48 protein-coding genes, 1 tRNA gene, 2 pseudogenes and 1 riboswitch (1 of these 52 running past the window's edge) are annotated in these 57,671 nt (G+C 64.3%); of the genes and pseudogenes, 21 read left to right on the top strand and 30 right to left on the bottom strand.

All coding sequences use genetic code 11. From position 1 onward, the window contains the following. Together CDV46_RS07605 and CDV46_RS07600 are read right to left on the bottom strand one after the other, a co-directional pair. Positions 1-863: the 5' portion of a porin gene (locus CDV46_RS07605; RefSeq protein ID WP_087686655.1), read on the bottom strand. The gene continues 199 nt to the left of window position 1, outside the view; the window shows 863 of its 1,062 coding nt (coding positions 1-863); it begins with the start codon at positions 861-863; the stop codon falls past the left edge of the window. Between the two features lie 508 nt (positions 864-1,371). Then, positions 1,372-2,310, bottom strand: coding sequence for a LysR family transcriptional regulator (locus tag CDV46_RS07600; protein ID WP_087686656.1), 939 nt, complete (start codon positions 2,308-2,310; stop codon positions 1,372-1,374). A 174-nt stretch (positions 2,311-2,484) separates the two neighbouring features. Here CDV46_RS07600 and CDV46_RS07595 point away from each other — a divergent pair, with 174 nt between their 5' ends. The 4 genes and pseudogenes from CDV46_RS07595 (at position 2,485) to CDV46_RS07580 (ending at position 7,846) form a co-directional block, all read left to right on the top strand. Then, positions 2,485-3,390, top strand: a complete 906-nt coding sequence (locus tag CDV46_RS07595) for a VOC family protein (protein WP_087686657.1) — start codon at positions 2,485-2,487, stop codon at positions 3,388-3,390. Between the two features lie 70 nt (positions 3,391-3,460). Continuing rightward, a pseudogene (locus tag CDV46_RS07590) lies at positions 3,461-4,411 on the top strand (NAD(P)-dependent oxidoreductase); the annotation flags it as partial. An 86-nt stretch (positions 4,412-4,497) separates the two neighbouring features. Then, positions 4,498-6,012, top strand: a complete 1,515-nt coding sequence (locus CDV46_RS07585; RefSeq protein ID WP_087686659.1) for an aldehyde dehydrogenase family protein — start codon at positions 4,498-4,500, stop codon at positions 6,010-6,012. 463 nt (positions 6,013-6,475) lie between these two features. Continuing rightward, a complete protein-coding gene (locus CDV46_RS07580; RefSeq protein ID WP_087686660.1) occupies positions 6,476-7,846 on the top strand; it encodes a DUF3100 domain-containing protein in 1,371 nt (456 codons plus the stop codon). Positions 7,847-8,014: 168 nt separating this feature from the next. Here the strand turns inward: CDV46_RS07580 and CDV46_RS07575 are convergent, their stop codons facing one another. The 4 genes from CDV46_RS07575 to CDV46_RS07560 form a co-directional block, all read right to left on the bottom strand. Next, the gene (locus CDV46_RS07575) at positions 8,015-8,593 is read right to left on the bottom strand and encodes an EF-hand domain-containing protein (RefSeq protein WP_087722231.1); all 579 of its coding nucleotides are present in this window, start codon (positions 8,591-8,593) and stop codon (positions 8,015-8,017) included. Positions 8,594-8,675: 82 nt separating this feature from the next. Then, complete coding sequence (locus CDV46_RS07570) at positions 8,676-8,921, bottom strand: hypothetical protein (protein WP_058377790.1); 246 nt, start codon at positions 8,919-8,921, stop codon at positions 8,676-8,678. Between the two features lie 90 nt (positions 8,922-9,011). Then, the gene (locus CDV46_RS07565; protein ID WP_087686662.1) at positions 9,012-9,392 is read right to left on the bottom strand and encodes a hypothetical protein; all 381 of its coding nucleotides are present in this window, start codon (positions 9,390-9,392) and stop codon (positions 9,012-9,014) included. Positions 9,393-9,860: 468 nt separating this feature from the next. Then, positions 9,861-11,072, bottom strand: coding sequence for an MFS transporter (locus CDV46_RS07560; protein WP_087722307.1), 1,212 nt, complete (start codon positions 11,070-11,072; stop codon positions 9,861-9,863). 694 nt (positions 11,073-11,766) lie between these two features. Here CDV46_RS07560 and CDV46_RS07555 point away from each other — a divergent pair. Then, positions 11,767-12,411 (top strand): TetR/AcrR family transcriptional regulator, encoded by a 645-nt coding sequence (locus tag CDV46_RS07555; protein WP_087722230.1) that lies wholly within the window; start codon positions 11,767-11,769, stop codon positions 12,409-12,411. A gap of 11 nt (positions 12,412-12,422) precedes the next feature. Next, on the top strand, positions 12,423-13,379 hold the full coding sequence (locus CDV46_RS07550; RefSeq protein ID WP_087686664.1) for a LysR substrate-binding domain-containing protein: 957 nt from the start codon (positions 12,423-12,425) through the stop codon (positions 13,377-13,379). Positions 13,380-13,545: 166 nt separating this feature from the next. On the opposite strand, the gene CDV46_RS27370 is transcribed toward CDV46_RS07550, so the two are convergent. The 11 genes from CDV46_RS27370 to CDV46_RS07495 all read right to left on the bottom strand — a co-directional run bounded on the left by CDV46_RS27370 (position 13,546) and on the right by CDV46_RS07495 (position 23,698). After that, positions 13,546-13,905 (bottom strand): helix-turn-helix domain-containing protein, encoded by a 360-nt coding sequence (locus tag CDV46_RS27370; protein WP_249277390.1) that lies wholly within the window; start codon positions 13,903-13,905, stop codon positions 13,546-13,548. Between the two features lie 251 nt (positions 13,906-14,156). Then, positions 14,157-14,867, bottom strand: a complete 711-nt coding sequence (locus CDV46_RS07540; protein ID WP_087722229.1) for an ABC transporter ATP-binding protein — start codon at positions 14,865-14,867, stop codon at positions 14,157-14,159. Beyond that, entirely contained in the window at positions 14,864-15,634 is a 771-nt protein-coding gene (locus tag CDV46_RS07535; protein ID WP_087686666.1) for an ABC transporter ATP-binding protein, read from the bottom strand. The genes CDV46_RS07540 and CDV46_RS07535 overlap by 4 nt, the downstream gene beginning before the upstream one ends. Further along, a complete protein-coding gene (locus CDV46_RS07530) occupies positions 15,631-16,605 on the bottom strand; it encodes a branched-chain amino acid ABC transporter permease (RefSeq protein ID WP_087722306.1) in 975 nt (324 codons plus the stop codon). Before CDV46_RS07530 ends, CDV46_RS07535 begins: the two co-directional genes overlap by 4 nt. 8 nt (positions 16,606-16,613) lie before the next feature. Next, the gene (locus CDV46_RS07525) at positions 16,614-17,534 is read right to left on the bottom strand and encodes a branched-chain amino acid ABC transporter permease (RefSeq protein ID WP_058377798.1); all 921 of its coding nucleotides are present in this window, start codon (positions 17,532-17,534) and stop codon (positions 16,614-16,616) included. Beyond that, a complete protein-coding gene (locus CDV46_RS07520; protein ID WP_087722228.1) occupies positions 17,531-18,430 on the bottom strand; it encodes an alpha/beta hydrolase in 900 nt (299 codons plus the stop codon). Before CDV46_RS07520 ends, CDV46_RS07525 begins: the two co-directional genes overlap by 4 nt. Before the next feature lie 159 nt (positions 18,431-18,589). Continuing rightward, positions 18,590-19,783: an ABC transporter substrate-binding protein gene (locus tag CDV46_RS07515; RefSeq protein ID WP_087686668.1), complete on the bottom strand. Its 1,194-nt coding sequence runs from the start codon at positions 19,781-19,783 to the stop codon at positions 18,590-18,592. A gap of 235 nt (positions 19,784-20,018) precedes the next feature. After that, on the bottom strand, positions 20,019-21,014 hold the full coding sequence (locus tag CDV46_RS07510) for an amidohydrolase family protein (RefSeq protein ID WP_058377801.1): 996 nt from the start codon (positions 21,012-21,014) through the stop codon (positions 20,019-20,021). Between the two features lie 63 nt (positions 21,015-21,077). Then, positions 21,078-21,620 carry a 3-hydroxyanthranilate 3,4-dioxygenase gene (locus CDV46_RS07505; protein WP_087722227.1) on the bottom strand — a complete coding sequence of 181 codons (543 nt, stop codon included), beginning with the start codon at positions 21,618-21,620 and terminating at the stop codon, positions 21,078-21,080. 45 nt (positions 21,621-21,665) lie between these two features. Beyond that, the gene (locus tag CDV46_RS07500; RefSeq protein WP_058377803.1) at positions 21,666-22,106 is read right to left on the bottom strand and encodes a RidA family protein; all 441 of its coding nucleotides are present in this window, start codon (positions 22,104-22,106) and stop codon (positions 21,666-21,668) included. A 119-nt stretch (positions 22,107-22,225) separates the two neighbouring features. Continuing rightward, positions 22,226-23,698: a 2-hydroxymuconic semialdehyde dehydrogenase gene (locus CDV46_RS07495; RefSeq protein ID WP_087722226.1), complete on the bottom strand. Its 1,473-nt coding sequence runs from the start codon at positions 23,696-23,698 to the stop codon at positions 22,226-22,228. A 353-nt stretch (positions 23,699-24,051) separates the two neighbouring features. Here CDV46_RS07495 and CDV46_RS07490 point away from each other — a divergent pair, with 353 nt between their 5' ends. After that, positions 24,052-25,389: a hypothetical protein gene (locus CDV46_RS07490; protein ID WP_140413318.1), complete on the top strand. Its 1,338-nt coding sequence runs from the start codon at positions 24,052-24,054 to the stop codon at positions 25,387-25,389. Positions 25,390-25,453: 64 nt separating this feature from the next. On the opposite strand, the gene CDV46_RS07485 is transcribed toward CDV46_RS07490, so the two are convergent. Continuing rightward, positions 25,454-26,020 carry an SRPBCC family protein gene (locus tag CDV46_RS07485; protein ID WP_087686672.1) on the bottom strand — a complete coding sequence of 189 codons (567 nt, stop codon included), beginning with the start codon at positions 26,018-26,020 and terminating at the stop codon, positions 25,454-25,456. Positions 26,021-26,273: 253 nt separating this feature from the next. Here CDV46_RS07485 and CDV46_RS07480 point away from each other — a divergent pair, with 253 nt between their 5' ends. The 6 genes and pseudogenes from CDV46_RS07480 (at position 26,274) to CDV46_RS07455 (ending at position 32,186) form a co-directional block, all read left to right on the top strand. Then, complete coding sequence (locus CDV46_RS07480; RefSeq protein WP_087722224.1) at positions 26,274-27,320, top strand: LacI family DNA-binding transcriptional regulator; 1,047 nt, start codon at positions 26,274-26,276, stop codon at positions 27,318-27,320. Between the two features lie 243 nt (positions 27,321-27,563). Then, complete coding sequence (locus CDV46_RS07475) at positions 27,564-28,577, top strand: extracellular solute-binding protein (protein ID WP_058377808.1); 1,014 nt, start codon at positions 27,564-27,566, stop codon at positions 28,575-28,577. Positions 28,578-28,613: 36 nt separating this feature from the next. Further along, positions 28,614-29,438 carry an ABC transporter permease gene (locus CDV46_RS07470; protein WP_058377809.1) on the top strand — a complete coding sequence of 275 codons (825 nt, stop codon included), beginning with the start codon at positions 28,614-28,616 and terminating at the stop codon, positions 29,436-29,438. After that, a pseudogene (locus tag CDV46_RS07465) lies at positions 29,435-30,246 on the top strand (ABC transporter permease). The gene CDV46_RS07470 and the pseudogene CDV46_RS07465 overlap by 4 nt, the downstream one beginning before the upstream one ends. A gap of 61 nt (positions 30,247-30,307) precedes the next feature. Further along, the gene (locus tag CDV46_RS07460; protein WP_087687196.1) at positions 30,308-31,351 is read left to right on the top strand and encodes an ABC transporter ATP-binding protein; all 1,044 of its coding nucleotides are present in this window, start codon (positions 30,308-30,310) and stop codon (positions 31,349-31,351) included. A 7-nt stretch (positions 31,352-31,358) separates the two neighbouring features. Then, on the top strand, positions 31,359-32,186 hold the full coding sequence (locus CDV46_RS07455) for a phosphodiesterase (RefSeq protein ID WP_087722223.1): 828 nt from the start codon (positions 31,359-31,361) through the stop codon (positions 32,184-32,186). Between the two features lie 2 nt (positions 32,187-32,188). On the opposite strand, the gene CDV46_RS07450 is transcribed toward CDV46_RS07455, so the two are convergent. The 3 genes from CDV46_RS07450 to CDV46_RS07440 form a co-directional block, all read right to left on the bottom strand. After that, entirely contained in the window at positions 32,189-33,388 is a 1,200-nt protein-coding gene (locus CDV46_RS07450) for a globin domain-containing protein (protein WP_087722222.1), read from the bottom strand. Between the two features lie 178 nt (positions 33,389-33,566). Then, a complete protein-coding gene (locus CDV46_RS07445) occupies positions 33,567-34,196 on the bottom strand; it encodes a flavodoxin family protein (RefSeq protein WP_170935839.1) in 630 nt (209 codons plus the stop codon). A 67-nt stretch (positions 34,197-34,263) separates the two neighbouring features. Then, positions 34,264-35,295 (bottom strand): MDR family NADP-dependent oxidoreductase, encoded by a 1,032-nt coding sequence (locus CDV46_RS07440; protein ID WP_087722221.1) that lies wholly within the window; start codon positions 35,293-35,295, stop codon positions 34,264-34,266. A gap of 84 nt (positions 35,296-35,379) precedes the next feature. On the opposite strand from CDV46_RS07440, the gene CDV46_RS07435 reads away from it, so the two are divergent. Then, on the top strand, positions 35,380-36,018 hold the full coding sequence (locus tag CDV46_RS07435) for a TetR/AcrR family transcriptional regulator (RefSeq protein ID WP_087686679.1): 639 nt from the start codon (positions 35,380-35,382) through the stop codon (positions 36,016-36,018). A 51-nt stretch (positions 36,019-36,069) separates the two neighbouring features. Here CDV46_RS07435 and CDV46_RS07430 read toward each other — a convergent pair whose 3' ends face one another. Then, positions 36,070-37,146, bottom strand: coding sequence for a hypothetical protein (locus CDV46_RS07430; RefSeq protein WP_140413317.1), 1,077 nt, complete (start codon positions 37,144-37,146; stop codon positions 36,070-36,072). Between the two features lie 323 nt (positions 37,147-37,469). On the opposite strand from CDV46_RS07430, the gene CDV46_RS07425 reads away from it, so the two are divergent. Beyond that, positions 37,470-38,141 (top strand): DUF1415 domain-containing protein, encoded by a 672-nt coding sequence (locus CDV46_RS07425; RefSeq protein WP_087722219.1) that lies wholly within the window; start codon positions 37,470-37,472, stop codon positions 38,139-38,141. A gap of 139 nt (positions 38,142-38,280) precedes the next feature. Here CDV46_RS07425 and CDV46_RS07420 read toward each other — a convergent pair. The 3 genes from CDV46_RS07420 to CDV46_RS07410 all read right to left on the bottom strand — a co-directional run bounded on the left by CDV46_RS07420 (position 38,281) and on the right by CDV46_RS07410 (position 40,958). Then, positions 38,281-38,356 (bottom strand) — tRNA-Thr (locus CDV46_RS07420). A gap of 198 nt (positions 38,357-38,554) precedes the next feature. After that, positions 38,555-39,568, bottom strand: coding sequence for a class 1 fructose-bisphosphatase (locus CDV46_RS07415; RefSeq protein WP_087686682.1), 1,014 nt, complete (start codon positions 39,566-39,568; stop codon positions 38,555-38,557). A gap of 106 nt (positions 39,569-39,674) precedes the next feature. Continuing rightward, complete coding sequence (locus CDV46_RS07410; protein WP_058377817.1) at positions 39,675-40,958, bottom strand: aspartate carbamoyltransferase; 1,284 nt, start codon at positions 40,956-40,958, stop codon at positions 39,675-39,677. A 135-nt stretch (positions 40,959-41,093) separates the two neighbouring features. On the opposite strand from CDV46_RS07410, the gene CDV46_RS07405 reads away from it, so the two are divergent. The 4 genes from CDV46_RS07405 to CDV46_RS07390 all read left to right on the top strand — a co-directional run bounded on the left by CDV46_RS07405 (position 41,094) and on the right by CDV46_RS07390 (position 46,389). Next, entirely contained in the window at positions 41,094-42,020 is a 927-nt protein-coding gene (locus CDV46_RS07405) for a LysR family transcriptional regulator (RefSeq protein WP_087686683.1), read from the top strand. Positions 42,021-42,164: 144 nt separating this feature from the next. Continuing rightward, positions 42,165-44,147 carry an aconitase family protein gene (locus tag CDV46_RS07400; protein ID WP_087722218.1) on the top strand — a complete coding sequence of 661 codons (1,983 nt, stop codon included), beginning with the start codon at positions 42,165-42,167 and terminating at the stop codon, positions 44,145-44,147. A 197-nt stretch (positions 44,148-44,344) separates the two neighbouring features. Further along, positions 44,345-45,769 (top strand): MFS transporter, encoded by a 1,425-nt coding sequence (locus CDV46_RS07395; protein WP_087686685.1) that lies wholly within the window; start codon positions 44,345-44,347, stop codon positions 45,767-45,769. Positions 45,770-45,795: 26 nt separating this feature from the next. Then, complete coding sequence (locus tag CDV46_RS07390; RefSeq protein ID WP_087722217.1) at positions 45,796-46,389, top strand: class I SAM-dependent methyltransferase; 594 nt, start codon at positions 45,796-45,798, stop codon at positions 46,387-46,389. 11 nt (positions 46,390-46,400) lie between these two features. Here the strand turns inward: CDV46_RS07390 and CDV46_RS07385 are convergent, their stop codons facing one another. Then, positions 46,401-47,324 (bottom strand): LysR family transcriptional regulator, encoded by a 924-nt coding sequence (locus tag CDV46_RS07385; protein ID WP_087686687.1) that lies wholly within the window; start codon positions 47,322-47,324, stop codon positions 46,401-46,403. 128 nt (positions 47,325-47,452) lie between these two features. Between CDV46_RS07385 and metE the strand changes: the two genes are divergently transcribed. Further along, positions 47,453-49,756, top strand: coding sequence for a 5-methyltetrahydropteroyltriglutamate--homocysteine S-methyltransferase (metE, locus tag CDV46_RS07380; protein WP_087722216.1), 2,304 nt, complete (start codon positions 47,453-47,455; stop codon positions 49,754-49,756). Positions 49,757-49,885: 129 nt separating this feature from the next. Here metE and pepN read toward each other — a convergent pair whose 3' ends face one another. Continuing rightward, complete coding sequence (gene pepN, locus CDV46_RS07375) at positions 49,886-52,597, bottom strand: aminopeptidase N (protein WP_087722215.1); 2,712 nt, start codon at positions 52,595-52,597, stop codon at positions 49,886-49,888. Positions 52,598-52,809: 212 nt separating this feature from the next. Here pepN and CDV46_RS07370 point away from each other — a divergent pair, with 212 nt between their 5' ends. Next, positions 52,810-53,421, top strand: a complete 612-nt coding sequence (locus CDV46_RS07370) for a DUF4136 domain-containing protein (RefSeq protein WP_064675049.1) — start codon at positions 52,810-52,812, stop codon at positions 53,419-53,421. A 129-nt stretch (positions 53,422-53,550) separates the two neighbouring features. On the opposite strand, the gene CDV46_RS07365 is transcribed toward CDV46_RS07370, so the two are convergent. The 3 genes from CDV46_RS07365 to CDV46_RS07355 all read right to left on the bottom strand — a co-directional run bounded on the left by CDV46_RS07365 (position 53,551) and on the right by CDV46_RS07355 (position 57,395). Further along, positions 53,551-54,108 (bottom strand): TMEM165/GDT1 family protein, encoded by a 558-nt coding sequence (locus tag CDV46_RS07365; protein ID WP_058377826.1) that lies wholly within the window; start codon positions 54,106-54,108, stop codon positions 53,551-53,553. A gap of 22 nt (positions 54,109-54,130) precedes the next feature. Further along, a riboswitch (yybP-ykoY riboswitch) is annotated at positions 54,131-54,325 on the bottom strand. A 297-nt stretch (positions 54,326-54,622) separates the two neighbouring features. Then, positions 54,623-55,951, bottom strand: a complete 1,329-nt coding sequence (gene guaD / locus CDV46_RS07360; protein WP_087722214.1) for a guanine deaminase — start codon at positions 55,949-55,951, stop codon at positions 54,623-54,625. Positions 55,952-55,970: 19 nt separating this feature from the next. Next, positions 55,971-57,395, bottom strand: a complete 1,425-nt coding sequence (locus CDV46_RS07355) for an NCS2 family permease (RefSeq protein WP_249277391.1) — start codon at positions 57,393-57,395, stop codon at positions 55,971-55,973. Positions 57,396-57,671: the final 276 nt, after the last annotated feature.

The raw sequence follows: 57,671 nt of genomic DNA, 5'->3' as shown, positions 1-57,671 counted from the left end.
AAGCTCGGCACGTTGACGTGATACACGGCGGCATTCGCGGCCCACACTTGCGTCGCCTGATACTTCACGCCGGCCCAGTAGTGATCGGCACGCGTGGCGAAGTTCGGTGTCGGCGCATCCGGTGCCGACATGTGCGTATAGCCCAGCGACACCGTGAAGCGGTTCAGGAAAATGTTGGCACCGGCGAAGTACTCGCGCGATGACGCGAACACGTCGGTGAACCGCCCGTTGGAATCGCGAATTTCGTCATACAACGCGCGCAACTGAAAGCGGTCGTGGGTGTACGTCAACTGGGCGCCCAGGCCTCGGCCGCTCGTGAACTGCCCGACGACGTTCGAGAAGGCGTACTGGCTGGCGATATCGAAGCCATACCAGTTCGGGCTCTGATAATTGACTGTGTTACTCGCTTGCGGCCAGTTGCGTCCGCGTACCAGCGACGCGGACGAGAAGGCCTGCTGCTGGAACGGATCGAAGTCCCACACCCCGTTACTGATGAACAGGTTGCGCCCGATCGTGAACTGCCCCCAACCCTGCGAGACGAAGCCCACCAACGCGCGCCGGTCGAAGATCGAACCCGAGCCGTTGTTGTTGTAGCCGTTCATCAACTGGAAGCCGCCTTCCAGATTGAATACCGCATGCAATCCCTGCCCGAGATCTTCATAGCCACGCAGGCCGAACAGGCTCGTGCCGTAGTCACCGCCCTGCGCACTCCAGCGCGAGGTGGTGCCGCCGTTGCCGTCCTGCAAGTTGCTCATGTACTGGAAGCCGCCGTCGAGACGGCCATACAGTTGCACGCTGGATTGCGCGTGCGCGATCGTTCCGATGCTGCAAAGCAGGCTAGCTGCGATGAGCTTCTTTTTCATGGTCTGCTCCCCAGGTTGCGTTTGCCCCGCACCTTCGACTTGCGTGGTTATGACCGTCGTCGTCGCGCGTCGTCCATGCGGAGACAACGCATTACGGTTTCGGTAAAGCCTGAAAAATCGTCACGAGTGGTGAGACATCGGCATGCAGGAACGCCGGGGCAACGCGAGCCGCGTGAGGGAGCGCGGGCGCTTGCGAGTGATGCCGTCACGCTCTGGTCGTCAGAGTTCGTAGTCATGGCAGTCCACTGGCGTTGGGGATGCAGCGGACGCGATCCTGACGCGAACCGTGCAACCGGAATCGGTGGCGAAGGCGGTGAGCGGCAACCGTTGGCGGGGCCGTCACGCAGAGGAGACTTTTGCTGTCACGCAAAGCGCACCTTCGCTCGAATGGCTCATTTATATCCGAATTCGATGCCCCGCAACATCGGGTAAAGGCTTAGTACCCCGATTGTTGCGTGGCTACAACCTGGTGGCGGTATTCCAAACTGCGGTATTGCCATGGGAAGGATCAGTCGGGCGCGCCGAACGCCTCCATCTTGCTGGCCAGATGGGTGAGCAGCCGATTGGCCGCGCCGGAAAGGCGCCGCCCCGCGCGGGTGATGAGATGCGCTTCGGCGCTCGCGAGAATCGGATGGTCGACGGGCAGTGCACACAGCACACCCGCCTCGACTTCCTGCGAGACGGCAAACGTCGGCAGAAAGGTCGCGCCCAGCCCGGCGCGGACGAAGTGCTTGAGTACCGAGATCGAGTTGGTCGTCACGGTCGCGCTCAGGCGGTGCTTCTCGGCCTGCTCGGCCAGTTCCATCAATTGACGGGTGCCGTACGCGCCGTGCATGAGCGCGAGCGGGGTGTCGTACAGGTCGTCGAGCTTGAGCGCGGTACCCGGCGGTTGCTGCGCGAGCCGGGCGCGCAACGGCGAATCGGGTGCCACGATGGCGTGCACTGGCTGACGCATCTGGGCGCGCGAGACGATCTTGGGCTCGGCGGGCGGGTTGTACACGAGCCCGATATCGGCGTCGTCCTCGGCCACGGCGCGCATGACCTCGTTCGTGCCCGCCAGATCCAGCGTGAGTGTGATGTCCGGGTAGCGCTTGCAGAAAAACCGCAGCGGCGCGCCCATCAGGTCGCTCACGAAACCTTCTCCGACGGCGAGCCGGATATGGCCGCGCCGCAGCCCTCTCACTTCTTGTAGTTTTGCCAGCAGGTCTTCCTGGTGCGCCCGCTGCTCGCGGTAGTACTCCATGAGCAGGCGGCCGGCCTGCGTCAGGTGCACGCCGCGCTTGTGACGCTCGATCAGCGGCAATGCGAGTTCTGCCTCCAGCAGGGCGATCTGACGGCTGACGGCGGACGGCGCGATGTCGAGCCGGTCGGCAGCGGCGCGGATGGTGCCGCACTGCACGGCTTCGAACAGATAGGGCAGGCGGTTTTCATTGATGGCGGGTGTCATGCCCTAAAGACTAATAATTAGAACAAAAATCTTCAAGCGTTGTCATTGAGCGTGGTTTTTTTTCACTCCACACTGCGAAGCATGCGGATCGGCCCCATCGACGGGCAACGAACCCAGGCGAAGCCCGACGACGGCGGCCCGATTCCGCGCCAGATTTCACGTGAGGTGCCGTAGATGATTCCTCCGGGCAATACCCGATTCGGTATCGATCATCCGCTGGTCACAGTGCATGACCATCCGCGGCGTCTTTCGCATTACCAGCGTATGGGCTTCACCCCGTCCCCGGTGTCGTATCACCCGTGGGGCACGGTGACCTCGCTGATGATGTTCGGCAATAACTTCATCGAGCTGATCGGGGTGGACGACGCCCGGAAGTTCGGCACGAACGCGCAGGGCGACTTTTGTTTTGGCCGGTTTCTTGGCCGCTTTCTGGCTCGCGAGGAAGGCGTATCGCTGGTCGCGCTGCATAGCAAGGACGCGCGCGCCGACCACAGCCGACTGACGCAGGCGGGCATCGAAACGCAGGGGTTCATCGACTTTCGCCGGCCGATGACCAAACCCGACGGCACACCCGACGAAGCCGTGGTCTCCCTCGGCCTGTTTGTCGACGACAGACTCGGCGACGCGTCGAATTTCATTTGCCACCAGCATCGGCCCGAGCTGATCTGGGTGCCGGATTGGCAGCAACATCCCAACGGGGTGACCGGCGTCGTGGGCGTCACGTACGTGACACCCGATCCGGAGGCGCTACGCCAGTTGGCCACGCGCTGGCAACGGATCTACGGCGCACGCCATGTCGACCTTTATCAGGGCGGCGCGATGGCCGATACCGGATGCGGGCATTTCCGGGCCCTTTCGCCGCAACGGGCCGAGGCCCGCTTTGCCGCCGTGGGGTTGCCGATGGCACAGGCCACCCGCACCCACGCCGTGGCGCTCACGCTGCACGCGCCAGACCTCGCGCACATCGAGGCGTTATGGCGCGAGAACGGCGTACCGTACGGCTACAACGAGCATGGCCTCGTGGTCGAACCGGAGTTCGCGGGTAACGTGGTGCTGGAGTTCGTGAATCACCATCACTGATGTCTCTCTGAATATTCCGTAGTATTCCAAAATAATAGCGTGTTATGAATAGACAACCCGCCGGTGCAAACCGGGGGGCGGAACAACGCGGCGTTGCCCGTGGGGGCGGCGCCATTCTCGCAGTGAAACTGGAGTCAACATGAAAATCATCGGAGTGGTCGGTCTGGGCAATATGGGGCGTGGCATGGCGCTGTCGTTACAGCGCGGCGGCTTCACGGTGCTCGGTTTCGATCCGTCGCCGGCCGCCGGGGCGGCGCTGGCGGAGGCGGGCATCGGCTTGCGCAATTCGGTCGCGGAACTGACCCGCGAAGCCGACGCGCTCGTGCTCTCGCTGCCGACCTCGCAGGTTGTCGAGGCCGTGGTGAACGGCGCCGACGGCATTGCTGCCAATGGTCGGGAAGGGCTGATCGTGATCGACACGTCCACGGCCGATCCGCAAAGCACGCGAGCGCTGGCCGCGACGCTGCGCGAGAAAGGTATCGCGCTGGTCGATGCGCCGGTCTCGGGTGGCCCGAAGGGCGCGCTGAACGGCACGCTCACGATGGTGCTGGGTGGCTCGGTCGACGACATCGCCCGCATCGAGCCGGTGCTGGCCACGATGTCGGCCAAGCGCGTGCACATCGGCGATGTGGGCGCGGGTCACGTGACCAAGCTCATCAACAACCTGATGTGCGCCGCGCATCTGATCGTCGCGGGTGAAGCGATGCGTCTGGCGACGGCGGCGGGTGTCGAACCCGCTCAGGTGCTCGAAGGCCTGAACGCCGGCTCGGGCCGCAGCGGCATTACGCAGACCAATTACCCGACGTGGATTCTGAACGACGCGTTCGACTCGGGCTTCACGATGAAGCTGATGCGCAAGGACGTGCGCCTGGCCATGGCGCTCGCCGAACAGACCGGCACGCTCGATAGCGGGCCGCTCTCGGCCGAAGTCGGCCGCCTGTGGGCCGCCAGCGCCGCGTCGGTCGGCGACGACGAAGACTTCAACCGCATCGTGCAGTTCATCGAAGCCGGTCGCGCGTAATTTCCCTCAGTTCATTGACACCCCGAGGGGCTGTAACGGACGCCTCGGGGCGTATCACGTAGCACGTATTGCACGGAGTATTTTTCATGGCAGACAACCAAGCCGCCGCCTTGCTTGGCGCATTCGCAAAGTTCTTCCCCAACGCCACGACCCTCGGCTCGTATGTCAACGGTGAACTGGTCACGGGCACCGGCGAGAGCACGATCGACATCGTGAACCCGGCCACGGGGCAGGCAGTACTGACTTACCGCGATGCCGGCGCCGACGTGGTGGCGCAGGCCGCCGATGCGGCCCAAGCCGCGCAAAAGACGTGGTGGGCCTTGACGCACGCCGCACGCGGCCGTGTCATGCAGGCCATTGGCGCGAAGGTTCGCGAGAACGCCGAAGCGCTGGCGCAGCTCGAATCGATCGGCGCAGGCAAGCCGATCCGCGATTGCCGCGGTGAAGTCGGCAAGGTCGCCGAGATGTTCGAGTACTACGCCGGCTGGACCGACAAGTTCTTCGGCGATGTGATTCCCGTGCCGAGCACGCACCTGAACTACACGCGCCGCGAAGCGATGGGTGTGGTGTTGCAGATCACGCCGTGGAACGCGCCGGTGTTTACCTGCGGCTGGCAGCTTGCCCCGGCCATTGCGATGGGCAACGGCGTGCTGCTCAAGCCGTCGGAACTGACCCCGGCCAGCTCGCTGGTGGTGGCAGCGCTGGCCGAACAAGCCGGCCTGCCGCGCGGCCTGATCAACGTGCTCGCGGGCTTCGGCCACACGACCGGGCAAGCTGCGATCTCGCATCCGGTCATCAAGAAAGTGGTGTTCGTGGGCTCGCCCGCGACCGGCAGCAAGATTGCCGCGGCAGCGGCGCAGCGCCTGTTGCCGAGCGTGCTGGAGCTGGGCGGCAAGTCGGCCAATATCGTGTTCAACGATGCCGACCTCAAGCGTGCCTGCCTCGGTGCGCAAGCGGCCATCTTCTCGAGCGCCGGCCAGAGCTGCGTGGCGGGTTCGCGTCTGCTGGTGCAGCGCGGCGTGTATGACGAGATGATCGACATGCTGGCACGCGGTGCCGAAAAGATTCGTGTGGGCGAGCCGATGGACGACGCGACCGAAGTCGGTCCGATCTGTAACCGCACCCAGTATCAGCACGTGATGAACATGATCGACGCGGGTGTGGCGGGCGGGGCGCGTCTCGCGGCCGGCTCGCAGCAGCGCAGCGACGGCGGCTTCTTCGTGCGTCCGACCGTGCTGGCCGACGCGAACAATCAGATGGGCGTGGCGCGCACCGAAATCTTCGGGCCGGTGGTGGTCGCCATTCCGTTCGATACGGAAGAAGAGGCATTGGCGATCGCCAACGACAGCGAGTTCGGTCTGGCCGGTGCGGTCTGGACGCAGGATGTCGCACGCGCGCATCGCGTGGCCGCGCAGGTCAACGCCGGTACGTTCTGGATCAACGGCTACAAGACGATCAACGTGGCCTCGCCGTTCGGTGGCTACGGCCACAGCGGCTACGGTCGCTCCAGCGGCGTGGAAGCGTTGTACGAATACACGCAGACCAAGAGCGTGTGGGTCGAGACGGCCGCCAACCCGGCAACGCCGTTCGGTTACGTCTGATCGTTTGATGGTCTGATGGTTTGACGCGTAGGGCGCGCGGTTTCCCGCTGTACGGGAGCCGCGCGCAAGCCATGAGAATGTGCTGTCTTCTTGTCGGTAGTTGTTTGGAAAGTGAGGTCAACGTGTCAGACGCCGGCCGTGAGGCCTCGTTTGTCGCGTCGCCGTTTCAGCCTGCGAGATTCGTGGCCTGAAGGGGTTTTTTACCCGCGTATAATGCCGCCCTTCGGGGGGTTCTGCGCGGGGCGCTGTTACTGTCACCGAGGCGTGCCAACATGCCGCTGCGAGGCGCTATGGGGGAAGTCCGCAGCAGTCGGGCGGACGGCGCGTCGAATTACCTCGACCACCGGTTGATCCAGCATTGACCAGCGGTTACTTACAACGTTAATCACCGAATTGTTCGTACCCCGTCCGGTCGACCGGATGGCACCGGACCGGTTCAACAGCAAGTGCAGTGGAGACCCAGATGGCAGTCATGGAACAAAACGCGGCCAAGCCGCAAGGGGGCGCCTTCAACGAAGGCGTGCGCCTGTACGTATGGGCGATCGTGATTCTCGTGATCGCAGAACTGATTGGCGCAATCAGTATCAAGGCCGGTCACGGCAAGATCGTGCTGTTGCCGATGGTCTGGGCGTTGTTGCTCGGCGCCGCGCTCGGTTTGGCGTCGGCACGTTTGCCGCGCTTCGCTCAGATCGATCTGTCGATGCAACACAAGGCTGCCGCCATTCTGCAACCGGCGCTGCTGCTCTTCGTCGCCAAGCTCGGCCTGCTCGTGGGCGGCTCGCTGCCCAAGCTCGTGGCCGCCGGCTGGGCGCTGGTGTTCCAGGAGTTCGGCCACTTCGTCGGCACGATCATCCTCGGCCTGCCGGTTGCCCTGATGCTCGGCATCAAGCGTGAAGCCATCGGCGCGACCTTCTCGGTCGGCCGTGAGCCGAGCCTCGCGATCATCGGTGAAAAGTACGGTTTCGATTCGCCGGAAGGCCGTGGCGTGCTGGCCGAATACCTGACGGGTACGATCTTCGGCGCCGTGTTCATCTCGCTGTTCGCCGGCTTTATCGCCAGCCTGAACATCTTCAATCCGCATGCGCTCGCGATGGGTGCCGGTGTGGGTTCGGGCTCGATGATGGCTGCTGCTGCGGGTGCCATTGCCGCACAGCAGACGCCGGAAGTCGCCAAGGAAGTCGCCACGTTTGCCGCGGCGTCGAACCTGATCACGACGACCATCGGTACGTACTTCACGCTGTTCATCTCGCTGCCGCTCGCCGTCTGGGGCTATCGCGTGATGGAGCCGGTGCTGGGCCGCATGACCAAGCGTGGCCGTGCCAACGCCGAAGCCGCTGCCGTGGCCGACGCCGAAGCCGCACAGGAACTCAAGCAAGCCAGCAAGGCGCACACCGTCGACATGAACTTCGGCGCGCGTCTGTTCGCCTGGGTGTTCTCGGGCGCGCTGGCACTGTTGGGTAACAGCATGGCCTTCAAGACGTCGTTCATCGACGGTGTGCCGGGCATGTTGGTCATCATCGGCGCCGTACTCGTGGGCGAAGCGCTGTACTACATCACGCGCCGCAAGGTGCCGGCTGTGTGCTGGGTGTCGCTGGTTGCCATGTTCCTGACGTCGCCGGCCTTCCCGTATGCGCCGATCGTCGAGCAGTTCACCGGCAAGATCAACTTCCTGTCGCTGGTGACGCCGATGCTGACCTTCGCCGGTCTGTCGGTGGCCAAGGACGTGCCTGCCTTCCGCAAGCTGGGCTGGCGCATCGTGGTCGTGTCGTTCCTCGCGAACGCCGGCACGTTCATGGGTGCAGCCGTGATTGCGCAGTTCTTCACGCATCCGTAATGTGTGTCGCAGGCGCTTGAAACCAGCGCCCGCAATATGAAGTCTCCGGTGGTCGACCGCCGGGGGCTGACGTCTGAATAGAAAACGCCACGGCAATCGGTTGCCGTGGCGTTTTTTATTGGCCGAAGGGTTGGGCGGTGGGTACCTCGCCGCCTGCGTCGACCCGGTTCAGGGCTTCGTTGTAGCCGCGTCAGCCTGAGAGCGCTCGTGATAGTAGCGGCGGAAGTAGGCGCGAATCTCGGCGGGCGAGAGCTTGCCGTCGTGATTGACGTCGATTTCGTCGAAATGCTGGTACAGGAACGGTTCGGCGGCGGCGACCTCGTCACGGCTCAGATAGCCGTCGCCATCCTTGTCGGCCGCCTTGAAGTAGCGCTCGAAGGTGGCGCGCCGGGCTTCCAGTTGACTGCGTTGATAGGCCGCCCATTCATTGCGGTCGATCTTGCCGTCGTGATTGGTATCGATGGCGTCGAACGAGCGCTGCAAATACAGACCGAGCGCGGCGTTCTGGTCGGCGGCGTCACCGAAGTCGGGGCCTGCGGCAGGCGGCGGCGGGGCCGTCGGGGTCGTGGGCACCACACCGTTGATCGGAGCGGCTGACTGCGCGTAGCTCGGCAGCGCGACCAGCGAGAGGGCGGCAGCGCCGGCACAGAGCGTGATCGCGGCCAGCGTTGCGCGGCCGATACGGCGCGTGCGCAGGGTTTCAATCGTTCTCAGCGAACGTTGGCGTTTGGTGTCGGAAGTGGTCATGTCGCACTTTCTCCTGAATGTCATGCGGTAGGGCGGGGCGCAACGTGCGGCGTACCGTCAATGGTCGATCGTTGATCGCCGATCAACGGCGGCGGTCGCCCGTCACGACGTTACCGATCACGCCGCCGACGACGGCGCCCCCGACGGTTGTGCCGAGGTCGCCACCGGAGATCAGTGCGCCGCCAAGCGCGCCGACACCAGCACCTACGGCGGTGTTACGTGACTCACGCGGCGTCATACCACCGCAACCTGCCAGCGAGCCGATCAGCGCAGCCCCGAGAAGCAGGGTGCCGGCAGTGCGCGAGATCCGTTGTTGAGTCGTTTTCATGAAGCATGGCTCCTTCAAAGGGGCACGGTGCCCCGGGTGTTGCAGGCCACGCTCGATTTGATCGTGTGGGCCTGCTGTTCGTGGAATGCATCAGTGGGCCGTGTCAGACCCGTTCTCCGGCGCGCCCATGCCATTGGCCGGGTTGCTCTCCCGATACGCAGGCGGCGGGGGCGGCGGCGGATACGGACGCCCTTGGGCATCGGACGGATACGGTCGGCCATAACCGTCGGTCGGCGGGTACGGACGCCCGTAAGCATCGGTCGCCGGCGCCACGGGTGCCGGCGGTGCGGCGTACGGGCTGCACGGTGAGCCGGCCGCATACGGCGGCGGCCCGCAATCCGGCTGATACGCCGGGTTGGTCGACTCGTTGCCGCGATACGGCAGACGCGGTTGCGGTGGCGCCTGGTACGCGCAGCCCGCAATCGTGAGCAGCACTGCGGCGAAACCCGTCGCGGTGAGCGCAGACGCCACGCGCCGCTTCGGGGTACTCGATGAGCGTGTTACGCCCTGCTGAGTATTCTGAGTATTGCTAGCTGCGCCGGAATTAGCGCCAGTTCGGTTGATTCGCATCATGACCTCCTTGCGAGGGTAGTGTTCATCCCACCCGTCGTCATCATGGATAGACAAGGGTTCGACGCTCGATGCGTGAATAAGATCGCGCGATCTTGTAAGTCTTTGTAATGGCTTCGAGCGGTACCGCTTCGCGAACCCAATCGACTCGAACTGCGCAAGTAGCGTTAGTTAACTTTAGTACATGTGTTTCGCATATGTGATGCACTCCGAACTATGTAGGAGGGTGCTGACACGCGATGAAGGAAGGCGATGTAGGACACGCGGACGAGGGTGCCGGAATAGCGATCGAGCGCCGTTTTAGTACTGTTTTGAAATGGTTTTGGCGGTGTCGGCATCGCGGACGAATCACGTGCACGGTGCGACACATCACAAGAAGCGTGCACCGCGCTTCCCCGAAGCATGCACGGCACACGCGAGCAGGCTGGACACCACACCGAATGCACAGACGCCGTCCCAGCCCCACGCACTCCATGCCATCACGCCAAGGGCAGAGCCCAGCGCGCCCATCAGGAAATAGACACTCATGTAGAGCGTGTTCAGACGGCTGGTGGCATCGGTATCGAGCGCGAAAATGCGCGTCTGATTGGCGATCTGCCCCGTCTGCACGCCGAGGTCGAGCACGATCACGCCGAGTGCGAGGCCGACGAGACTCGCCTGTCCGGCCCAGAGCGCGGCGAATGAAAGCACCACCGCACCGATACCCACCCACAACACGCGATGCGGTCCGCCGCGATCGGTGAGGCGTCCGGCCAGCGGGGCCGCGAGCGCCCCCGCGATACCGATGACACCGAAAGTGCCTGCCACGCCAGCGTGCTGCCCGTGCACCGGACTCGCGAGCCAGAGCGTGAGCGTGGACCAGAACGCGCTGAACGCCGCAAACAGCAGACCGCCGATGAGCGCCGACGCGCGCAGCGCACGGTGCCGCCGAAAGAGCGTGATCATCGAGCGAAGCAACGCGGAGTACGTCATTGACGTAGTGGGCGGCGCGTACGGCAGACGTCGGCCGAGCAATGCCGCCAGACACAGCATGGCAAGGGCGGCCATGCCGAACATCGCGCGCCAGTGCCACCACGTTGCCACCCAGCCCGCGAGCGTGCGTGCGCCGAGAATACCGATGAGCAGGCCGCTGACGACCGTGCCGACCACGGCGCCGCGCCGCTCAGGCTGAGCCAGTTGCGCCGCGAGAGGCAGGATGTGCTGGGCGACCGTGCCTGTCACGCCGATCGCAAAGCTCGCGACGACGAGTATCCAGAAGTGCGGTGCTGAGGCGGCGAGCAGCAGCGACGCACACAGGCCGAGCATCTGCCACACGATCAGACGCCGGCGGTCGGCCACGCGATCGCCCAATGGGGTGAGCAGCAGCAGACCCGCTGCATAGCCCAGTTGCGCGGCCGCGGGCACCAGCGACAGTTGCCAGCCCGACGTGTCGAAGCGTGCGCCGATGTGGCCGAGCATCGGATGGCAGTAGTTGAGATTGGCCACTGCGAGCCCGCAGGCCACGGCCATCAGCCAGATATCGGCGCGGCGCAACGGGGCAGCGTGCGGTGTTGGGGAAGGCGATGCGTTGGATCGGAACATGATGAGCGGCGCGGACTCATCCGGGGCTTGGCTTCGTGTCAGACGGCAAAAGTGCGATGCGCCGTGATCCGGCTTGATCCGGCGTGATCCGGCGTGGTGCATGGCATCGCGTATCACGTCGTATATGACGGCGACCGTTTCCCGTCAGCTCACTGACTGCCCATCGATTCACGCTCGGAAAATGCCGATTGAAAAATGAGAATGCCGAACTTGTGACGGCTCACACGAAGGTTTCCCGGAGGCACGGCGGCAAGCGGAAAGTCCTCATGCTAAGGACGATGCCGCGGGCTGCGCGCATGCGCGCCAAAACATCAGATAAGTCCCACGACAGCGTCGCCGCCGTGGCTTGCGGATAAAGGCGTGCCGCCGTTGACGCCACACGCGGCGCAGCGCTTTTTTCGTCGGAAATGAGGCGCGCCAGCCTTCGTATAGCGGCCCATTTTCTGTCGATTTTCGAGGGAATGGGGTATGCGCGTAATGCGCGGTAATCCGGCGCATAACGCGATGTCTGTCATCGTAAACCGCGTTGTATGCGTTGGAATACCGGGAAAGTCCGGGGGAGTGTTTGCGCTTAGTTTTCGCCGCAAGCTGCGTGAGCGCTGGCATACTACCCCCGCTGACGTTCGGTATTGACCTCAGCGTGAGGTTGAGAAATTTCGATTGAGGTGCGTGGCCTACCCGCGCAGGCTTACTCATGCCACAAGTCAAGAAAGAAGACATTCGTCTGGCCATCCTCGAAGCGTCGCACGCCCTTTTTCTCGAGAAAGGGTATGTCGAAACGACCATGGTGCAGATCGCCAAGCGCGCGGGTATTTCGCACGCGAACATTTACAGCTACTTCACTGCGAAGCTGCAAGTCTTCTTCTGCGTCTACGAGCGCTGGTTCAAGGCACGCATTGCCACGCTCGAAGCCGAAGTGCTTGCCGCCCACGGTGCCCACGCGCGCATGCGCAGCCTGCTCAGCGGCCTGCTGGTGGAGACGCCCCGGCTCGACAACGGCTTCTCGCACAACCTGGTGCAGGCGCTGGCCACGGTGACCCCGGGCGATCCGTACGATCCGACACTGTTGCAGTGGTTTCGCGAGCGGCTCTCGGCCATGCTGGCCGCCAGTGCGCCGAGCCTCGCGCGTGACAGCGTACGGCGCGCGCGTCTGGTCGACATGCTGGTGCTGACGTTCGACGGCTGCCTCGTGAATCATCACGTCAACCCGTCATCCCTGCCGGATGTGGCGATGCTCGAAGAGTTCGTCACTGCCTTCCTGTCGGCTGAGCCTGCCGACCCGACACCGGTGCCGCAGGGGGCCGGGCCGGGTGCGCCGCCCTCGGCGGCCGCGGCCTGAACAGGATCCCGATGCGTTCATTGCCCTGGACTGCCCTCAACCTCGGGCGAAAGCTCAAGTTCCATCAACTTCAGGTATTCGATCGTGTGCTCGAGACGGGCTCGCTGGTGCGTGCCGCCAACGAGACGGGCCTTACGCAACCTGCGGTGAGCAAGATCGTGCACGAGCTGGAGGCCTGCTTCGAAGGGCCGCTGTTCGTGCGCAGCAACCGGGGCATGCAGCCGACGGAGCTGGGCGAGTTGCTCGGTCATCGCGTCAAGTCGCTGATGGCCGAGTTGCGATACCTCACCGATGAAGTCAATGCGTTCAGCGCGGGTACCAGCGGGCATGTGATCGTGGGCACGCTGATTTCGGCGTCGGCCGACTTGCTGCCGCGCACGATCGCCATGCTCAAGTCACGGGCGCCCGGCGTGCTGGTGACGGTGCGCGAGGCGACCACGGCGCAACTGTTCCCGGCGTTGGCGAGCGGCGATCTCGACATTGTCGTTGGCCGATTGCCCGAGCGGGCGCTGCCGGTCGCCAATGCCTTTGCGTTGACACACGAAATTCTCTTCAACGAATCGCTCTGCGTGGTCGGTGGCATTCGTCACTGGGCCGACTCGGCCGCGCGGGTGCCGCTGGCGCAACTACGCGAAGGGTCATGGATTCTGCCGGTGCCCGAGTCGCCGTCGCGACTGGCCGCCGAGCGCCTCTTTCACGATGCCGGGCTGTTGCTGCCCGACGATGTCGTCGAGTCGCTGTCGATCCTGACCAATATCGGTTTGATGCTCGAATCGCCACGGGTGGCGTTGATGCCGCGTGCGGCGGCGAAACCGTTTGTCGACTCTGGCCTGCTGCGGGTATTGGCCGATACGGTATCGGGCAGCTTTGGCGACGTAGGCTATTCGCTGCGCTCGGACAAGCAGCCGAGCCCGGCGTGTGAGCGCTTTGTGGTGTGTCTGCGCGAGGCGTGCGGTCTGAAGCCCTGAGCCAAGCGAGGGGAAGGTGAGGAAGGCGGGGGACGGGGAAAGAGACAGCGGGCGGCGCATCGACAGTCACTGACCGCCGACCGCCGACCGCCGACCGCCGACCGCCGCCCCCGGCATCTGCATGGACGCAGACGCTACACAACCACTACAGCGAAGATACCCGCCCTCAGAGTCCGGCGAGCGCCGAGACGAGCCCCGGATTCTGTTGCACGAGCCGGATCAGGCACACTGCCTGAGCATTCGGCCGCGCACGGCCTTGTTCCCAGTTTTCCAGCGTGCGCGGATTGGTCCGCAAGTAATGCGCAAAGACATTGCGCGACATGCCCAGATGCTTGCGCAAGGCGAGCAGTTCTTCGGGAAACACTTCCAGCTTGGGTAACGGGGTACGCGGTAATTCTTTGATGTTGAGCGGCAAGTCCGCAGGGAGTCCGCTATTGACGTGCGTCGGCTCGGTGGGCGGTGGCGCGCCGGTGTCCTGCGTGAGCAGCCAGCGGAACGGATTGGAAGGCGTATTCGAGTAAGCCATAGTCCTGCCCGGTGTCAGTGGGTGAAAGTTAAGTGGAGAGCGTGCGCGGATGATGTGAGTCGCGCCAGGCTTGTGAAGTCAATCAAGCGGGACTGATTGCAACACAACGTCCGCTCGGGTGCTTTCACAAAACTCTCGTGGTTTTCGCGTCTGACACCTATCGAGTACTACGCACTCAGGTGATGCCTGAGTGCCGCAGAGTGGGTGCGCGGGCGCGGCACATGGCCGCAACCCGCCCCTTCAGCGCGTGCTCACACGCCGAGATAGGTCTGCAACTGGGTCATATCGCGACGCAGTCCGGCGGAGTCGCCCTGCCACGCCACACGGCCTTTGTCGACGATGTAGTGACGATCGCCCAGCTCCAGCATCGGTGCCAGATTCTTATCAATACAGAGAATCGACAGACCGCTGCCTTTGAGTTGCTTGAGGCATTGCCAGATTTCACCGCGAATGAGCGGCGCGAGGCCTTCCGTCGCCTCGTCGAGAATGAGCAATTTCGGATTCGTCATCAGCGCGCGCCCAATCGCGAGCATCTGCTGCTCACCGCCCGAGAGATTGCTGCCGAGATTTCTCTCGCGTTCGCGCAGGCGAGGGAACAGTTCGTAGATGCGCGCGAGCGTCCACGGCGAGCTGGCCCCGTGACGATTGCCCGCCGTTGCCACGAGATTTTCGCGCACGGTCAGCGTCGGGAAGATCTGACGGCCTTCGGGCACGAGTCCCATACCGGCGCGGGCAATGCGATGCGACGGGCTCGCGTGAATCGGCAGGCCGTCGAAAACGATCTCGCCCCGGGCTGGGCGCATGAGACCGGTGATCGACTTCACCGTGGTCGACTTGCCCATCCCGTTGCGCCCGAGCAGCGTGACGAACGCGCCGCGCTCGATATCGAGCTGCATGCCGAACAGTGCCTGACTCGCTCCGTAATACGACTCGACGCCGGCCAAAGACAACAGAGTGCTCATGCCGTCGCTCCCAGCATTTCGTTGCGGGTTTCGTCCCCGAGATAGGCTTCGCGCACGCCCGCATCGTTGCGGATCGTGTCGGCGTCGCCGCAGGCAATCGCGCGGCCGTAGACCAGCACCGTGATGCGATCGGCCAGTGCGAAGACGGCGTCCATATCGTGTTCGACGAGCACGATGCCGTAGTCGCCCTTGAGTTCGGCGAGCAGATGCGTCATCTGCTCCGATTCGGCTTGCGACATCCCCGCCATCGGTTCGTCCAGCAGCAGTAGTCGCGGTTGCCCGGCCAACGCCATGGCCAGTTCAAGTTGCCGATGCTCGCCGTGGGCGAGAGCGGATGCCGGGACATTCATGCGTGCCGCCAGCCCGGTGCGCGCCAGAATCTCGCGTGCGGGTTCGACGAGCGACGCCTGACGAATCGCCGGACGCCAGAACCCGAAGCTGTGCCCCTGCATCGCCTGCACGGCGACCAGCACGTTCTCGAGCGCGGTGAATTCGCGAAACACCGAGGTGATCTGATACGAACGGGCGAGACCGGCGCGTGCGCGTTGCTCGATCGGCATGCCGGTGATGTCGCGTCCGTCGAAATGGATCGACCCTTCGTCGGAGCGCAACTCCCCGGCCAACTGGCCGATGAGCGTGCTCTTGCCGGCACCGTTCGGTCCGATGATGGCGTGCAGCTCGCCGGGGGCAACGTCCAGACAGAAATGATCGGTGGCGGTGAGTCCGCCGTAGCGTTTGACCAGTTGGTCGACTTTGAGCAGGCTCATGCTTTGCCCTCCACCGCGCGTGCGCGGCGTGTCAGGCGTACTTGCAGGTCACCGAGCAAGCCATACAGGCCGCGTCGCGAGACCAGCACCGAGATCACGATCAGCGGGCCGAAGATGATCATCCAGTGCTCGGTCAGTCCTTTCAGGCCTTCTTCGATGAGCAGCATGGCAGTGCTGCCGAGCACCGGGCCGAAGAACGAGCCGAGCCCGCCCAGCACGACCATCACGATCAGTTCGCCCGACGCCGTCCACGCCATGTAGGCGGGCGAGACGAAGTGAGTGAGGTTGGCGTAAAGCATGCCGGCCACGCCGCACACCATCGCGCTGATGATGTAGGCCACGAGCTTGTAGCGCAGCGTCGGATAACCCAGCGCGCGCATGCGGCGGTCGTTCTGGCGGCTGCCGCGAATGACCATGCCGAAGCGTGCGTCGACCAGCCGGCGGCCTGCCCACACACACAGGCAAAGCACGGCGAAGGCCACGTAATACAGCACCGTCGGGTTATCGAGCGACACATTACCGAAGCGGCTGGCTGCGGCGACCGGCAGGCCGTCGTCGCCGCCGTACTGCTTCAGGCCCACGGCCAGGAAGTAAAACATCTGCGCGAAGGCGAGCGTAATCATGATGAACGCGATACCGGTCGTGCGCAGCGAGAGCAGGCCGGTGAGGGCACCGACGAGGGCGCACACCAGCAGCGTCACGCCCAGATGCACGAAGCCGTTGTCGATGCCGTGAAAACTCAGGATACCGACCACATAAGCGCCGAGCCCCAGATAGAGCGCATGGCCGAAGCTGACCATGCCGCCGTACCCAAGAATCAGATCGAGCGAGACGGCGGCGATGGCGAACACCACGATGCGGCCGAAGAGGGTGAGATAGAACGGCTGTTGCACGGCCGTCGCGTAAATGGGCACCAGCGCCAGAAAGGCCAGCAACAGCAGCGGCACGGCGGTGCGAAGATTCAGTTTCATTTCCATCGTCAACCGTGTTTGACCGGGAACAGGCCTTGCGGACGAACCGCGAGTACCGCGGCCATGACAAGGTAGATGAGCATCGAAGCGAGCGCGGGGCCGGCGGTGTCCGCCGTGCTGCGCTCCATCAGACTGCGAAGCAGCGTGGGCAATGCCGTGCGGCCGACCGTATCGACCACCCCGACGATGAGCGCCGCGAGAAACGCGCCGCGTACCGACCCGATGCCGCCGATCACGATCACCACCATCGTGAGAATCAGAATCGGCTCACCCATCCCCGGTTGCACTGAGAGAATCGGGCCCGCCATCAATCCGGCGATGCCCGCGAGAATCGCACCCAGCCCGAACAGCAGCGAGTTGAGCAGCACGATATTCACGCCGAGCGCGCCGACCATCTGCCGGTGCGTCGCCCCGGCACGAATCAGCATGCCGATGCGCGTGCGGTGAATCAGCAGATAGCAGCCGAGCGCGACGGCCAGCCCCACGAGAATGATGAGGAAGCGATACGCCGGGTATTGCAGGCCGAACAGATCGACGGTGCCGCCCAGCCACTCGGGCACTTCCATGTAATAGGGCGACGGGCCCCAGATCATGCGCGCCAGTTCGTTGAAGAACAGGATCAGACCGAACGTGGCGAGCACCTGATCGAGGTGATCGCGGTCATACAGCGTCTTGAGCGCCACGAATTCGACGATCAGGCCGATGATCAGCATGGCCGGAATGATCGCAATGGCGGCCAGCGCGAACGACCCCGTATGGTTGTAGACGGTGGCCGCGATAAACGCACCCATCATGTACAGCGAGCCATGCGCGAGGTTCACGAAGTTCATGATGCCGAACACGAGCGTGAGCCCGGCCGCCATCAGGAACAGCAGCACCCCGAGTTGCAGTCCGTTCAGGCACTGCATGATGAAGAGGGTGAGGCTCATTTGGCCTCCCCGTGATTCGTGGCTGCGCCCGCGCCGGCAAGCAATCCCATCTGACGGAAGATGGCCTGCGTAAGTGGGCTGGCGGGGTCGTTCAGCGTCAGCACGATATCGAAGTGATTGGTGCCGGGCATCGGCACGTACTCGCCGGTGAAGCCGCGCTCACGCCATGCCGCGAGGTAGTCCACGCTCTGGCGCTTGAACTCGGCCGTCTCGGTCTCGCCGTACGACACGACGATCGGGCAGCCGTGGGCGGGCAAGTGAAACTGCGGGCTGTTGCGCGTGGCATCGTCCGCGCTGAGCTTCATCCATTCGTTGATATGCGTGAACGGAATCGGCGTGAGATCGAACAGGCCCGAGAGCGGTGCGGCCCCGGCAATCACGTCTTCCGGCACGCCGTATTTGGCATGCCAGCCCTGCGCGAGCAACATGCCGGCGAGATGCCCGCCCGCCGAGCTGCCGCACACGTGAATGCGTTTCGGGGCGCCATGATGGGCCCCGATATGGCGATGCACCCACGCGAGCGCGCGGCGGGTCTGGTCGACGATGGTGTCGAGCGACGCGCCGGGGGCCAGCGTGTAGTTGACGGTGACGACGGTCGCTCCGGCCTGCGTGAACGCGGGCGCCATGTTGCTGGAGTCGCTCTTGTTCAGGGCGCGCCAGTAGCCGCCGTGCACGAAGAAGAACACGGGCGCGCCGGGCGTGGGGGCGGGGAAAATGTCGAGCGTCTCGTCGGGATGATCGCCGTAGGCGACGTCGAGGACGCAGGGAACCGTGGCGCGGGCGTGCGCGCTATCGGCGGCGTATTGCTTCAGGATGTCGAGGACGTTGGGCGTGGTGGCGCGGGCGTTGTACTCAACGTCCAGCTCGGCCTCGTCGAAATTGCGGTAGCGCTTCATAAACCCTCGTAGTGCTCAGGTAATGCTCAGCTGGTCCAGCGGATACGGGTCGTTCAGATGTGCGGGCCGTGCAGGAACAGTGCCGCCGGTGCAACGGCACCGGGGCACTTGCGTCCGCCCGTATGTGGCACGGGCGGTGTCACGAGATACGACGCAGACTTACGACTTGATCTTGCACTGCGCGGCCAGGTCGGCACGCGTCTGGATCTTGATCTGGCCCTTGGTCGCGAAGGCGGCACCGGCGCTGTCCTTGACGACATCCACGCGATAGAACTGCGCGATCGGGAACTGGTTGCTGGCAAACTTGAACGGGCCACGCACGGACGAGAAGTCGGCTTGCTTGAGCGCCGCGCGCAGGGCTTCGCGATCGGCCACGCTGCCCTTGGTCTTGGTGAGCGCCGAGTCGATCAGGTTGGCTGCGTCATACGACTGCGCGGCGTACATCGACGGCACGCGGTTGTATTTCTTCTGGAAGGCCGTGACGAACTGCTTGTTCTGCGCGTTGTCGAGGTCCGGCGAGTAGGGCGCGCTGGTAATCGCGCCCACGGCGAGTTCTTTCAGCGCAGGCAGGGTCGAGCCATCGATGGTCGACACGGAGATCAGCGGAATCTTGCCGAGCAGCCCGGCCTGACGGTATTGCTTGACGAAGTTCACGCCCATGCCGCCCGGGTAAAAGACATAGACGGCATCGGGTTTGGCCGCCTGCAACTGGGCGATTTCTGCCGAGTAGTCGGGCTGGTTGACCTGCGTGTACACCTCGTCGACGATCTGACCCTTGTAGTCGCGCTTGAAGCCGTTCACGGCGTCGCGTCCGGCCTGATAGTTCGGGGCCATGACATACATCTTCTTGTAGCCCAAGTCGCTCGAGAGCTGACCGCCGGCTTCATGCAACTCGTCGTTGTCCCACGAGGTGGAGAAGAAGTTCGGCGAGCATTGGGCGCCGGCAATCGGGGTCGGACCGGCGTTCGAGCCGACCATGACCACACCCGCGTTGGTCACGTTCTTGTGAATGGCCATCATCACGTTCGAGAACGTCACGCCGGTGATGATCGACACCTTGTCGCGCTCGACGAGCTTCTGCGCGGCCTGCACACCCACGTCGGGCTTGAGCTGGTCGTCTTCCTTGATCACTTGCACCGGCACGCCGCCCAGCTTGCCGCCCTTTTGCTCGACGGCGAGCATGAAGGCGTCGTACTGGTCCTGACCGAGCGCACCGCCCGGGCCGGAGAGCGTACCGATGAAGCCGATCTTGACCTCGGCATGCGCACCGCCGGCGGTGAGCAGTGCTGCGGCGGCGGCAATAGCGCCCAGGACTGCGATCGTTTTGCGTTGCGTGGTCTTCGTTCCCGTCATCATGGTCTCCAAACTAAGTTCCGGAACTGGCAAACACTGTGAGCAGAGGGTTCGTGCCGGGCGGCCTGAGCGCTTCTTCATGGCGGTCATCGTCAGCCGGGCACGTCGGTCATACGTAGGCGTTATTTCGATGTCTTACGTTAAATTGTTTAAGCATCAAATATTTCAGTGCCCAGCCTAAACGACGCCTATTACGTAGGCAAGCAATTTCAAAAACACCTCGGGAAAGCACCAGTTATAGCCCGAAGAACTCCCGGGCGTTGCCGGCCAGAATGCGTTCACGGGCGTGCGCGTCCAAGCCCGGCTGATCGGCCACCAGCTTGCCGATCTCCTGTTCGCCGAGCGGGAACGGGTGGTCCGAGCCGAGCATGACGCGCTCCACGCCCATCGTATCGACCAGCAGGCGCAGGGCGCGCGGGTCGAACACGGCGCTGTCCACGTAAAAACGGTCCAGATAATGAGACGGCGGATGCGGGCTGTCGGCGCGCACGATGTCGCGGCAATGCCACGCGTTCTCAGCGCGGCCCAGCAGGTAGGGGAAGCCGCCGCCGCCGTGAGCGAAGCACAGCTTGAGCGAGCGCGGCAGGCGCTCGAAGGCCCCCGAGAGAATCAGCGACAGGATGGAGAGTTGCGTCTCGGCCGGCATGGCCACGAGCCACGGCATCATCCATTTCTTCATGCGGCCGTCGGTCATCATGTCCCACGGGTGCACCAGCACGGGGATGTGCTCGTTGCCGCAGTGCCGCAAAAACGCCACCAGATGCTCGTCGTCGAGGTCTTTCGGCCCGAGGTGATTGCCGATCTGCACACCAACGTGGCCGGTGGCCTTGGCGCGCGACGCTTCGGCGCAGGCGAGATCGAGGTCTTGCAAGGGCACCTGCGCCATCGCCTTCAGGCGAGTGGGCGCGTAAGCGCAGTGCTCCAGCGCGAGATCGTTCATGCGCTGCACCCAGTCCATCACGGCATGGCCGTCGTAGCGATAGCCGAACATGATCGGCGTCGCGCAGACCACTTGCAGGTCGATCCCGTGGCGATCGAGTTCTTCGATGCGCAGCGCGGGGTCCCACAGCGCGCGATAGACCGGGCGGAAGGCCTTGTCGGCGAGCATGATGTTGCCGGTCTCGCCGTTCTCGTCAATGCGCAGCCACGGCGCGGTGGCGGCGTCCAGTCGTGCCGCTTCTTCCTGCGTGATACGCGGGAAGAAGTGGGCGTGCATGTCGATTTTCTTCATGAAGTGACTTGTTCTGTCGGGTAGTGGGCTGGGGGGCGAGGGCCGCGGGCAAATTGCGCCGCGTCAGGCAGCCGCCGGGGCCGATGCAGCGCGCCCCGGGTGGATCTCGCCGCAGCTCGGGCAACGGCGCAACGTTTCGCTGCCGTAGAACGCGTCGAACAGCGGCGGCAGGTCGGTCACGATGCTCTTCAATTGCACTTCGACGCGATGCACCTGCGTGCCGCACTTCAGGCAATACCACTCGAAACCGTCGAGCAGACCCGCCGGACGCTGGCGCTCGATGACCAGACACAGGCTGTCGGCCTCGGGGCGTTGCGGCGAATGGCGCACGTGCGGCGGCAGCAGGAAGATGTCGCCTTCCTTGAGATCGACGCGCTCTTCACGGCCATCGATCCAGAGCTTCAGCCACGCGTTGCCCTTGAACTGATAAAAGAATTCTTCGAGCGGATCGTCGTGATAGTCGGTGCGGTGGTTGGGGCCGCCGACCACGGTCACGATGAAATCGCTGTCCTGCCAGACTTGCTGGTTGCCGACCGGCGGCTTGAGCAGATGGGCATGCTCGTCGATCCAGCGCTGGAAATTGAAGGGTTTGCCGTACGTCAACATGCTGTCTCCCGAATCATGTCGCGTTGAGTTTATTTTGCGTCTGGCTCAGCGGGCGCGCGGCGAGTAGGCCACGCACTTGATCTCGATGAGCAGCAGCGGGTGCGGCAATTGGTGCACGGCCACGGTGGTGCGCGTGGGGCCGTTCTCGTCGAAGTATTCGCCGTACACCTCGTTATAGCCGCCGAAGTCGTTCATGTTCACGAGAAACGAGCCGACTTCCACCACATCGGCCAGCGTGGCGCCTTCGCTCGCGAGGATGTCGCGAATGTTCTCGATGACGGCGCGGGTCTGTTCGCGAATGTCGAGCTGGGTCACGCCGAGTGCATCGACCTGCGCACCGGCGTAGCTGTTGTCGGGCCGGCGCGAGCTGGTGCCCGAGACGAACAGGAAGTCGCCCGCGCGCTTGATGTGCGGGAATTTGCCGCGCGGCTTGGCCTTGCCCGCGACGACGCGGGCTTGCGTGTCTTGCGATTGCGTTGCGCTCATGGGTGACGCGTCTCCGTGTTTTTCCGTGTGCTTCTGTTGTCTTGTCAGCGTGCGGCGCACGGGCGCGGGGGTATCGACCCCCATCGATAGCCCCCGCGCCGTCGCCTCACATTGTCAGGTCAGAGTTTGATGCAGATGTTGGTGATTTCGGAATAGAAGTCGAGCGAGTGGCGCCCGCCTTCGCGCCCGAGCCCCGACAGCTTCACGCCACCGAACGGCGTGCGCAGGTCGCGCAGGAACCACGTGTTCACCCACACGAGACCCGTCTGGAACTGACGCGCCACACGGTGTGCGCGAGACAGGTTAGTCGTCCACACGCAGCCGGCCAGACCGTAGTCGCTGTCGTTCACGCGGCGGATGACTTCGTCTTCGCTGTCGAACGGCGAGACGTGGCACACCGGGCCGAAGATTTCTTCGCGCACGCAGCGTGCCGTGTCGGGCAGGCCGGTCCAGACGGTCGGCTGCACGAAGGCGCCTTCGTCGCGGGCGTCGCCGAACACGGGCACACCGCCGCCGGTGACGACGGTCGCGCCTTCTTCGACGGCCAGCTTGTAATAGGACAGCACTTTTTCACGATGCTTGCGCGAGACGAGCGGGCCCATCTGCACGCCTTGTGCGTCCGGGGCGTCGATGCGCAGGGCGGCGGCGCGCTCGGCCAGTGCGGCAACGAAACGCTCGTAGATCGGGCGCTCAACGTACACGCGCTCGGAGCACAGACAGACTTGGCCGGCGTTGGTGAACGACGAGCGCACCACGCCATCGACGGCGGCGTCGAAGTCGGCATCGGCGAACACGACGGCGGCGTTCTTGCCACCGAGTTCGAACGAGATTTCCTTCACACCATCGGCCACGGCTTTCATGATGGCGCTGCCCGTGCGCGATTCGCCGGTGAAGGTGATGGCGGCGACATCGGGGTGCTTGGTCAGGAATTCGCCCGCCGAGCTGGGGCCGAAGCCGTGCACGAGGTTGAACACGCCCGGCGGCACGCCCGCAGCGTCCATGACTTCGGCGAGCAACGTGGCCGACGACGGGGTTTCTTCCGACGGCTTGGTTACCACGCAATTGCCCATGGCGAGCGCCGGTGCGACTTTCCACGTGAAGAGCAGCAGCGGGAGGTTCCACGGCGAGATGATGCCGATGACGCCGAGCGGTTTGCGGGTGACGTAGTTCATCACGTCGCCGCCGTCGGCCGCGCGCATCTCGTACATCTCGGTGCCCGCCGTCTTGATCAGATCGGCAAACATGCGGAAGTTGGCGATGCCGCGTGCGATATCGAGCGTGCGGGCCTGTTCGACCGGACGGCCGGTGTCGGCGACTTCGGCGGCGACGAAATCGTCAAAGCGTGCCTGAATGCCGTCGGCGATGCGATGCAGCACGGCGGCGCGCTCGGCCGGGGTGGTCTTGCCCCACGGGCCTTCGTGCAGGGCACGGCGGGCGGCGGCGACGGCGCGGTCGACGATGGCAGCATCGGCTTCGCAAACCTTCGCGATGAGCCGGCCGTCGACCGGGCTCACGTTGTCGAACTGACGATCGGTGGCGATGAACGCACCATCCACGTAGTGCCGCAGCAGCGGCGGGGTCGCAAGGCTCACGAGGTCTCCAGATACATTAGTGTTTTGCGGGGCGGTGGCGCTTGGACGGCGTGTCGCGGGGAGCGTCACGCGGTGGCAGGCGATAGCCACCGCCAGATGTCCTCAAGTCTAGGCATCTGTCGATATAAAAAATAATGAAATCTATCGTGGTGTCTATTCCTTAGTGGAATATCGGCATCCTCCGCAAGGCGACTCGGTCCGAAAGCCGTCCGGCGAATGCCGACAGCGCTTGCCGGGGGGCGCGCAGAGAATTGGCGCTCTTTTCTCTTGGGCGGCCGACGACGGGGGCAGCTTGCGCTTCACGTTCCGAGGCTCAGGTGCCGCGTCGTAACCGTTCCTCTCGACTTGCCAGCATGAAACCTACCTGCTCTGTGGCGTCCGGCGCCGATCGCTTTTCTCCCTATTCGAGCCGCCGCCGTCCCGACGTCGCCAGTGTGTCGTCGCAGACGCACGACCTGCCAGCCGAGCGGCACACGCCGGCGTCAACCAACACCCGCGGCCTCGCGCGCCCTGATACCGCCACGCCGCCCGATGAAGCGACAATCCACCAACTGTTCGCCGAAGCCTTGGCCAGCGTGCTGCAATCGCACGTCGATATCGTCAGCCCGCGCTATCCGACGGTCAGCGTTGCCGCCAGAAACCGCGCCGACGTCGGCGTCTGGGTGATTCACTTCGCTACGCCCGAGGCGGCCGCGCTTCCTTGCCCTGCGCTTGCCCCGGCCCGCAGGTTGCATCTCACGCTCAGTCATTTCGATTTCGCGCAATCCGAAGTCAGACAACGCAGCGGCACCGTGCCCGAAGACCGGGCGCTCGCCTGGGCAGGCGCAGCGGCTCGACAGTGTCAACGCGTACGGGGCTCCCCAGGGCAAGGCGCCACGTCACCCGGCGAGGCCCCGTCGCGCTGGCATTGGCAGGTGGGGGAACTGCCACGACTGCGCAACGAGGACGTCGAGGCGTTTGAGCTGGACCTGTCCGGCTATCTGCAACGCCTGGTGCGTCCGCAGACGCCACCGCCGGTGCCGGTCTCTACCCGGGGGCGCACCACAGGTTCTACGGATTCGGTGGTTTCGGTCGCTTCAGAATTCGATCTCGGCGTATCCGGGGCACCCGACATCGCGTCGCTGGCGTCGTGTCCGGAGGGTATCCCGGCGTTTCACGCGTCTTCGCCAACGCTGATGCGAACCCGGGACGTCGCTCGCTACTTGTTTGCACGCCGGCGCTTCGCCCCTGCGCGTGATCTCTGGCGTGAGCTCAACGCGTGGGGCGTTCCCAAAACGGCGCTCGCAACGTTCCTGAACAACGATATGGGGAGTCGCACGCGTGTCGAGGAAGGACTTCGCGAACCCTGGAACGGGCGGCTGGTCTGTCTCGACGATCTCGTGGCGTGGGATGCAACGGCAGCGCATTACGACGTGCGAGAGGCCCGGACAACTGCGGCGTCTACGTTTGCCCAGTCGCGGCATATCGACTCGCGGCAGTTTGAAGAGATGACATCGATGATCGCTCTGCACGAGGTGATGGTCTTGCATGCACAGGGCAGGCCGCTTGAGAGTCTGCGTGACGAATGTATCGGTCTGGATATCTCTGTGATGCAGCGAGAGGCGTCGGCACCGCGCACCTATCTGCTGAGAATGCGCAGGACGCGCTTGCCGACGCGTGAAGCTGGCCCACGCTCAAACGCCATGCCATGAGAACCGCGCTCACCCCCTCGCTTCGCGCGTACCGCGATGTGTACTGGATCGAACGAACCGCCCGTCAGCCCCGCCCATCATGACTGGCCCGGGCGCGGGCTGCGCGCAGGTCGCGCGGGGTCCGGTCTTCGCCAATGGCGGCGGGCGGCAGGTCGGTATCGAGGCATTCCACCAGATGCGCGTTCAGCACGGCGGCGAGCCCTTCGCCGCCACGGCGCATCACGTAATTGTGGTTCCAGCGGAACAGCGGCTGGGCGAGCGGTGCCAGCTTGCTCATCCACGCGCGGTTCGTGCGCACGTCCCACCCGTATCGCACGGCGGTAATCGACCCCTCGGTGTCGAACCGCCACAGGCCGGTGCCTTCCGCGTCGCCGCTGGCTTCCACCCGGATTTCACGCATCGGTTCGAGGTGAGTGACCCGTGTGTCGAAGGTGAGCGAGTAGGGCAGTGCGCCGTGCCACGTCAGACGCCGCACGGCGCCCACGCCATCGGCCCCGCCGGAATCGAGCGTTTGGACTTCGCGCACGCAGGGCCACCAGCGGGCCCAGTGGTCGACGTCGCGAATGGTGTCCCAGACTTCTTCGAGCGGCGCAGTGAGCCGCCACAAGGTGAGGAAGTGATATTCGTTCATGGCCGATCCCGGTCGTAGTGGGTGGGGGTGCCGTCACGCCCGATGCAGGGGGAATTTCAGTATAGGTCGCATCCCCGGGCCTCGACGCCCGCTGCAACGGGCGGCCGGCTGTCATCAATTCATCACAATGTCTCCATAGAATCCCGGAGTGAAAACGTTTTCGTAAACGTTTACATTTACGCAAAAGCCGCTAACGGTCGATATTGCCCCAACGGGCCGATCCGCCGCGCGGCACCACAAGAGGAGACTTGGTTTGGCAGATATCCGGGATGTCGCGCAACGCGCGGGCTGTTCGATCGCCACCGTGTCACGTGCGCTCAATTCGCCGCAACTGGTGCGTCCGGAGACGCTTGCCCGTGTGCAGGCGGCTGCCGCCGAGTTGAAATTCCGCCCCAATGCGCTGGGCCGCCAGTTGCGCGGCGAGCGCACCGGCCTCATCGGGGTGATGTTGCCGACGCTGGGCAACCCGGTGTTTGCCGACTGTCTGGAAGGCATCGAAGCCGCCATCGACGGCACCGGCCGCCGTCTGTTGCTCGTCACCACCCAATACGACCCCGAGCGCGAGCGCAACGCCATCGAGACGCTGCTGCAACAGCGCGTGGACGGTCTGCTGCTCACCTTGGCCGACGCCGAACACAGCGCCCTCGTCGACGACCTCGCCGCAGAAGGCGTGGCCTGCCAACTGGTCTACAACGACGCCCCGAACCGGCCGTGTGTCTCGGTCGACAATCGCGCCGCCGCCGCGCAGGGCGTGGCCATGCTGATCGAGGCGGGCCATCGCGACATCGTCATGGTGACCGGGGCGCTGCATGCCTCGGACCGCGCCAAGCGCCGCTTTCTCGGCTATGGCGACGCGATGCAAGCCGCCGGGCTCACGCCGCTGCCGGCCTTCGAAATCGATTTCAACAGTGGTGCACGTGGCGAACGTGTGCGCGAGTGGCTGGCGCAGCGCGAGCGCGACGGCGCCCGCCCCACGGCGTTGTTCTGCTCGAACGATCTGCTGGCGCTCGGCGTGATGCGCGCGTTGCGCGAAGCCGGTCTGCGGGTGCCCGACGACATCTCCGTGCTCGGCTTCGACGGGCTGGCCGTGGGCGAACTGCTTTCGCCAACGCTCGCCACCGTGGTGCAGCCCAGCGTGGAGATTGGCCGGCACGCCGCGCAACGGCTGCTCGCCCAGATCGAGGGCCGGTCGCCCGGGGGCACTTCGCCCACGTCAGCGACGGCCGAGATGAGCCACGCGCTGATTCTGCCCCACACGATTCGCCGTGGCGGCACGGTGGCGCCGCCGCCACGTAAGTGACGGCGGGTTTCAAACCATAGGTTTCAGGCAGCACAGCAGTACAGCAACACGAGGTATTGACAAGGAAATTGGCCGGCGACTCGCTCCATCACGTTGTGGCAGAGAGCGCAGCGACGGCCGAGGCAATCAGGCATCAGGCCGCAAGGCCCGAATCGTCAACATCGACAGCAACGCAATACCGACCGCACTTACCCGGCAGCACGCGAGTGCCGCCAATGGTCAGACGCTCAGGAGCCCACAGAAATGAAGCTTTGGATCACCCGCGCCGCCCGCACGCTGGCGCTTTTCACCCTGCTCGGCGCTGGCGCCGCGCACGCCCAGCAGACGGCAATCTGCTACAACTGCCCGCCGGAATGGGCGGACTGGGCCGGTCAGGTCAAGGCCATTGCGCAAGACACCGGCATTCGTGTGCCGCTCGACAACAAGAACTCCGGCCAGGCCGTTGCGCAGATGATCGCGGAACAGAAGGCGCCGGTGGCCGACATCGTCTACCTCGGCATCACCTCGGCGATCGAAGCTGGCAAGAAGGGCTTGCTTGCCCCGTACAAGCCGGCCCATTGGGATCAGGTGCCGGCAAACCTCAAGGATCCGAACGGCCTGTGGACGACCATCCACTCAGGCACGGTCGGCTTCTTCGTGAACCGCGATGCGCTGGAAGGCAAGCCGGTACCGCGTTCGTGGGCCGACCTGCTCAAGCCGGAATATCGCGGCATGGTGGGCTATCTGGACCCGAGCAGCGCCTTCGCCGGCTACGCCGCAGCGATTGCCGCCAATCAGGCACTGGGCGGCTCGATGGACAACTTCGCCCCGGCCATCAGCTTCTTCCAGAAGCTCAAGGCCAACGCGCCGATCGTGCCGAAGCAGACGGCCTACGCGCGCGTGCTCTCGGGTGAGATCCCCATCCTGATCGACTTCGACTTCAACGCCTATCGCGCCATCTACAAGGACCGCGCCAACGTGCAGTTCGTGATCCCGATGGAAGGCACCGTGTCGCTGCCGTACGTGATCGCGCTCGTGAAGAACGCTCCGCACGCGGACAACGGCAAGAAGGTCATCGACTACACGCTCTCGGACAAGGGCCAGGCGCATTGGTCGCAGGCGTTCCTGCGTCCGGTGCGTGCCAGCACGATGCCGGCCGACGTGGCGGCCAAGTTCCTGCCGGCGACCGACTACGCCCGTGTGAAGCCGGTTGACCTTCAGAAGCTTGCCGATCAGCAGGATGCATTCGGTCAGCAATATCTGAAGAACGTGCGCTAAGCACGACTTACGGGACTGAGGAAGAGGAACGAGACGATGCGTGACCTGACCCTGCCGCGCGCTTGGCGCGTGGCACTCCTGCTGCCTGCACTGGCGGTGTTTCTGGCCTTCTGGCTGTTGCCGATGGCCGCGCTCGTGCAGGTCAGCGGCGACGGTCACGCGTTCGAGACCTATCGCGCCATTCTTACCAACGCGCGCTATCTCGACAGCCTGTGGCAGACGGTCGTGCTCTCGGCACTGGTCACGCTTGCCACGCTCGCGTTGTCGCTCGTCGCGGGCCTCTTTCTCACCCGGCATGACTTCGCGGGCAAATCGATCCTCGTGTCGATGCTCACGTTGCCGCTGGCGTTCCCCGGCGTGGTGGTCGGTTTCATGGTCATCATGCTGGCGGGCCGTCAGGGGCTGATCGGCGATCTGACGCTCAAGCTCGTCGGTCACAAGCTGGTGTTTGCGTATTCGCTGGCCGGGCTGTTCCTCGGCTATCTCTATTTCTCGATTCCGCGCGTGATCCTCGCGGTGATGGCCGCTGCGGAGTCGCTCGATCATTCGCTCTCGGAAGCCGCATCGTCGCTCGGCGCCGGGCCGTTTGCGATTCTGCGTGACGTTACGTTGCCGGCGCTGGCGCCTGCGCTGATCGCTTCGGGCGCGATGTGTTTCGCGACCTCGGTCGGTGCGTTCGGTACCGCGTTCACGCTCGCGACCGACATCGACGTGTTGCCGATGACGATCTATACCGAGTTCACGCTCAACGCGAATGTGGCGACGGCGGCGGCGCTCTCGGTGATTCTCGGCATCGTCACGTGGGCCGTGCTGATGCTCGCGCGTAATTTCGCCGGGCAGACGGTTGCCGCCGGAGGCTGATCCCCATGCTCAAGAAAACCCTTTTCACGCTGCAACTGCTGCTCACGCTGCTGATGTGCGCGTTCCTGCTGGTGCCGGTCGGGATGTCGGTGCTTGCCGGCTTGTCGGTCAATTACTTCCGCGGCCCGTCGGCCGGTCTCACGTTCAAGTGGGTGATTCAGGTCTGGCAGGACTATCACGACGCCATTCTCAACTCGCTGTACGTGGGTGCTGCCACGCTCATTCTCGTGACGCTGCTCGGCGTGCCGGCGGGCTACGTGCTGGCGCGCTGGAATAGCCGCATGGCCCGCTGGATCGAAGAACTGCTGACGCTGCCGATTGCCCTGCCGGGGCTGGCCAGTGCGCTGGCGTTGATCAGCGTGTATGGCGGCATGCGCGACTTCCGCCAGAGCCTCGCGTTCATCGTGGTGGGTCACGTGATCTTCACGCTGCCGTTCATGGTGCGTGCCGTGGCGGCCGCGTGCGCCGATTCGCGCATCAAGCTGATGGAAGAGGGCGCGGCGAGTCTCGGCGCGACCTTCCTGCGCCGCTTCATGACGGTAGTGCTGCCCAATATCCGCAGCGAGATCGTGGCGGCGGCGCTCATCGTGGTGACACTCTCGCTCGGCGAATTCAACCTGACGTGGATGCTGCACACGCCCGATACCAAGACGCTGCCCGTGGGGCTGGCAGACGCGTATGCGTCGCTGCGTCTGGAGATCGGCAGCGCCTACACGGCGGTGTTTTCGTGCTGATCGTGCCGCTGCTCGTCGTCATGCAGATGACGGCGCAGCGCGCCAAGGTTCGCAATGCGCGCGGCCGCACTTGATGCGCACACGCACAAACACACGCACGCGCCATTGCACACAAAGCATGCCAAGGAAATTGCGATGAAACTGACTTCAATTCCGATCCATCTCGAACGCTGTGCCAAGACGTTCAACGGCAACACGGTGTTGCAGCCGCTCGATCTGACGATCGGCGCAGGCGAGACGCTGGTGCTGCTCGGCCCGTCGGGCTGCGGCAAGACCACCACGCTGCGCATGATTGCGGGCCTTGAGCGCCCCGACGCGGGCGGTCGCGTGCGCTTCGGCGATGAAGACGTGACCCGTCTGGCGATCGAAAAGCGCCGCGTGGGTATGGTCTTCCAGAACTACGCGTTGTTCCCCAACTTCACGGTGCGCGGCAATGTCGCCTATGGGCTGAAGCTGCGCGGGCTGCCGTCGGCACAGGTCGACAAGCGCGTGGACGAATTGCTCGACCTCGTGCATCTGACGCCCTACGCCGACCGCGCCATTGCGCAACTCTCGGGCGGTCAGAAGCAACGTGTGGCGCTGGCCCGTGCGCTGGCGCCGGAACCACGCGTGTTGCTGCTCGACGAACCGCTCACCGCACTGGACGCGAAGCTGCGCGAAACCGTGCGCGCCGATATGGACCGGCTGCTGCGTGGTTTGGGTGTGACGACGGTGTATGTCACGCACGATCAGGACGAAGCGATGGCGCTGGGCGATCGCATCGTGGTGATGAGTGCCGGGCGTATCGAACAGATCGGCGCGCCGCGCGACATCTATTACCAACCGGCGTCGCGCCACGTGGCGAACTTCGTCGGCACGCTCAATCGCATTGCCGGAGTGTGGCGCGAGGGGCACTTCCATACGGAAGGCGGACGGCTGGCTTGTCCCGACGTGCGCGCCGATGCGCAGGAACTGTATTTCCGCCCGGAAGACGCCATTGTGGTGCCGCCGGTCGATGCACCGCTCGTCGGCAAAATCGAAGCCGTGCAATTCCTCGGCGACCGCACGCGCCTCACCGTCGGTGGTGTGTCACCGGCGGGCGCCGTGCTGGTAGAAGTTTCGAGCCGTCGCGAATGCCGCGTCGGCGACCCGGTAGGCCTGTCGTTGCCTGCCGCTCATGTCTTTACGCTTCACGGATAACCCGCTCATGCTGTTCGCGCAAATCAGCGATCTTCACATCAAACGGCCCGGCAAACTGGCCTATCGGCGTGTGGATACCGCCGCCTATCTCGAGCGCTGTGTGGCGCGCCTGAATGCGCTCGTGCCGCGCCCCGACTTCGTGGTGCTCACGGGCGATCTGGTCGACTTCGGCGCTCGCGAAGAATACGAACATCTGCGCCGTCTGCTCACGCCGCTCGCGATGCCGTACTACCTCGTCATCGGCAATCACGACGGCCGCGACGCGTTGCGTGAGGTGTTTCCGGAGCACACGTATCTCGGCAAGCCGGGCGCGTTCGTGCAGTACACCGCGATGTTTGGGCCGCTGCGGCTGGTGGCGCTCGACACGCAAGACCCGCCTAATGGTGGCGGCCGACTGTGCGACGAGCGGCTCGACTGGCTTGAAGCGACGCTGGCCGCCGATACGGCGACGCCGACGGTGATCGCCATGCATCATCCGCCATTCGATTGCGGCATCGAGCATATGGACGTGCAGGCGCTGGACGCGGGCGATGCTGCCAAGCTGGCCGCTGTCGTGCGCCGCTTCGATAACGTGGAACGACTCATCTGCGGCCACGTGCATCGTCCGATTCACACGCGCTTTGCCGGCACCATCGCCAGCGTGTGCCCGTCGCCCGCGCATCAGGTCGCCCTCGACCTGCGCGAGGGCGGTCCGTCTGCGTGGGTGCTCGACCCGCCTGCGTTCCAGTTGCACCGGTACACGCCGCAAAGCGGGCTCGTGTCGCACCTTGGCTTCGTCGACGATGCCGGTGGCACGCACCCGTTCTACGACGCGGCTGGCAAACTGATCGACTGAGATCAGCCCAGATCGAGCGCTTCCGGACCGAACACTTCGCGATGGATGCGCTCGGCAGGCACGCCCTGATCGCGCAGCGCACGCCATTGCGTCTGCATGAACGGGGTGGGGCCGCACAGCAGGTAGTCGGCGCCCTCGGGCAGCGGCAGCCGGGTTACGTCCATGCGCCCGGCGAAGGTGTAGTCAGTGCCTTCGCGCTCACTCGCCAGCGGCGTCTCGAAGAACGTGGCGACGCGCAGATGCGGCAATTGCGTACCGGCGTGCAGCCATTGACGACGCAGTGCCACGTGGGCAGTGTTACGTGCCGCGTGAGCAAACACGATCTCGCGGCGCGAGCCGTTGGCCGCCAGCGTGGCGAGCATCGACATCATCGGCGTGATACCGACGCCGGCACTCAACAGCACCAGCGGATGGGCGGCGTCCAGCGTCGTCGTGAATTCGCCATACGCCGGGCTCACCTGAATGCGATCGCCTGCCTTCAGATTGGCGTGCAGCCAGTTCGAAACTTGTCCGGCCGGTTTGCCGTTCGACGCATCTTCGCGCTTGACGGTAATGCGCCAGTGCGGCGCGGTGGGCGTATCCGACAGGCTGTACTGGCGGCGCTGACGCAGGCCGTCCGGCAGCGTGACGGCCACGCTCACATATTGTCCCGGCACGAACTCGCCCGGCGACGTCCCTTCCGGTGTTTGCAGATAGTACGAAACGATGTGCTCGGTCTCGCGATCGACGTCGGTCACGACCAGCTCGCGCAGCGCGCCCAGCGGTGCCTGCGTGCGCTCCGAGAGACGCGCCTCGGCTGCGATCAATTCCCCCGCCAGCAGCCAGTACGCTTCGTCCCACGCGGCGATCAACTCAGGCGTCGCGGCGTCGCCCAGTACGTCCTTGATGGCGGCCAGCAGATAGCGGCCAACGATGGGGTAGTGCGCGGGCGTGATGCCGACCGAGACGTGCTTGTGAACGATGCGCTCCATCACGGGCGCCAGCGCGGCAGCGTTGTCGATGTTGGCCGCGTAGGCAAACACCGCAGACGCGAGCGATTGCTGTTGCGCGCCGCTCGCCTGATTCCCCATGTTGAAGAGATCGCGCAGTTCGGGATGTGCCTCGAACATGCTGGCGTAGAAATGTCGCGTGATGGCGAGTCCGTGGTCGCGCAGCACCGGGACGCTGGCGTCGATATACGGGCGGGAAGCAGCGGAAAGCATGGGGCACACTCCGAAGTGTTATGAGTTCTGTTTCGGGCGCGACGCTGAGGGCTCTCGGACGTCGCGCACCACGGAGTGATTATAAGATGCAAATAAAATACATCTTTAAGGGTGCGCCCAAATGCCGCATCTCAGCGGCGAGGGATTGGGCGCGCTTTCCCTTGGCAGATGCGAAGCGTCAGGCGAGCGCCGACGCAGCAGACAGCCCCTGCACGTGTTGGGCGATACGTCCGCGTGCGAACTGAAGTGCTGTCTGGGCGACGCGCTCGCCGAGATGACGCGCTGTGGCCAGGTCCGCTTCGGGCGGTGCCAGATCAGGGCCCTGATCGGTGTTCGATTGGGCCGCCGCGCCCAGCCAGAAGCCGAGGCGGTTGAGATCGTTCGCCGAGCCCTGCGTGGAGTTGTTCGCGGGCGGCAGGCCTAGGTTCACCCAATGCATGCCGTGCTGCGCGGCAAAGAGCGCCATCTGGATGAGGGTGGCGAGTTTGTCACCGGCGTGTGCGCCGGAGTTGGTAAAGCCCGCGGCGATCTTGTCCTGCCACACGTAGCCCTTCGTCATGACGATGTTCGACGTGGCTTCGGCAAACACTCTGAATTCCGCCGACGTGCCGCCCATGAAGGTGGGCGCGCCGAAGATGATGGCGTCGGCCTGTTCCAGATCGTCCCAGCGCGACGGCGCAGTTTCGCAGGGAATCAGGAGGGCGCTCGCACCGTCGGCGCGTTCGACACCTTCCTTGACGGCGGCGGCTTGTCGCGACGTGTGGCCATAGCGACTGTGAAACACGATCGCGACGTTTGTACTCAACATGCTTGACTCCATTCGTTCAGGGGATGAGAGGGGGATGGGGTATAGGTCGTAGCTCAAAGGGGCTTGCTCACAACTCGACCAGCACCACGCCTTTGAGCTTGCCCGCGCAGGCTTCCTGCAAGGCGAGTGGTGCGTTCTCCAGACCGTGGAACATCGTGCACGGCAGGTGAAAACTGCCGTCGAGCCGCCATGCGTTCTGACGCTTTATCCATTCGTCGAAGACGTCCTCGTCGTCGTCCGCGCTGTAGCCGCGCAGCGTGATGCCTTTGATCGGCAACTGGAAGGCGTCGATTTCGGTCGGTGCCACCGAGGTGGAGTGGTCCGCGTGCAACTCCGCGCCGAGTGCGCCCAGAATCGCGAAGCGGGCCCCTTCGCGGGCCTGTGCGACGGCGGCGGTCAATTGCTCGCCGCCGACCATATCGACGAAGACGTCGATGCCGTCGGGGGCGGCTTCGGCCAGTTGGGCGGCGAAGGGCTTGCCGTTGCGCACGATCACGGCGTCGTAGCCGAGGGCCTGCGTCATCCAGCCGGCTTTCTCGGCGCTGCCGGTGCTGCCGATGACGCGTGCCGCGCCGAGACGGCGGGCGATCTGACCGGCCATCGAGCCGATGGCGCCGGCGCCGCTTGAGACCAGCGCGGTGTCGCCACGTTTCACCGTGATGCCCCGCGTGAGCGCGGCGTAGGCCGTCCAGCCATGGCCGAGGTAGGCGGCCGGATCGAGTGGCCCGGCCGGCAGCCGTTTGCAATGCCGTGCGTCGACCACCGCGTGTTCGCGCCAGCCGAGCCGATGCGAGACGATCATGCCCGGCATCAGGCCGGATTCGGGTGTGGCGGCGATCACTTCACCGATGGCGCCGTCGGCGAGCGCGTCGCCGGGCTTGAGTGTGGGGAACGGAATGCCCTTGATGGCCGTGGCTTCGCGGCTGGCCATCAGCCGTGTGGAGATCGAGACACGAAACCATCGGTTGCGCACGAGCACTTCGTGCGGTGCCAGCGGCGGCAGGGGGGCTTCGGTGAGTGCGAAATATGACGAGGTCAGCGTGCCCTCTGGATGGGCAGTGAGCGTGACTTCTCGGGTGGTGCGGGGGAGGGCTGACATGGCAAAGTCCGTGGCAAAAACAGGGGCAACATGCGCTCGGGAATCGACGCAGGTATATTGGAATTTTTGCGTGGAACCCCCGCCATGCCTACTCGCCTTTCCTCAGGGCCGGTCGCCGCCCGCAGAGTCCCGCGACAGCAGCGTTCGCGGGCGACGGTCGATGCGATTATCGAAGCGGCGGCTCGCGTTCTCGGTGCGCGCGGCTGGGCCAAATTCAATACCAACGAAGTCGCCAGCGTCGCCGGTGCGAGCATCGGCTCGTTGTATCAATACTTCCCCGACAAGCTGGCGCTGGCCGAGGCGATTCGGGAGCGTCATCTCGACGCCGTACTCGCTGTTCTGCCCGATCCGGACGCGCCGCATGTGCCGACGCGCCTCGACACGCGCGTTGCCGATCTGATCGACGGCGTCATCCGGATTCACGCCGGTGACCAGCGTATGCATCACGTGCTGCTTGAGGAGGTGCCGCTTTCGACCCGTACGCAGGCCTTCGATGCGGAGTATCTGCGCCGCTATCAGGCGCTGATCGTGCCGGACGGGCAGGCGGCGTGCGAGCCGCGCGACGCCGTTGCGGCGAGAGTGCTTGCCGCCGCAGTCGAAGGGGTCGTGCATGCGGCGGTATCGCGCGGTGAACTCGGTTCGCCCGAGGTGCGCCGGGAACTCAACGGTTTTGTGGGCGCTTATCTGCGCGAGCGCCACGGTGGACTCGCGCTCAGGGGCTGACGCACAAGCGATGGCGATACGCGCCGGGCAAGCCGGATATCGGGCCGCCGGTCAGCCGCGGTTACCGGCATCTGTCCAACGTGCATAGTGCGACGCGAGGAAGATGAAATGCGTGCGCTGAAATTCAGGGAGCAGGTCGATGGCCGTTTCCCCTCTGGCGTTGACGCGCAGGACATCGGCGCCGGCGGCCAATGCCGCTACGATCGCAATGATCGCCGCGCTGTATTGCGTGGATTCGGGGCGTAGGGTCCGGGCGAGGTGATGCAGCACCGAGTTCATTTCCCGGTCCGTCGCCTGGGGCGGTGCGCCGAACTGGAGTACCACGCGCGCGGCATCGATATAACCGTCGACGACAAGACCTGCGGTGAGTGGCATGCCGTTCAGATCCACGACGCACAGATCGGCACCGTGTTCGGTCAACAGCCCGATGCGTTCTTGCAGTGTGCGGTTCATCTCGTGAGACGTCGCGCCGGCAGCGCGAGCAGCGCGTGTCGCGGAGGCGAGCGCGGTGTGGAGCAGGGGGCGGCCACTCGAATCGCACTGACTGGCGCACGGGCTGATGTCCAGCAAGAATGGCAGCCAGTCAGGCGCGTGCGTGGCGCACAGATGCGAGAGCGGGGGCAGGCTGTGCCCCATGCGGTACGGATCCGGGACATCGACGACGGTGTCGCGTCCGACGGCGACCAAGACCCGCAACGCCTGGCCGAGATTCAGGGGATGGGGTTCCGGTAAGACCTGTGAGTGCAACTGTTGGCTCAAGTGATCGACGAACAGCCGTTGGTAGCCGTCCGGGGTTGCGCCGTACCTGAGCCAGAGCAGCAGTCCTTCGTCCGAAAACAGCAGGTCGAGGTTGTCGCGACTGGGCCAGTCATGCAGGGCGGCAGTGCAGAACATGCCGGTGTCGCGCAGTTGTTCGAATGTGCGGGCCGTCGCGGGCCTCGTGAGTAGCGAGATCACGGCCGTGCGCAGTTTCGCCGTGTCGACGCGATTTGTCTGTCCTTCGCGGCTTGCAAAGGCGCAGAGCGCGAGCAGTTCATCGGCGGCAGCACACCCGGCGCACGAGAGAATGCTGGTGAGCAATGATGCACGGATGCGGCCTTCCCGGGACTCGGAAAGTACGTGCGCCAAGGGTTGTCTTGCTAACGCCGCGAGGTGGGCGTTGGATCCTGCGGCGGTGGTGGCGGGCGCGGCTTGAGGGGACACGGTGAGTGGCGCAGCGGGTGGCACAGCGGGTGAAACCGGGGGCATGAGCGGATGGGTGCGAGGCATGGCGGCGTGAGGTGGCATGGATGCGGTGAGGGAGAGCGGCATCATGCGAGCGCACCGGCGTCGCGGCTGTCGTTTCCTGCGGTGGCGTTGCGGACTCTGTGCGATCCGTGACGCGCTTACAATGTCGCCTTGATGCGCCGCGCTCATGCGTCGCCATGATGCTTTTTTCCAGTAGCTTGCCCATGTCCGATTCGAACGACCTCGGTGCCACGTCGCCCGAAACAGAACCCCAAACCGAAGCGACCGCCGCGGTGATTGCCGCCACACGTCACTGGCTCACGCGCGCCGTCATCGGCCTGAATCTTTGCCCGTTTGCCAAGGCCGTGCATGTGAAGCGTCAGATCCGCTATGTCGTGAGCGATGCGCACGACATGGAGGGCGCACTGCTCGACCTTGAGCGCGAATTGCAGTGGTTGGCCGAAGCCGACCCGGAAGCCGTCGACACCACGCTGCTGATCCTGCCCGATGCGCTGCTCGATTTTCACGAGTACAACGACGCGTTGTTCTTCGCGGAGCGCATGCTCAAGCAGTTGCGCTTCGAGGGCGAATTGCAGGTAGCGAGTTTTCACCCGGACTATCAGTTCGAAGGCACCGGCCCGGACGACGCGGAGAACTACACCAACCGCTCGCCGTACCCGATTTTGCATCTGCTGCGCGAGGCGAGCATCGACCGCGCGGTCGAGGCGTTTCCGGATGCGGAGGAGATCTTCGGACGCAACGAATCGCTGCTGCGCAAGATGGGCGTAGCGGGTTATCACGCGTGGATGGCGGAGCCTGCGGAAGACGAAGACGGGGCGAATGACAACGCGATGGGCGATGCCGAGGCGAACAAGCCGGCAGGGGATGGGAAGTAATTGAGGCAGGAACCCCACCAGGACAGGTGGGGTTTTCGGCGCACGCCAAAAACAAAAAAGCCGCGCGACGGAATCGAGCGGCTTTCTTGTTGACTACGTACTACCTTCTGCTTGCATGACCAGGGACTGAAGAAGTCGCTGGTGCCGGAGAGAGGAATCGAACCCCCGACCTTCTCATTACGAATGAGCTGCTCTACCGACTGAGCTACTCCGGCGCTGCGAAGAAGTGAGATATTAGCAGGTTTTCCGCGATTGTCACGCCTTTTTTCAGAGATTTTTTGTCATCAGCGCGTGCGCGCCGCGTAAATCCTTGAAATTACAGAATTCCTGCGCTTCGTCATCGCGAAAATTTTTTGCGCGTACTGCGCCAACCTCGCGATGACGACAGCCATCGACCTCACTGCCTTCCGCACTTACTTCTTGTCGGCCTCGTGGTGATAGCCGGTCACGCGCTCGACTTCGTTCTTCGAACCGAGGAACACCGCCACGCGCTCGTGCAGTTTCTGCGGCTGAATATCGAGAATGCGCTGCACGCCATTGGTCGCGGCACCGCCCGCCTGCTCGACGAGGAAGCTCATCGGGTTGGCTTCATACATGATGCGCAGCTTGCCCGGCTTGTCCGGATCACGCTTGTCGGCCGGGTACATGAACACGCCGCCGCGCGTCAGGATGCGATGCACGTCGGCCACCATCGAGGCGATCCAGCGCATATTGAAGTCCTTGCCGCGCGTGCCTTCCTTGCCTTCCAGCAACTCGCCGATGTAACGCTGCACCGGCGGGTACCAGTGGCGCTCGTTCGACATGTTGATGGCGAATTCCTTGGTGTCTTCCGGAATGCGCATGCCTTCTTGCGTGAGCACCCACGAGCCCATTTCACGATCGAGCGTGAAGCAGTTCACGCCATGACCCGTGGTCAGCACCAGCACGGTCTGCGGGCCATACACGGCATAACCGGCGGCGACCTGTTGCGTGCCCGGTTGCAGGAAGTCCTGTTCGGTCGGGTCCGTCACGCCTTCCGGGCAACGCAGCACCGAGAAGATCGTGCCGATCGACACGTTCACGTCGATGTTCGACGAGCCGTCGAGCGGATCGAACATCAGCAGGTATTCGCCTTGCGGGTAACGGTTGGGGATGTGGAAGACGTCTTCCATCTCTTCCGACGCCATGGCCGCGAGATGGCCGCCCCATTCATTGGCTTCGAGCATGATCTCGTTGGAGATCACGTCGAGCTTCTTCTGGACTTCGCCTTGCACGTTTTCACTGCCGGCGCTGCCCAGCACGCCACCGAGGGCGCCCTTGGACACGGCGTGGCTGATCGACTTGCACGCGCGCGCAACGACTTCGATCAACAGACGCAGCTCTGCGGGAATGTTGCTGTATTCCCGCTGCTGTTCGATGAGATATTGGGTGAGGGTCTTGCGGCGCATAGGGGCCTCCAAAAGCAAAAAAGCGTTCGTATTTCGCGACGGACGCAATTTTACCCGCAAAGACCCGCCGCCCCGGCGAAAAAACGCGGGGCGGGGCACTGAAGGATCAGTCGAGTCCGTCGAACAGGGCGTCGTCCGGGCCGACATGCGAGGGCGAGCGCCACGTGGCGTCGCGCATGCTGTGCTGCACTTGCTTGTCCACGCCGAGCAGAATCGCGAAGATCGCCATGCGCACCGGAATGCCGTTGTCAGTCTGACGGAAGATCGCCAGACGCGGGTCGTGATTCAGATCGGTCGACAGATCGTTAGCGCCCGGACGGCTGTCGCGCGGCAGCGGGTGCATGATGATCGTGCGGCTGTCGCAGTACGTGTTGATGAGCGCTTCGTTGATCTGGAAGTCCGGCGTGTAGCCTTCGATGGCTTCGTCGGCAAAGCGCTCTTTCTGAATGCGCGTCGCGTAGACCACATCCGCACCGGCCAGATCGGCGAGCGAGTTGCTCTGCACGATGACGTGGCCGTTCTGCGAAATCTGATCGAGAATGTACGTCGGCATTTCGAGCGACGGCGGCGAAATCAGCGTGAACTTCAGGCCGCGGTACAGCGCGAGCAGCTTGATCAGCGAGTGCACCGTGCGGCCGTAGCGCAGGTCGCCGACCATCGCCACATGGGCGCCGTCGACCAGCTTGCCCAGACGCGAGAATTCGCGGCCGATGGTATACAGATCGAGAATGGCCTGACTCGGGTGTTCGCCGGGACCGTCGCCGCCGTTGATCACCGGAATATTGGTGGCACGCGCAAACTCGGCGACCGAACCTTTTTCCGGGTGACGCACGACCAGCGCGTCGACGTAGCCGCTCATCACGCGGCTCGTGTCGTAAATCGACTCGCCCTTGGCCATCGACGAGAACGTGAAGCCGGTGGTGTCGCACACCGAGCCGCCGAGACGGCAGAACGCCGAGCCGAAGCTCACGCGGGTGCGGGTACTGGCTTCGAAGAACAGGTTGCCGAGCACTGCACCTTCGAGCACGCGCGAGATCTTCTGGCGGCGGGCAATCGGTTGCATGATGTCGGCGACGTGGAACAGCTCTTCGAGCGAATCGCGCGAGAACTGGTCGACGGAGATCAGATGCGGCTTGCCGTCGAGACCCATGCGTTCACGCAGCGGCTTGTGTGCGCTTTGCGTAGATTCCGCAGACGGCGCTTCACGGCCGAGGATTTCGCCGACGAATTTCTCGACGATGCTCGGCATCGTGCGATATTCGCTGGAATCTTCGGGGAGCAGCCAGGTGTCGAGGGCGCGCCGGCGAACGCCGATACGCTCGGCGAAGGTGTCGCGGGTCATGTTCAGGCGACGCATCGCGTCGCGCAGGAAAGTCTGCTGTGCACTCATGGTCGGGTCGGCAGGGCTGTGTACGCGATGCGTATAATAGGCGTCGATTCGTTGTTTGTCCAGCAAAAGACGTGCCCCTTGTGGGGCCGCGCCAGCCGGGCGTTTCCGGCATTTCCGGCGTATTGCCGCACAGGTATGGAAAACCTTCTCCGCAAGCTCGACCTCACTTCTTTGCGCCTTTTCGTGGCCGTCTGCCAGGAGCGGAGCATGGCACGCGCGGCCGAGCGCGAATTCATCGCGCCGTCGGCCATCAGCCGGCGTATTGCCGATATCGAGGCCATCGTCGGCCTGCCCCTGATCCAACGTCACCAGCGCGGCATTACCGTCACCCCGGTGGGCGAAACCGTGCGCCGCTACGCCGAGCGCATTCTCGGCACCATCGAATCCCTCGGTGCGGAGCTGTCGCAGTTCCATGAAGGCGCGCGCGGCAGCGTGCGCATTGCCGCCAACCTGTCGGCCATCGTGCAGTTTCTGCCCGAAGATCTTGCCGCATTCGGCCGCGTGTTCTCGGCGGTCGACGTCGAACTCGATGAACAGCACAGCAATGAAGTGCTGCAACGCGTTGGCGAGCGCGCGGTGGACGTGGGCATCTGCAACGCCGTGGCTGGGATCGAAGCCTTCACGATGGTGCCGTACCGCCGCGACCGGTTGGCGGTGATTCTGCCGGTGGGCCACCCGCTGGCCGCCCGCACGGGCGAGATTGCGTTTTCGGCCTGCGTGAACGAAACGCTCGTCGGCCTGCAAGGCAATAGCGCTCTTACCCAGTTGCTGCGCCAGCAGGCGAGTGCGGCGGGCGCGTCGCTGCGCATCAAGATCCGGGTGTCGAGTCTGGATGCGCTTTGCCGCATGGCGCACGCCGGGCTGGGCATCGCCATCGCGCCCGAGCAGGTCGGCCAGTTGTATGTGGGCAAGCTCGACGTGGTGGTGCGTCCGCTCACCGACGAGTGGGCCCATCGCCAACTGTGGATGGTGTTCCCATCGCGCGAACAACTCAGCGCGACCGCTTCCGCCGTGGTGAACTTCCTCGCGCAGGGGCAAGGGCAGCAGGGCGAGCCGGTGTAACAGGAGCAACAGGCGCAACAGGCGGGGTGTAACAGGTGATAGGCGAGGGGGCAGGCCTTCGCAAACCGTCATGCCGGGATTGCCAAGACGGCACGGCAGGCCCCAAAGGCCGCCGCTATGCTGTCTTTCGGAGGTAATCGCTGCATGGAAGACATCATTCGTTTTGACGGCCGCATTCTGTTCTTGTCCGACGACCCGGCCATCGTGCGCCGGCAGATCGCGGGCGAGACCGTCACCCGCGCCGAGGCCGGCACCTTGCGTGAGAATGTCTCGACCGACGAGATCACGCCCGTCACGGTCATGCTCACTTACGACGAGCGCCTTGGCCGCTACCCTTATGTCGGTTTCAAAGCGGGAAACGAACTCCCCATCGGCGAGCACGACATTCGCCGCGGCGGCTTTCAGGTGACTGTCGCCGGCAAGCGCTACGGCAAGGGCTCGTCGCGCGAATCGAGCCCGCTCGCGGAATTGTCCGCCGGCATCCGGCTCATCGTGGCCGAGAGCTTCGAGCGCATTTATCAGCAGAACTGCGACAACATCGGCATTCTGACGACGACCGACTTCGGCGTGCTCGATCGCATTCTCGCGGGCGAAGCCATTCCCATCACCGAATTTCTCAAGGGCCGCGACGCTCTCACGCAGCAGATCATCCGCAGCGGGGGCCTGCTCGCCTACAGCAAATTTGCCGAATGGCCCGTGCCGGTGTCCGGTGGTGTCGATGGCGCCAATGCCTCGACGGCATCCGCGGCCGATGCGCCGCCGCGCACGCTCGTCGAAAAGATCATTGCGCGCCGCCTGCATCCGGCCACCCCGGGGGCCGCGCGTGGCGACGGCGTGTTCGTCGCGGTCGACTGGCGGTTCTCGCACGATTACTTCACCGGCATGTGCGCGCACCTGATGCATCGGGCGTTTGGTGAGCCCGCACCGTTGCACGACCCGGCACGCATCATCGTGTTTCAGGATCACCTCGTGCTGGCCGCGCAGAGTCATCCGCACGTCACGCAGGGCTTGCTCCCCGGGGTGGCGAACCTGACGAGCGGTCACCGCGAGTTTGCGGCGCGGTATCCCGTGCTCGCGCATGGCGAACTGACCGATGCCGGGGGCGCTTCAGGAGACGCTGGCGCCGACGGTATCTGCCACGCGCTCATGGCGGAGCGTTACGCGCTGCCGGGGCAGATCGTGATCGGCACCGATTCGCATACGCCCCACGCCGGTGCGCTGGGTTGCCTCGCCTTCGGGGCGGGGGCGACGGACATCGCGAACAGCTGGACGACGGGCTACGTGCGGTGCAAGGTGCCCGAGACGCTGCGTATCGAAATCGACGGCGCGTTGTCGCCGGGCGTGACTGCGAAGGACGTGGTGCTGCATCTGCTGCGGCTCGACGCGATTCGCAGTGGCGGCGCGATCGGACTGGTGTTCGAGTACGGCGGCAGCGCGGTGCGCGCGATGTCCATCGACGAGCGCGCGACGCTGACCAACATGGTGGCGGAGCTGGGTGGATTCACCGGCATCGTCGCACCCGACGAGAAGACGGTCGCCTTCCTCAAGACGCGCCGAGGCGTGGATTTCACCGTCGAGCCGTGGATGACGAGTGATGCCGACGCGGTGTATCGCGACGTGATCCGTATCGACGCGACGTCGCTCACGCCGATGCTCGCGCGACCCGGCGACCCGGGCAATGGCGTGGCGCTGAGCGCACTGGAAGCGCCCGTGTCGATCGACATCGCGTATGGCGGCTCGTGCACGGCGGGCAAGCGCGACGACTTCGATGCCTATCACGACGTGCTCGCGTGGGGGCTGGCGCACGGCATGCGCGTGGCGCCCGGCCGCTCGCTGTTTCTGCAATTCGGCACGATGGACGTGCGCGCGTACTGCGAGTCGCGTGGCTATCTGACGACGTTCGAAGCCGTGGGCGCCACGCTCATCATGCCCGGTTGCGGCGCTTGCGCGAACTGCGGGCCGGGGCAGTCGACCACGCGCGAGCAGGTCACCATCAGCGCCATCAACCGCAATTTTCCCGGCCGTTCGGGGCCGGGCAGCGTGTGGCTGGCGAGCCCCTATACGGTGGCGGCGAGTGCGTTGGCGGGGCGTATTGCAAGCTTTGAAGAACTTCAACGCGCGACATAAATCGGTGACCGGCGCGACATCATTCGTGGCAGAATTTGGGCCTCGCGCCTGTTGATTCATGGTGTATCGCGACGCAACGCTCACGTAGTCACATGTGATTTGCATGGGATGCCACTGGGCGATGCGTCGACAAAAAGCTGTTCGGCCATGACCGGACAGGCCCGGAGACGACTTTCATGCCATCCCCCCAAGTTTCGATGCCTTCCTCGCCTGCCACCTCTGCCGCCGCCCCTGCGCGCGCGGCCTCAACGCTCACTGCCGGTGAGATTTCCGCCCGCCTCGATCGCCTGCCGCCCACGCGCACCGTGTGGAAACTGGTGGTGTTGCTGAGTCTCGGGTTCTTCTTCGAACTCTACGATCTGCTCTACACCGGCTATATCGCGCCGGGGCTGGTCAAGAGCGGCATCCTGACGCCGACCACGCCGGGCTTGTTCGGCACCACCGGCGTTGCGAGTTTCATCGCCGCATTGTTCTCGGGCCTGTTCATCGGCACCATCGCCTGCGGCTTCCTCGCGGACCGTTTCGGACGGCGGGCGGTCTTCACCGGTTCACTGCTCTGGTACACGGTCGCCAACGTCATCATGGCGTTTCAGGAGACGTCCACGGGCGTGAACTTCTGGCGCTTTATCGTCGGGCTCGGCATCGGCGTCGAGCTGGTCACCATCGGCACGTACATCGCCGAGTTGGTGCCCAAGCAGATTCGCGGGCGCGCGTTCGCATGCGAACAGGCGGTGGGCTTCACCGCTGTGCCGGTCGTGGCGTTTCTCGCTTACTGGCTCGTGCCGCGCGAATTCCTCGGTCTGGAGGGCTGGCGCTGGGTGGTGCTCATCGGTGCGCACGGTGCCGTGTTCGTCTGGTGGATTCGCCGCGCATTGCCCGAGAGCCCGCGCTGGCTGGCGCAGAAAGGGCGTCTGGAGGAAGCCGATCGCGTGCTGAGTGCGCTCGAAGCGAAGGTTGCCGCCGAGTACGGCAAGCCGCTGCCGCCGCCCGGCGTGCCTGAGCCGGTCGTGCCCAAGGGGGCGTTCCGCGACATGTGGGTGCCGCCGTACCGCAAGCGCGCCATCATGATGATTCTGTTCAACATCTTCCAGACGGTGGGCTTCTACGGTTTCGCCAACTGGGTGCCGACGCTGCTCATCAAGCAAGGCGTCACCGTGACCACGAGCCTCGGCTATTCGAGCGTGATTGCGCTGGCCGCGCCCATCGGACCGCTGATCGGCCTGTGGATGGCTGACAAGGTCGAGCGCAAGCACGCCATCGTGTGGACCGCCGGTATCGGCATCGTGTGCGGGCTGGTGTTCTCGCAGGTGACGTCGTCGTTCCTGCTGATCGCAATGGGCATCGGTCTCACGCTCGCCAACAACATCATGTCGTACAGCTATCACGCTTATCAGACGGAACTGTTCCCCACGGGCATTCGCGCCCGCGCGGTCGGTTTCGTGTACTCGTGGAGCCGTTTCTCGGCCATCTTCACGGCGTTCCTGATCGCGTCGGTGTTGCGCAATTTCGGCGTGACCGGCGTGTTCGTGTTCATCTCGCTGGCGATGCTCGTGGTCATGCTGTCGATCGGCCTGATGGGACCGCGCACGCGTGACGTGGCGCTGGAGAAGATTTCGCAGTAAAAAGGCAGAGACTGGAGGACGAGATCATGGCGGATCTGCAAACCGAAGCGGCCTACGAGGCCAATGCCGTGCGTTACAGCGACGACTGGCTCAACCAGCCGCCGCCGGACGATATGTATGCGCTGCTGGTGCGGCACTTCGTGCCGGGCGGCCGCACCGTCGATGTGGGCTGCGGCAATGGCCGCGATGCGGCGTGGCTGGCGCAGGCGGGATTCGACGTAGTGGGTTACGACAACTCGCCCGCGCTGGTCGAACTCGCGCGCAAGACGTTTCCGTGGGTATCGTTCCATGTGGGCAAGCTGCCGCAACTCGAGAACGTGACGGAGACCTTCGACAACGTGGTCTGTGAGACGGTGCTCATGCATTTGAACGCGGCCGACGTGCCTGCTGCGGCCGACCGGCTCTGGACGCTGGTGCGCCCCGGTGGCGTGCTCTACGTGTCGTGGCGCGTGACCGAGGGCACGGACCAGCGTCATGAAGACGGTCGCCTCTATAGCGCGTTTGCACCGGATGTCGTGCGTGCGGCGTTTCACGAGGGCGTCGTGCTGCATGAAGAAGACGTGACGAGCGCGAGCTCGGGCAAGCGCGTCTGCCGCCTGATCGTGCGCCGGCCCGCCTGACATCGCTCTCGCTACAGCAGTTCGATTTCGGGCAACGAGAGCAGGCTCGTCTCGCGCATCAGCGAGACGAATTCCCCAATATACGGACGCGCCGTAATCGCCGGTAGCGTCGCCGCCCACAACTCCGACGTCAGCCCCTTCGGCGTGATCGGCCGTGCGCTCACATAGCGCCGTTCCAGATAGGCGGTGACGGCCCACAACGGCAGGGCCGCCAGCCCGCGCCGGCTCGCCACCAATTGCAGAATCGCCACCGTCAGCTCGGTGGTACGGCGCGTGGGCTCGATGCCCGCCGGGCGCAGCACCTGACGCACGATGTCGAGCATGTCGTCCGGCACCGGGTAGGTGATCAGCGTCTCGTCGCGAAAGTCCTCTGCATCGAGGTGCGTCTTCGCGGCCAGCGGGTGATCGTTGGCCATCAACGCCATCATCTGGAAGCGGAACAGCGGGTGGAAATCCACCGCTTCGCCCTCCTCATGCTCCGAGATGATCGCCAGATCGGCACGGTCCTGATGCAGCAGACCAATCGGGTCGGCATGAAAGCCCGACACGATATCCAGTTCGACTTCCGGCCAGCGCACGCGAAACGCGTCCATGGCGGGCATCAGCCAGTCGAAGCAGGTGTGGCACTCCACCGCGATGCGCAGCGTGCCCTGCGTGCCCTGTGCGAGCCGTGTGAGATCGCGCCCGGCCTCGTCGACGGCAGGCACCACCTGTTCTGCCAACGCCAACAAGCGCTTGCCGGCTGGCGTAAAGACCAGCGGGGATGACTTGCGCACGAACAACGGCAGCCCGTAGAAGTCTTCCAATGCCTTGATCTGATGCGAGAGCGCCGATTGCGTCAGATGCAGCCACAGCGCCGCGCGCGACACACTGCCGGTATCGCGCAACGCCAGCAGCGTCTGGAGGTGCCGAAGTTCGATGGGAGTTCGCTGCATGAATGAAATTAATGTTAATCGGCAAAAACTTTCGTTTGAATAATACATGAGCGCCCGGGATACTGCCATTCTGGGCGGGGCTTACCCGCCCGTTTCGCACAACATCAGCAATCGGGAAGACAACGCTCATGGCCCAAGCCCACGTACTCGGACTGCCGCGCATTGGCGCGCAACGTGAACTCAAATTCGCTCAGGAGGCGTTTTGGCGCGGCGACATGGAGATCATGGCGTTGCAGGCCACCGGGCGCAGTGTTCGCGCGGCCAACCGCGCTGCCCAGCGTGCCGCCGGTCTCGACTGGATTACCGTCGGCGACTTCCATTGGTACGACCAGGTGCTCTCCACGCTGGCGCTCGTCGGCGGTCTGCCAGGGCGTTTCGGTGCCAAGCCCGAGGCGCTCACGCTGACCGACTACTTCACCGCCGCGCGCGGCAACGCGCAACACAGCGCGATGGAAATGACGAAGTGGTTCGATACGAACTACCACTACCTCGTGCCCGAGTATTCGCCGCAGACGCGCTTCGGCAAGGGCGTCGACTGGCTGTTCGAAGAAGTGGCCGAGGCGCTGATCGAGGGCACCAACGTCAAGCCGGTGTTGCTCGGCCCGCTCTCGCTGCTGTTCCTAGGCAAAGAGAAGGGCGGGCTGGAGGATCGTCTGACGCTGCTGCCTGACCTGATCACGCAATACGTGCGGGTGCTCTCGCGCCTGAAGGCGCAGGGGGTGACGTGGGTGCAGATCGACGAGCCGATTTTCGCGCTCGACTTGCCGGTGCGCTGGCGCGATGCGTTCGCACCTGCCTATGCCGAACTCGCCGACGTGGCGCCGTCGCTGCTGCTCACGACCTACTTCGGCGACGTTAGCGAGCATGCGGCGCTGCTCGCGTCGTTGCCCGTGGCTGGCGTGCATCTCGATGGCGTGCGCGCCCCGCAACAACTGGCCGCATTCGCCGCGTGCTGGCCGGCAGACAAAGTGCTGTCGGCAGGCGTCGTCGATGGCCGCAATGTCTGGCGCTGCGATCTGGCGCGCGCACGGGCAATGCTGATGCCGCTCGCCGAGCAACTGGGCGAGCGCTTGTGGGTGGCGTCGAGCTGCTCGCTCATGCACTGCCCGGTCGATCTGGCGAGCGAAGTGGGTCTGGATAAGGAAGTCCGCAAGTGGTTGGCGTTCGCCGTGCAGAAGCTGGGCGAAGTCGCGTTGCTGCGCCGTTCGCTCGACCCTGGCGAGTTTGCGTCGGCCGATGTGCGTGCCGCGTTTGTCGCTGATGGCACGGCTCAGGCAGAGCGCCGCACCTCGCCGCGAATTCACAACAGCGTGGTGCAAAAGCGGCTGGCGGCGCTGACCGATGCCGACGCGCGCCGTTCCTCGGCCTATCCGGTGCGTGCCGAGGCGCAACAGGCATGGCTCAAGCTACCGGTGTTGCCGACGACAACGATCGGGTCGTTCCCGCAGACGCCCGCCATTCGCAGTGCCCGCGCCGACTTCAAGCGCCGCGCGATGACGCATCTGGATTATCTGGAAACGATGCGCGCGCAGATTCGTCTGGCGATTGAAAAGCAGGAAGCCTACGGCCTCGATGTGCTGACGCATGGCGAAGCCGAGCGCAACGACATGGTCGAGTATTTCGGCGATCTGCTCTGGGGTTTCGTGATCACCGAACACGGCTGGGTGCAGAGCTACGGCTCGCGATGCGTGAAGCCGCCGGTGATCTACGGCGATGTGTATCTGCCCGAGCCGATGACGGTGACGTGGAGCGCCTATGCGCAGAAGCTGACCGACAAGCCCGTCAAGGGCATGCTGACCGGCCCGGTGACGATACTGCAATGGTCGTTCGTTCGCGATGATCAGTCGCGCGAACTGACGGCTTTGCAGATCGCGCTGGCGTTGCGCGAAGAAGTGGCGGCGCTGGAAAAGGCCGGTGTGCGCGTGATTCAGATCGACGAGCCGGCGCTGCGCGAAGGGCTGCCGCTGCATGCGAACGACTGGCCGGCGTATCTGGCGTGGGCTGTGCGGGCGTTCCGTGTGTGCTCGTCGGGCGTGGCAGATGACACGCAGATTCACACGCACATGTGCTATTCGGAATTTCAGGACATTCTCCCGTCGATTGCCGCGCTCGATGCCGACGTGATCTCGATTGAAGCGGCGCGCTCGGCGATGGAGCTGCTGGGTGCCTTCGAAGCGTTCGAGTACCCGAACGAGATCGGCCCGGGCGTGTACGACAATCACTCGCCGCGCGTGCCATCGCAGGCGGAGGTGGAGCGCCTGATCGAAGCTGCCCTCGCGCGTATTCCGGCCGAGCGGTTGTGGGTCAATCCGGACTGCGGTCTGAAGACGCGTGACTGGGCGCAACTCGACGGCGCATTGACGAATCTCGTGGCGGCGGCAAAAGCGGTGCGGGAACGGTTGGGGCTGACGGCAACGGCACAGGCGGCCTGATTCGTCGGCTGATTTGGCTGATTTGGTTGATTCGGCTCAAAGGCCCCGGTCATGAAAAAAGGCGATGCGTATTTCTCGCATCGCCTTTTTCTTTGCTGCGTCACCCCATCAGCGTGACTGCCCAGCCGTTCAGGCCAGCGCCTTCTCCACGATTTCGCGCACGTCTTTCGACAGTGCTTTGTGGTCCGCGACTTGTTGCAACGCGTCGCGCATACGGTCGCGCAGCGTCGGCGTGTACTTGCGCCAGCGGTCGAGTACGCGTGCGAGGCGTGCAGCGACTTGCGGGTTCAGGGCGTCGAGCGACAGCACTTGTTCCGCCCAGTACTGATAGCCCGAGCCGTCGGCCGCGTGGAACTGCGCCGGGTTGCCGCTACAGAAGCTGAAAATCAACGAGCGCGCGCGGTTCGGGTTCTTGATCGTGAACGCCGGGTGGCGCATCAGCGCGCGCACCGCATCGATCACACAGTGACTGCCGTCACCGCGTTGCATGGCCTGCAAGGCAAACCATTTGTCGATGGCCAGCGCTTCGTGTTCAAAGCGCTGGTAGAAGTCGTCGAGCGCCTCGGCGGCGTGATTCTGTCCATGCGCCGCATCGCCGTCACGCGCGGCACCGCCACGTTGCACGAGTGCCGTGAGGGCGGCGAAGCGGTCCGTCATGTTGTCGGCAGTGTCGTACTGCGTGCGGGCGGTTTGCGCCACGCCAGCGTCCGACAGCTCCATCAGATACGACAGCGCGAGGTTCTTCAGCGCGCGTTCGCCAGCCGATGCGGCATCCGGGCGATAGGCACCCGGCACGCGGTGGTTGTGATACGCAGCCAGCCACTCGGTATGCAGCGAGGCGGCCAGACGCTGACGCAGATACTGACGCGCCGCATGAATCGCGGCGGGGTCGATCTCGCTCATCTGCTCGCCGAGGTACGACTCGGCCGGCAGCGTGAGGGCCTGCGCGCGGAAGGCCGGGTCGAGCGTTTCGTCGCGCAGCACCTGACGGAAAGCTTCGAGCACGTAGCTGTCCACGCTCGGCAACTGGCCCATCTGAATCGATTCGACCAGTGCCAGCAACTGACGCGTGGCGAGGCGTTGGCCCGCTTCCCAGCGGTTGAACGGATCGCTGTCGTGCGCCATCAGGAACGCAAGTTCGTCGATGGTGTATTCGTGCTCCACGATGACCGGCGCAGAGAAACCGCGCAGCAACGAGGGCATCGGCGTGTGATCCACGTCCACGAACGTGAAGCTCTGACGCTCCTGCGTGAAGTCGAGCACGCGCGTGGTGGCGGCGGGGGCATCCGCCGGTTCACCGGCCAAACGCAGCGCCATGTCGCGGCCGTCGCGATCGAGCAGGCCCACGGCAAACGGAATATGGAACGGCTGTTTGACGAGCCCGCTGTCGTGCAATTCGACACCGACCTTCGGACAGCGTTGCGTGAGCGTGAGCGTATAGGTGCGTGCGGCTTCGTCGTAAGTGGCGTCAACCGTCACGCGTGGCGTCCCGGCCTGGCTGTACCAGCGGCCGAATTGCGTCAGGTCGCGCTGATTGGCATCGGCCATCGCGGCGCGGAAGTCGTCGCACGTCACGGCTTGACCGTCGTGACGCTCGAAGTACAGGTCCATGCCCTTGCGGAAGCCGTCGCGGCCGAGCAGCGTCTGATACATGCGCACGACTTCGGCGCCTTTCTCGTAGACGGTGACGGTGTAGAAATTGTTGATCTCGACGTAGCTCTCGGGGCGCACGGGGTGAGCCATCGGGCCCGCGTCCTCGGGGAACTGCGCTTGACGCAGCACGCGCACGTCGTCGATGCGCTTGACCGCGCGGCCCGAGTCCGAGCCCATCATATCGGCCGAGAATTCCTGATCGCGGAACACCGTCAGGCCTTCCTTGAGACTCAACTGGAACCAGTCGCGGCAGGTCACGCGGTTGCCGGTCCAGTTATGGAAATACTCGTGGCCGACCACGGCTTCGATGTTGCCGAAGTCGTCATCCGTCGCGGTGGCGGCATCGGCCAGCACATACTTCGTGTTGAAGATGTTCAGGCCCTTGTTTTCCATCGCGCCCATGTTGAAGTCGCTCACGGCGACGATCATGAAGCGGTCGAGATCGAGCACGCGGCCGAAGCGCGTTTCGTCCCAGCGGATGGAATTGATGAGCGAGTCCATCGCGTGTTCGGTCTTGTCGAGGTCTTGCGGCTGGACCCAGACCTGCAACAGCTTCTCGCGGCCATCGCCGGCCACGATGCGCGCTTCGCGGCACACCAGACGGCCTGCGACCAACGCGAACAGGTAGCTCGGCTTCTTGAACGGGTCGTCCCAGATCGCGAAGTGGCGGCCGTCAGGCAAATCGCCCTTGTCGATCAGGTTGCCGTTGGCGAGCAGCACCGGATACGCTTCGCGATCGGCGCGCAGCGTGACGGTGTAGGTCGCCATCACATCCGGACGGTCGAGGAAGTAGGTGATCTTGCGAAAGCCTTCGGCTTCGCATTGGGTGAAGAAATTTCCGCCCGACACGTACAAGCCCATCAGCGACGTGTTCTCCTGCGGGCAACAACGCGTGACGAGCGTGAGTTCGAACGCTTCGGGCGGTGCCTCGACGGTGAGCGTCTCTTCGCCGGTGCGGTAGCCGCTCCACGGCTTGCCGTCGACTTCGAGGCTCACCAGTTGCAGGCCCTGACCGACCAGTTCGAGATCGCTCCCCGCGCCTGCCGGGTTGCGATGCACGCGCAGGCGGCTGGTCACGGTGGTGACGTCGGGAGCGAGGTCGAAGTCGAGTTGGACGGTGTCGATCAGGTACGCCGGAGGCGTATAGTCGGAGCGCTGAATAAGGCCAGCGATATCGGTTCTGAGCATGGACGGTGATTTTGCGGACGGCCAAGGATTCACAAATTGTAACGGATTGCCGCGTTTTGGCTCGTCACTTGGTGCAACGTCGAAAAATTTGGAGAATTTTGCGCGTGCCGAACCGTCAAAGATTCGGGAGGTGCACGAGGCACCGTCCTATGCTTAAATCGGCGCGAGGGGCGCGCTTTGCCGTACTTGGCATTTCTCTGGAGCAGTGAATCATGTGGAAAAGATGGGGAATGGCGACGCTGGTCGCTGCCAGCGCCATGCTGGCCGGTTGTGCCAGCACGGTCACGAGCCAGGTGACCGCGTTTGGCGACTCGCCGGGCTTTGATGGGCCGCGCACTTACGCGCTCACGCGTACCCCGGAGCAGCAGAACAATCAGGAGCACGCGACCTACGAGCAGTGGCTGCGCAACCGGCTTGCCGGTGACGGTTTCGCCGAGCAAAGCCCGTCGTCGGCTCACTATCTGGTGGGCATGAGCTATGGCATCAGTCAGCAGATGATGCGCGTGGCCGAGCCGGCCTACGACCCGATGTTTGCACGGGGGCCGTGGGGACCGTGGGGACGTCCGTGGGGCTGGTACGGTTACCCGTATGGCGGCGCGATGCCGGCCTACATCGAGCGTGACTATCCGTATGCGCTCAAGGGGCTGCAACTGCGCTTTACCGACCGGGCGAGCGGCAAGGAGGTGTATCGCGTGTCGGCCGAGACGAGCGATGGGGGCACGTCGCTCGCATCCACCATGCCGTACCTGATCGATGCGGCGCTCAAGCAGTTGCCGTTCCCGAGCGGGCGCACGGTCAACGTGGAGCAGAAAGTCGGACAGTGATGGGTGAGGGCGCAGCACGGCAGGCCGTGTGCAGCGCTGTCATGTGACAGGTTGCGCAAACGCCGGGCAGGGCGTCGTGCCGCTGAAAGCGCGGCGCGACACCTTGCCCGGCGTTTTTGTTTTTCTGCGTTACTGCATCAGCGTGATGATGCCGAGCACCAGGAAGATGACGGCGGCCACCGCGTGGACGGCGCGCGTGGGCAGGCGTCCCGAGAACTTGTGGCCGACCAGCACGGCGGGCACGTTGGCGAGCATCATGCCGAGCGTGGTGCCGGCGACCACGCCGAAGAAGTCCTGATAGCGCGCGGCGAGCATCACCGTGGCGATCTGCGTCTTGTCGCCCATTTCGGCGATGAAGAACGTCAGCACGGTGGAGGCAAACACGCCGAGCTTGCGCTTGGTGTTGGCGTCTTCGTCGTCGACCTTGTCGGGAATCAGAATCCAGATCGCCATGCCGATGAACGACGTGACGACGGCCCACTTCATGATCGACGGGCTGATGGCGGTCGACAGCCATTCGCCCAGCGCACCGGCGAAGCCGTGATTGACAAGTGTGGCGACGAGAATGCCAAGAATGATCGGCACGGGCTTTTTAAAGCGCGCAGCGAGAACGAGGGCCAGCAGTTGGGTTTTGTCGCCGATTTCGGCGAGACCGACGACGCCGGTCGAGATGAGGAATGGGGACACCTTATTTTTTCTCCGCCGGGCCACGTTGATGCGAGCCAATGACAATGCATCCCGGCCCGGTTGGCGGAAGCATCGTCATCGGTCTCGCCAGGCCCTTCGGCTGCGCACGCCATAGCCGAAATCGGCCAAGTCTGTTGACGTACGCCCCTGCCGGTACACGCACTACTCGCAATACACGATGTGCACGACAGGGCGGCTACTCCCCAATGAATCGGAGCGGATTATAGCATCGGATTCGTGACACGCAAGTGATGGCGCGCACACCGTGGGGCAATTTGCCGCGCGTGGTGGTGCGAGTTCACCGCGTGATGCGCACGGTGGCGTCGCGGTGCCCGGAAAGCAAAAAAGGGCGGCCGAAGCCGCCCAAGGAGATCCCCGACCGCATGCCCCTTGCGCACGGTCGGCGACCGCGGGGGAACGTGCGCCGCGCCAAGGCGGCGGCGTACGTTTCCTCGCGAAAGCAATGCAACAACGTCATGCACGGGCTCAATGCGCAAACATCAGCGCCTCGATGTCAGTGCGCCGCGCGTCGATGCACCGGCTTGCCGGCGGCATACGTCGTGGCAATGGCACGGTCGTCGCCGAGCATCGCGAACGCGAACAGCAACTCTTCGAGCGACTCGGCCAGCGCAGAACGGCGGGCGAGCAACGGCGTCGCCTTCGGATCGAGCACCACGAAGTCGGCTTCCGCCCCGACTGCCAGCGTACCGATCGTGCCGTGCAGATCGAGCGCGTGTGCGGCGCCTTCGGTGGCCAGATAGAACATGCGCTCAGCCGTGAGGTGATAGCCCGACAAGCGCGCGACCTTGTGCGCTTCGTTCATCGTTTGCAGCATCGAGAACGTGGAGCCGCCGCCCACATCGGTGGCGAGCGTCACCGGCATGCGCGTGGCTTCGGCCGACGCGAAGTCGAACAGGCCGCTGCCGAGGAACTGGTTCGACGTCGGGCAATGTGCCGCGACGGTGCCGGTCTCGAACATGCGGCGGCGGTCGTGGTCGTCGAGCCAGATGCAATGGCCGTACACGGCGCGTCGACGCAGCAGCTTGTAGTGGTCGTACACGTCGAGATAGCTGCGATGGCCCGGGAACAGCGAGCGCACCCATTCCACTTCGTCGGTGTTCTCGGCAACGTGGCTCTGGATGAACACGTCCTGATAGCGCTGCGCGAGTTCGCCGCACACGCCGAGCTGGGCTTCGGTCGAAGTCGGGGCGAAACGCGGCGTCAGGGCGTACATCTGGCGGCCGTGGTTGTGCCAGCGCTGGATCAACGTCTCGCTGTCGCGGCCGCCGCTCTCGGCGGTATCGCGCAGGAATTCCGGACAGTTGCGATCCATCATCACCTTGCCGGCAATCATGCGCAGGTTGCGCGCATCGCTCGCCTTGAAGAAGGCATCCGCCGAACCCGGGTGCACCGTGCAGTACACGAGCGCCGTGGTCGTGCCGCCGCGCAGCAGTTCATCGAGGAAGAACTGAGCGACGTCGGCCGCGTATTCCGGGTTCTCGAAGCGGCGCTCGGTCGGGAACGTGTACTTTTCGAGCCACGGCAGCAGGCCGGGGGCAGGCGACGCGATCATGTCGGTCTGCGGATAGTGAATGTGCGTGTCGATGAAGCCCGGTGTGACGATCTTGTCGCGCAGGTCGTCGATGGGCGTGCCGGCGGGGAGCGTAGGCGCCACCTTGGCGTAGTCGCCCACGGCGGTGATGCGGCCGTTTTCATACGCGACGATGCCGTCGGTGTGATGCACCGTGCCGGGCGTGCCGTCGAGGTAGGCGCGTGCCGGGTCGTGCGTGAAGTAGACCAGTTGCGCGCGTACGGCGCGCAAGGCTTGGGTCGTGGTGGACATTTGCAGGGTCCTTATGTCGTTACATTTGCGTGAGCAGCAGCACTGCCAGCGCGGCGACGATCCACATCGCCGGCTTGATTTCCTTGGCGCGCCCGGTGAACAGCTTGAGCACGACGAAAGCGAGGAAGCTGTAAGCGATGCCGTCGGTAATCGAGTACGAAATCGGGATCATCACGAGCGCGATGAAGCTCGGGATGGCCTCGTCCATGCGGTGCCATTCGATGCGGGCGACGGACTCCATCATGAACACGCCGACCAGAATCAGCGCCGGCGCGGTCGCGATGGCGGGCACCAGCGAGAGCATCGGCGAGAGGAACAGGAACGGCAGGAACATCAACGCGCAAACGACCGCCGTGAGACCCGTGCGTCCGCCTTGGGCGATGCCCGCGGCCGACTCGATGTAGGCGTTGGCCGGGCTCGTACCGAGCGGGCCTGAAATCAGCACCGAGAACGAATCGACGATCATGGCCTGACGCATGTTGCGCGGATTGCCGTCGCGATCCTTCATGTTACCGGCTTCGGCAATGCTCATGAAGGTCGAGAGGGTATCAAAGAACGCGGTGAACAGCATCACGAAGATGAACGGCAGATACGCGACTTTCAACGCACCCAGCAGGTCGAGCTGGCCGATGCCGGAGAAATCGGGCGCCGCGAAGAAGCCGTGGAAGTTCACGAGCGTGGCGGTAGCGATTTCCTTGGGGAAGTACGCGGTGCCGTCGCCCCAGAAACGGCCGATCGGAATGGCCATCAGCGTGGTGACGACGATACCGATCATCAGCGCGCCGTTAACCCGGCGGGCGACCAGCACGGTGGTCAGTGCCAGCCCGATCAGGAAAGTGACGGTCGGCGGCGACAGATGCGCGAGACGCACGACGGTGACCGGGTCGCTCACGACGAGCTTGGCGTTGACCAGCCCGATCACGGTGATGAACAGGCCGATGCCGCACGAGATGGCGTAGCGCAGATTGGCCGGAATGGCATCGACGACGAAGCGTCGCACGTTCAGCGCCGCGAGCAGCGCGAACAGAATGCCCGACCAGAACACGCAGCCCAGCGCGGTCTGCCACGGCATGCCGACGCCATGCACCATGGTGAAGGCGAACAGGGCATTGAGGCCCATGCCGGGGGCAACGAGCACCGGGTTACGGGCATACAGGCCCATGGCGCAGCTGCCGAAGAAGCTGATGAGCACAGTGGCCGTCAGCGCAGCCGGGAACGCCATGCCGGTCTTCGACAGAATGGCCGGGTTCACGACGATGATGTACATCGCCGCGAGGAAGGTGGTGATACCCGCTATCACTTCCGTACGGAACGTCGATCCGAGTGCTGTGATACCGAAATAACGATCGAGTGCCGATGCAGGCTGCGCGCCCGCCACGCGCGTGGTGTCTTGTGCCGCTTCGGGCGCGGCGCTGCCTGCCGGGGGGCTGAGCGATGAGTCCATGGGGTGTTGTCTCCGATGTTCTTAGATGTCGTGTGCCTCTTTGACGTCGCCGGTGTGGGGGCACCGGGATGCGCGCATTTGGGCACGCTCGAAAAATAGCATTCACGTCTGGTGAAAATATTCCTTATGCGGAATGTCGGACATCATCCGGGGCTAATACATCGTGCCGACATTCCCGGGGAATCGCGCTGGTTCTCAATACGGTGTCTCACATTCCCACCGTTGGTATTGGCTGAAGGATTGCCGTGCGCCGATCACCATAAAAAAAACGCGAAC

Source organism: Pandoraea sp. PE-S2T-3 (assembly GCF_002179965.1).
In the GTDB taxonomy this organism is placed as follows: Bacteria; Pseudomonadota; Gammaproteobacteria; order Burkholderiales; family Burkholderiaceae; genus Pandoraea.
This window is presented reverse-complemented; position numbering and strand designations above follow the sequence as displayed.

Bases quoted from the DNA above. Each gene is read 5' to 3' on its own strand.
- CDV46_RS07600 (WP_087686656.1), bottom strand. From the start codon at position 2,310: ATGACACCCGCCATCAATGAAAACCGCCTGCCCTATCTGTTCGAAGCC.
- CDV46_RS07595 (WP_087686657.1), top strand. From the start codon at position 2,485: ATGATTCCTCCGGGCAATACCCGATTCGGTATCGATCATCCGCTGGTC.
- CDV46_RS07585 (WP_087686659.1), top strand. From the start codon at position 4,498: ATGGCAGACAACCAAGCCGCCGCCTTGCTTGGCGCATTCGCAAAGTTC.
- CDV46_RS07580 (WP_087686660.1), top strand. From the start codon at position 6,476: ATGGCAGTCATGGAACAAAACGCGGCCAAGCCGCAAGGGGGCGCCTTC.
- CDV46_RS07575 (WP_087722231.1), bottom strand. From the start codon at position 8,593: ATGACCACTTCCGACACCAAACGCCAACGTTCGCTGAGAACGATTGAA.
- CDV46_RS07570 (WP_058377790.1), bottom strand. From the start codon at position 8,921: ATGAAAACGACTCAACAACGGATCTCGCGCACTGCCGGCACCCTGCTT.
- CDV46_RS07560 (WP_087722307.1), bottom strand. From the start codon at position 11,072: ATGTTCCGATCCAACGCATCGCCTTCCCCAACACCGCACGCTGCCCCG.
- CDV46_RS07555 (WP_087722230.1), top strand. From the start codon at position 11,767: ATGCCACAAGTCAAGAAAGAAGACATTCGTCTGGCCATCCTCGAAGCG.
- CDV46_RS07550 (WP_087686664.1), top strand. From the start codon at position 12,423: ATGCGTTCATTGCCCTGGACTGCCCTCAACCTCGGGCGAAAGCTCAAG.
- CDV46_RS27370 (WP_249277390.1), bottom strand. From the start codon at position 13,905: ATGGCTTACTCGAATACGCCTTCCAATCCGTTCCGCTGGCTGCTCACG.
- CDV46_RS07540 (WP_087722229.1), bottom strand. From the start codon at position 14,867: ATGAGCACTCTGTTGTCTTTGGCCGGCGTCGAGTCGTATTACGGAGCG.
- CDV46_RS07535 (WP_087686666.1), bottom strand. From the start codon at position 15,634: ATGAGCCTGCTCAAAGTCGACCAACTGGTCAAACGCTACGGCGGACTC.
- CDV46_RS07530 (WP_087722306.1), bottom strand. From the start codon at position 16,605: ATGAAACTGAATCTTCGCACCGCCGTGCCGCTGCTGTTGCTGGCCTTT.
- CDV46_RS07525 (WP_058377798.1), bottom strand. From the start codon at position 17,534: ATGAGCCTCACCCTCTTCATCATGCAGTGCCTGAACGGACTGCAACTC.
- CDV46_RS07520 (WP_087722228.1), bottom strand. From the start codon at position 18,430: ATGAAGCGCTACCGCAATTTCGACGAGGCCGAGCTGGACGTTGAGTAC.
- CDV46_RS07515 (WP_087686668.1), bottom strand. From the start codon at position 19,783: ATGACGGGAACGAAGACCACGCAACGCAAAACGATCGCAGTCCTGGGC.
- CDV46_RS07510 (WP_058377801.1), bottom strand. From the start codon at position 21,014: ATGAAGAAAATCGACATGCACGCCCACTTCTTCCCGCGTATCACGCAG.
- CDV46_RS07505 (WP_087722227.1), bottom strand. From the start codon at position 21,620: ATGTTGACGTACGGCAAACCCTTCAATTTCCAGCGCTGGATCGACGAG.
- CDV46_RS07500 (WP_058377803.1), bottom strand. From the start codon at position 22,106: ATGAGCGCAACGCAATCGCAAGACACGCAAGCCCGCGTCGTCGCGGGC.
- CDV46_RS07490 (WP_140413318.1), top strand. From the start codon at position 24,052: ATGAAACCTACCTGCTCTGTGGCGTCCGGCGCCGATCGCTTTTCTCCC.
- CDV46_RS07485 (WP_087686672.1), bottom strand. From the start codon at position 26,020: ATGAACGAATATCACTTCCTCACCTTGTGGCGGCTCACTGCGCCGCTC.
- CDV46_RS07475 (WP_058377808.1), top strand. From the start codon at position 27,564: ATGAAGCTTTGGATCACCCGCGCCGCCCGCACGCTGGCGCTTTTCACC.
- CDV46_RS07470 (WP_058377809.1), top strand. From the start codon at position 28,614: ATGCGTGACCTGACCCTGCCGCGCGCTTGGCGCGTGGCACTCCTGCTG.
- CDV46_RS07460 (WP_087687196.1), top strand. From the start codon at position 30,308: ATGAAACTGACTTCAATTCCGATCCATCTCGAACGCTGTGCCAAGACG.
- CDV46_RS07455 (WP_087722223.1), top strand. From the start codon at position 31,359: ATGCTGTTCGCGCAAATCAGCGATCTTCACATCAAACGGCCCGGCAAA.
- CDV46_RS07450 (WP_087722222.1), bottom strand. From the start codon at position 33,388: ATGCTTTCCGCTGCTTCCCGCCCGTATATCGACGCCAGCGTCCCGGTG.
- CDV46_RS07445 (WP_170935839.1), bottom strand. From the start codon at position 34,196: ATGTTGAGTACAAACGTCGCGATCGTGTTTCACAGTCGCTATGGCCAC.
- CDV46_RS07440 (WP_087722221.1), bottom strand. From the start codon at position 35,295: ATGTCAGCCCTCCCCCGCACCACCCGAGAAGTCACGCTCACTGCCCAT.
- CDV46_RS07435 (WP_087686679.1), top strand. From the start codon at position 35,380: ATGCCTACTCGCCTTTCCTCAGGGCCGGTCGCCGCCCGCAGAGTCCCG.
- CDV46_RS07425 (WP_087722219.1), top strand. From the start codon at position 37,470: ATGTCCGATTCGAACGACCTCGGTGCCACGTCGCCCGAAACAGAACCC.
- CDV46_RS07415 (WP_087686682.1), bottom strand. From the start codon at position 39,568: ATGCGCCGCAAGACCCTCACCCAATATCTCATCGAACAGCAGCGGGAA.
- CDV46_RS07410 (WP_058377817.1), bottom strand. From the start codon at position 40,958: ATGAGTGCACAGCAGACTTTCCTGCGCGACGCGATGCGTCGCCTGAAC.
- CDV46_RS07405 (WP_087686683.1), top strand. From the start codon at position 41,094: ATGGAAAACCTTCTCCGCAAGCTCGACCTCACTTCTTTGCGCCTTTTC.
- CDV46_RS07400 (WP_087722218.1), top strand. From the start codon at position 42,165: ATGGAAGACATCATTCGTTTTGACGGCCGCATTCTGTTCTTGTCCGAC.
- CDV46_RS07395 (WP_087686685.1), top strand. From the start codon at position 44,345: ATGCCTTCCTCGCCTGCCACCTCTGCCGCCGCCCCTGCGCGCGCGGCC.
- CDV46_RS07390 (WP_087722217.1), top strand. From the start codon at position 45,796: ATGGCGGATCTGCAAACCGAAGCGGCCTACGAGGCCAATGCCGTGCGT.
- CDV46_RS07385 (WP_087686687.1), bottom strand. From the start codon at position 47,324: ATGCAGCGAACTCCCATCGAACTTCGGCACCTCCAGACGCTGCTGGCG.
- metE (WP_087722216.1), top strand. From the start codon at position 47,453: ATGGCCCAAGCCCACGTACTCGGACTGCCGCGCATTGGCGCGCAACGT.
- pepN (WP_087722215.1), bottom strand. From the start codon at position 52,597: ATGCTCAGAACCGATATCGCTGGCCTTATTCAGCGCTCCGACTATACG.
- CDV46_RS07370 (WP_064675049.1), top strand. From the start codon at position 52,810: ATGTGGAAAAGATGGGGAATGGCGACGCTGGTCGCTGCCAGCGCCATG.
- guaD (WP_087722214.1), bottom strand. From the start codon at position 55,951: ATGTCCACCACGACCCAAGCCTTGCGCGCCGTACGCGCGCAACTGGTC.
- CDV46_RS07355 (WP_249277391.1), bottom strand. From the start codon at position 57,395: ATGGACTCATCGCTCAGCCCCCCGGCAGGCAGCGCCGCGCCCGAAGCG.